Source organism: Streptomyces sp. NPDC094034 (assembly GCF_040303865.1).
Lineage (GTDB): Bacteria > Actinomycetota > Actinomycetes > Streptomycetales > Streptomycetaceae > Streptomyces.
On record NZ_JBEOUD010000030.1, the window covers coordinates 1 to 56,750 of the forward strand.

Here is a 56,750-nt window from a genome sequence, read left to right on the forward strand (position 1 = left end):
GCGATCTGGCACAACCGCAACACCGGCCGAACCATCACACGCTCGCTAACCGCCTACGACCACTAACCAAGCCTTCGGACTTACTCGTCTAGGACGTCCGGAGCGGCTGGAGGAACGGCCAGGACCGCGTGTTCACGGGTGCGCGCGGCACGTACGGCACGTACGGCTGACGCGCCCGCAGAGCTCCCGTTCCGAATTCGTCCGCGCGGCCCCGCACTCCGGTGCGGGGCCGCGCGCATGTGTCGACAAATACCCCGGCAGACCGGCCATTTCGGACAGGTCACGTCAACACCCCATTCGAAAAGTCCGGTCGAACCATCCCTCACACGAGTGACTAAATGTCGCCAAATCATTACTGACCGCTACGCTCGCCTGCGTGACCCACACAGCCCGCCGTATCGGCCGAACTCTCGCTCTCGTACTGCCCGTCGTCCTGGTGCTCTCCGGGACCCTCGCGGTCGCCCGCGTCCCGTGGGCGGCCAGCACCTCCGAGTCGCAGGTCCTGACCGCCTCTTCGGACACCGCCTCGGTCCGGGCCAAGTCCCGTACGCCCCAGGACATTCTGCGCGACCAACTCCTCGTGGAGCTTCAGGAGAAGGATCCGGGCATCGCCCTGACGCACCTTCAGCGGCAGGTCGAGGAGCGCCCGTCGCTCGCCAAGCACTGCATGTCGATCGCGCGGGCCCTCGGCCGCGCCGCCGTGGCCTCCTACGGCCCGACGCGCGCGCAGTCCTTCTCGCGTCCCGTGTGCGACACCTCGTTCGCGTACGGCGTCTCCCAGCAGACCGCGGGCAGCTGACCGCGGGCAGCTCCCGCGGTCCGCTGACCGCGGGGACTGACCGCCGGCGCCCTGTCCGGCCCGCCTATCGTTCACGGCATGCATACGTATCCGACGCAGGCCGTGGTTCTCGCGGGCGGCCAGGGGTCGCGGCTGCGCCCGTACACCGATGACCGGCCCAAGCCGATGGTCGAGATCCCCGGGACAGGGACCCCGATCATCGGCCATCAGCTTTCCTGGCTCGCCGCCGAGGGCGTGACCGATGTCGTCATCTCGTGCGGCCATCTCGCCGAAGTCCTCCAGGAATGGCTGGACTCGGCGGATCTGCCGCTGCGCGTCACCACCGTGGTGGAGCCCGAGCCGCTGGGGCGCGGCGGCGGCCTCAAGTACGCCGCCGCGCGCCTGCCCGCCCCCGATCAGCCGTGGTACGCCACCAATGGCGACATCTGGACGCGTTTCTCGCTGCGCGAGATGGCCGCGTTCCACACCGAGCGTGACGCGACGGCGACGCTCGCCCTGGCCCGGCCGCGGATCCCGTGGGGGGCCGTCGAGACGGACGAGTTCGGTCATGTCCTCGACTTCATCGAGTCGCCCCCGTCGCCGTATCTGATCAACGCGGGGGTGTACGTGTTCTCCACGGGCTTCGTCGAGTTGCTGCCCGATCGCGGCGACCACGAGCGGACCACCTTCCCCCGGCTGGCGCGGCAGCGGCGGCTGGCGGGCTATCCGCTGCCGAACGGGGCGTACTGGCGGGCCATCGACACCGCGAAGGACCTCACGGAGGCGGCCAAGGAGCTGGCGTCCGGCGGCCCTGGGCGCCCCGCGGGCCCTGTCGCGGGCGCCGGGCCCCTTCCGGGGCATCCCGGGGGTCCCGGGAGCCCCGGCACCCCCGTAGGACGCTGACGGCCCTCCTGAGCGACTGAACGACTCGGCGACTCGGCGACTCAGCGACTCAGCGACTGAACGACTCACTGACTGGGCGACTGGGCGACTGGGCGACGACTGAGGGGCGGCCACCCCGCTCGGGTGGCCGCCCCTCAGTCCAGTTCAGTGCTCCTTACGGTCATGGCGTCAGCCGAGCAGGCCGCCGATCGGGTTGCGGTTGCCGCCGCCCGAGGACGAGCCCCCGGTGCCGGATCCCCCGTCGCCGCCGCTGCCGCTGCCGCTGCCGCTGCCTCCACCGCTTCCGTCGCCGCCCGTACCGCCCGTGGAGGCCGGTCCCTGGCTGCTGGACGGCGGCGGGGCCTGCTCCGCGGTCCGCGGGGCCTGCTGGACCGTGCCCTGCGTCTGGCTGGGGGGCTGCTGGATCCGTCCCGTGCCCGTCGAGGCGCCGCCGCTCTCGCGGACCTGTCCTTCACTGCCGGGCGCGGTCTGTGGGGCGGTGGGGCTGCCCGAACGGCTCGCGGACGGCTCGGACGACGCACTGCCCTTGGCGCCCCCGCTGTCGGGCGAACCGGACGCGCTGCTCGTACCCCCGCCGCGCCTCTGCGGCAGCGGGACGCCCGGCAGTTGGTTGACCGGGTCCACATTGGGTCCTGGCACGGTCACCATCTCGGTGGAGCGTACGGCTCCGCCCAGGATCGAGCCGACCAGCAGTGTGAGACCGATGACGACGGTCGCCACGACCGTGCCCCGGCGCAGCACCCGGCGCCGCAGGTCCCAGAGCTCGGAGCGCGGCCCGAGCCTGCGCCAGGCCTCGCCCGCGAGCCGCCCGTCCACGGAGTAGACCGGGGCGCCCGCGATGATCAGCGGGGACCAGGCGGCGAGATAGATGATGTCGGGCGCGTCGTACGCCGGGACGGTCCGCCAGCTGACGGTGAGCAGCAGCGCCGCCGAGAGCAGCGCCCCGAAGGAGGCGGCGACCCGCTGCCAGAGGCCGAGGACCGTCAGTACGCCGACCACGATCTGGAGGAAGGCGACGCTGAGGCCCGCGCCGACGGGGTGGGAGAGCGCGAAGTCCCGCAGGGGCTCGGCGAGGGCCCAGGGATGCAGGGAGTTGAGCCACTTCACCATCGAGCCGCGCTCGCCGCCGTCGAAGTAGACGGGGTCGCAGAGCTTGCCCATGCCGGCGTAGATCGAGATGAAGCCGAGGAAGACGCGGAGCGGGAGCAGCACCACGCCGAGGTTCATCCGGCGGCCGGGGTAGTACGCGTGCCGTACGCCCGCGTCGGTGGCGCGCGCGCCCTCCGTGCCGTGCCGCGGGGAGCCGTCCCGCTCGTCGGGGTCCGGGCCGAGCTCGTACGGCTCGTCGTCGGGCCCTTCGTATCCTGATCCGGCGTCGTAGCCGGAGTCGTAGCGGCTGTCGTAGCGGCTGGAGTCGTGGCGCGCGTCGGAGTCGGGCGCCGTGTCGTACGCGCCGACCGCCTGCCGCATGGGCGGCAGCAGTGGCGTGACGGTGGTACGGGGGGGACCGGACGGAGCCGGTACGCCCACCCGGGGGCCGCCGACGACGGGTGTCGGTACCGTCGTCTCGCCTTCGGCATCGATCCGCGGGATGACCTGGGTGGCGCCCGCGTCGTACCCCCTTCCGGGTGCTTCTGGCAGACCGGGCGCGTCGCGGTACGCGCTGCGCGCGGGCAGGGCGGAGGAGTTCCGTACGGCCTGGAGGAGCCCGCTGGCTCCGGGGTCACCCGGCTCGGACTTTCCGCTCCAGACGACGGGCGCCCTGCGACGCGTCGCTCCACCGCCGCCCCCGCCTCTGATGACGGGGATGCGCGTGGTGTCCGCTGCCGCGGCGCGGGCGCCGCCGGGGCGCTGGGGCGTTGCGAGCTTCACCCGGAAGCTGGCGTGGTTCACGATGACCTGCGCGGGGTCGCAGTCCACTTTGAGCATGCTCAGCGGGGGCTGATCGTCGAACCCGGGCCGGGGCGTTCTGGTGTCCACACTCATCTAACCGAGTGACTTGTGTTTAGGACACTGCCTTGACGCGCGGGAAATGTCCGAGGCCCGTCAAGATCACTACGGCGGCCCGTTCGTGGTCGCGCGGGCCGCGGTCAGGACCGGCGGCGCGACGCCTCGTAGAGCACCACTCCCGCGGCGACCCCGGCGTTCAGCGACTCGGCGCCGCCGGGCATCGGGATCCGGAGCCGGAAGTCGCAGGTCTCGCCGACCAGCCGGGACAGCCCCTTGCCCTCGCTGCCGACGACGATCACGACGGGACCGCCGAGGGCTTCGAGGTCACCGACCTCGGCCTCGCCGTCCGCCGCGAGGCCGACGACGGTCAGGCCCGCCTTCTTGTACGCCTCAAGCGTGCGGGTCAGGTTGGTGCAGCGGGCGACCGGTGTGCGGGCCGCCGTACCGGCCGACGACTTCCAGGCACCTGCCGTCATCCCGGCGGCGCGGCGCTCCGGTACGACGACGCCGTGCCCGCCGAAGGCGGAGACGGAGCGGACGACCGCACCGAGGTTGCGCGGGTCGGTGACCCCGTCGAGCGCGACGATCAACGGGTCCTCGCCGTCGTCGAAGGCCGCGGCGGCGAGGTCGTCGGGGTGGGCGTACTCGTACGGCGGGACCTGGAGGACGAGGCCCTGGTGGTTCAGGCCGTTCGTCATCCGGTCCAGCTCGGGCTTGGGGGCCTCCATCAGATGGATGCCGCCACGGTCGGCCGCGAGCTGGAGCGCCTCGCGGACACGCTCGTCGTTGTCGATGAACTGCTGTACGTAGAGCGTCGAGGCGGGCACGCCGTCGCGCAGCGCCTCGAAGACGGGGTTGCGGCCGACGACCATCTCGCTGGTGCCCTTGCCGCCGCGACGGGCGACCTGGCGGCGCGCGGTCTGCTTGGCCTTGGCGTTGGCGACGCGGTTTTGGACATGGCCCTTGCGCGCGGACGCGGGCGGCGTCGGGCCCTTGCCCTCCAGTCCGCGGCGTCGCTTGCCACCGCTGCCGACCTGCGCGCCCTTCTTGTTGGACGTGCGGCGGTTCCTGCGCTGGCTGTTCCCGGCCATGACCTACCTGTTTCGTTGCTTCAGAAGTGCTTCACGGTGCTTCGTGGGTGCTTCAGAGGTGCTTCGGACGTGCGTGCGCGACGCCCCGTTTTACGCGTCAGCGTACGCAAGTGTGCCGCCCGGAGAGCCGGGCGGCACATATGCCCAGGTCAGCGCGGTCCGAGCGTCCAGCGCGGGCCCGACGGGCTGTCCTCGATGACGAGTCCGGTCTGCTGGAGCTGGTCCCGGATGGCGTCGGCGGAGGCCCAGTCCTTGCGGCCGCGCGCCGCCTCGCGCTGTTCCAGTACGAGCCGTACGAGCGTGTCCACCACGCCGTGAAGATCTTCGCCGCGGTCCGCCTCGCCGGCCCAGTGCGGGTCGAGGGGGTCCAGGCCGAGGACGCCGAGCATGGCCCGTACCTCGGCGAGCCGGGCGACGGCCGCTTCCTTGTCGTCGGCGGCGAGCGCGGAGTTGCCCTGGCGGACGGTGGTGTGGACGATCGCCAGCGCCTGCGGCACCCCGAGGTCGTCGTCCATGGCCTCGGCGAACGCGGGCGGCACCTCGTCGGCCGGCTCCACCACTCCCCCGGCCTTCTCCACGACCCGCTGGACGAAGCCCTCGATCCGCGCGAACGCGGACTCGGCCTCACGCAGGGCCTCCTCGCTGTACTCGATCATCGAGCGGTAGTGCGGGGTGCCGAGGTAGTAGCGCAGCACGATCGGGCGCCAGTGCTTGACCATCTCGGAGACCAGCACCGAGTTGCCGAGCGACTTGGACATCTTCTCGCCGCTCATGGTGACCCAGGCGTTGTGCACCCAGTACTTGGCGAACTCGTCGCCGTACGCCTTGGCCTGCGCGATCTCGTTCTCGTGGTGCGGGAAGATCAGGTCGATGCCGCCGCCGTGGATGTCGAAGACGGTGCCCAGGTACTTGTGGGCCATGGCCGAGCACTCCAGGTGCCAGCCGGGCCTGCCTCGTCCCCAGGGGGTCTCCCAGGACGGCTCGCCCGGCTTGGCGGCCTTCCACATGGCGAAATCCCGCTGGTCGCGCTTGCCGGTCTCGCCCTCGCCCGAGGGCTGGCGCAGATCGTCCAGGTCCTGGTTGGACAGTTCCAGATAGCCGGGGAAGGAGCGGACGTCGAAGTAGACGTTGCCGTCGGCCTCGTACGCGTGACCGCGCTCGATCAGGCCGCGCATCATCTCGATCATCTCGGTGATGTGGCCGGTGGCGCGCGGTTCGTAGGTGGGGGGCAGGCAGCCGAGGACGTCGTACCCGGCGTTGAAGGCGCGCTCGTTCTCATAGCCGATCGCCCACCACGGCCGGCCCTGGGCGGCCGACTTGGTGATGATCTTGTCGTCGATGTCCGTGACGTTGCGGATGAACGTCACGTCGTAGCCGCGGTACTCGAACCAGCGGCGCATGATGTCGAAGTTCAGTCCCGACCTGATGTGCCCGATGTGGGGCGCGGCCTGCACGGTGGCGCCACACAGGTAGATCGAGACACAGCCCGGCGTGAGCGGGGTGAAGTCACGGATCTGCCGGGCACCGGTGTCGTACAGCCGAATAGTCACGCGACAAGGGTAGTGCGCCCGGGGTAGTGCCCCGCGACCCTTTGGGCCGCGGGGACACCGAAGCGTGACAATTGATTCCCCGGCCGGCCGAGGTCAGACGCGGCCGACGATCTTGCGCGGGGTGATACGGACGACGACGCGCTCGTCGTCGTCGGCGGCCGCCGGGTTGAACTCGGCGTACGGCTTGCCGGTGTACTTGAGCGACAGCTCGTTGATCAGTTCCTGGCCGCCCTCGGTGCTGAGGTGCGCGGTGCCGCGGATCTCCGCGTAGGTGTACGGGGCTTCGGCGGGCTGTGCGACGACGGTCACCCGGGGGTCACGGCGCAGGTTCTGCTCCTTGCGGCGGCCGATGGTCGTCGAGATGAGCAGGTCGTTCCCGTCGCGCTTCACCCAGACCGGCGACACCTGCGGGCTGCCGTCGGGCTGGATGGTGGCGATGTTGACGAAGATCGGCCCGTCGAGGAGTCGCTTGAGGTCTTCGGAGAGTTCGGCTGACATGACTGCCTTCCTGATGCCTGGCACACGGGGGGGGTGAACCGGGAGGGACGAACTCCGGTTCGCGTACTCGTCGATGCTCCCCCGGCGCACGCCCGCCAACCGGTATTTCGGGCCGGTCGGTCGGCGGGCGTCCTTCGCTGATCGTCGCTCGTCGGTCGCGAACGTCAGCCGTGGGGGGCCGGGCGGCCGTCGGCCGGTCAGCCGTTCCGTACCACCAGCGCCGTGGCGATCGCGGCCAGCCCCTCGCCCCGGCCCGTGAAGCCGAGCCCGTCGGAGGTGGCGGCGGAGATCGCGACCGGCGCGCCGACCGCCGCGGAGAGGACCTTCTGTGCCTCTTCCCGCCGCTTGCCGATCTTCGGCCGCACCCCCACGACCTGTACGGCGACATTGCCGATCGTGAAGCCCCCGGCGCGGACGATCCTGGCGGCCTCCGTGAGGAGGGTGATCCCGGACGCGCCCGACCACTCGGGGCGGCCGGTGCCGAAGTGGGCCCCCAGATCCCCGAGGCCGGCGGCGGAGAACAGCGCGTTGCAGGCCGCGTGCGCGACGACGTCCGCGTCGGAGTGGCCGGCGAGTCCGGGACCCTCGCCCTCCCAGAGCAGGCCCGCGCACCACAGCTCGCGGCCCTCCTCGAAGGCGTGGATGTCGGTGCCGATTCCGACCTGGGGCAGCGTCACGGCCACCGGCGGCCGGTTCTCAGAAGCCATCGTTGGCCCTCCTGCGGGCGAGTACCGCCTCGGCGAGCACCAGATCCAGCGGCCGGGTCACCTTGAACGCCTCCTCGTGTCCCGGTACGACCACCACGGGCGCGCCGAGGCGCTCGACCATACCGGCGCAGTCCGTCGCGCCCTCACCGACCGCCGTCTCGCTCCGATGGGCGCGCTGGAGCGTCTCGCGGTCGAAGCCCTGCGGGGTCTGTACGGCGCGCAGCAGCGCGCGCTCGGGGGTGGCGACGACCGGCTCGGGCTCGCCCTTCTCCCGGGGCTCGACCTGTTTGACGGTGTCCGCGAGCGGCAGCGCGGGCACGACGGCCGGTGCTCCGTCGCGTACGGCCTCGATCACGGAGTCCACGGTGTCGACGGGCACGAGCGGGCGGGCCGCGTCATGGACCAGGACCGCGGTGATGCCGTCGGGGAGGGCTTCGAGGCCGAGCCTGACCGATTCCTGGCGGGTCTCACCGCCGGGTACGACGAGATAGTCCGTGCGCTCGGGCAGCGCGTGTTCGTTGAGGAGGTTCTTGACCTCGGGGGCGCCCTCGGGCGGCGCGACCACGACGACGAGCGAGACGGCACGGGACGCGGCCATCGCGCGGACGGCGTGGATCAGCATCGGTGTGCCGCCCAGGGTGCGCAGCGCCTTGGGGGCGCCGGGACCGAGCCGTACGCCCCGGCCTGCGGCGGGGATGACCGCGGCGGTGCGGTGGGGCCTGGCTTCCTCTGACATCGGTTGCACTCCGGCAGGTTTGTTTCCTCGGCCGACATGGGTATGGCCACAGCGTGCCGGGCGCGACGCCTTGACCGGACCCTTCCGTGACACCGGGTCGAGACGTACCGCGCCGGCCATGAGGCAGACACGTCGCGACACGACACATGCGTGTCGCGAGCATCACGACAAGTGAATGTGTACGGGGGATGTATACGGAATGTCGGACGGGATGCGGGTATACGGGCATGCCGCAGCGCCCGGCGACGCAGCCCTTTCCTCATAGCTGGTCAGCGGGCACCACGGCATTCAGTGCTAGTGCTTCACTCAGTGCTGGCTAGTGCTTCACTGCGTCAAGATATTCAGGACGCGAGGACCTCGTCGAGCAGAGCCTCGGCCTTGTCTTCATTCGTGTTCTCCGCGAGAGCCAGCTCGCTGACAAGAATCTGCCGCGCCTTGGCGAGCATGCGCTTCTCACCTGCGGAGAGTCCGCGCTCACGTTCCCGGCGCCACAGGTCGCGCACGACTTCGGCGACCTTGATGACATCGCCGGAGGCGAGCTTTTCGAGATTTGCCTTGTAGCGACGGGACCAGTTCGTCGGTTCCTCTGCGTACGGTGCCCTGAGCACCTCGAAGACCCGGTCCAGCCCGTCCTGACCGACCACATCGCGCACGCCGACGAACTCCGCATTGTCCGCCGGTACACGCACCGTCAAGTCGCCCTGGGCGACCTTGAGCACCAAGTAGGTCTTGTCCACGCCTTTGATCTGGCGAGTTTCGATGGCCTCGATCAGCGCGGCCCCGTGATGGGGATAGACCACGGTGTCGCCAACCTTGAACGTCATGTGACAGGTACCCCTTCCGTGGCTATCCAGGGTAACACGAGAATGGCATCTTCTGAATGGCGTTTTCGCAGGTCAGGGCGCATCTCGGGGCTTGACAACAGCGCCAGGAACGTGCTGCGAACGGCTTCCGGAAGGGGGTATTCGCAGGTCGGAGCCGCTGCGCGACCACCCGGAAACGTGCGCGCCACCCGTCGTGGAACGCCTCCCGAAGTGGCCGAACGTCCCGATTTGTCGGATTCTAAGGGGCAGACTCCCCGTACTCCGTTCGGATGTCGGTCACTCGTACGAGGGGAAGTACATCGGAAGTACAACGGAAGTACGAGGGATTCTGAATTTGATCACCATGGCCCCTGGCACGGTATTCGTAAGGAATGTGTGGCGGCCGGAGAAATTGATCACCCGCATTATGTGAACGGCGTGCGAAACACCGCGATCACATGTCCGGTCCGGGGTGTGATCAGAGGCGTGATCAGAGGCGTGATCAGCAGCCTGATCAGGGTGTGATCAGCAGGACGAGCCGGTGCGCCGGGAGCGGTCGGGACCGGCCGGAACCCGTCGGGGGCGGGTCGGGTGCGGGGCCGCCACAACGGCTCGGTAATCTGAGGGGCGCTGACGCTCGTTTAGCCCGAATCCCAGGTTGGTCAGCTCGTCCTCAGCCCCTCCGTCCGTACGTCCTAGGAGTTGCCGCCGCCGTGAGCCGCAGCCTTCGACGCGGCGCCCTCGCCGCTACCGCCCTCGTGTTCTCGCTCGCCACGCTCTCCGCGTGCGGTGCCGGCAACAACGCGCAGACCCTCGGCGTCAGGCCGGACAACGCCGCCACCTCCGTCGACGTCATCACCATCCAGAACGCGACGGTGATCACCCAGCCCGAGGCAAACGCGGAAGGCCCGGCGGTCGTCACCGGCACGGTCTTCAACAACGGCGGGAGCGCGCAGACCCTCGACTCGGTGCAGCTGCCCGGCACCGGCGCGACGGTGAAGCTCTCCCCGGCCAAGGGCTCGGGCCCGATCACCGTGCCGGCCCAGGGTTCTGTCCAGCTCGGTGGCGCGGGCAACGCCTCCGCCATGATCGAGAACGGCCGCGAGGCCGCGAAGAACGGCGACGCGCAGCAGGTCGTCTTCACCTTCAGCAAGACCGGCGACGTGGCGCTGCGTGCCTTCGTCTGGCCCGCGAACAGCTTCTTCAAGGAAGTGGGCCCCAGTACGCTGCCGACCCCGCCCGGGGCGCCGTCGGGATCTCCGTCCGGATCTCCGTCGGGCAGCGCGTCGAGCAGCACGTCGGGGACCCCCGCCGGGGGCGCCGAGATTGAGAGCGGCCGGCCCGGTGGCGAGTCGGAGGCAACGTCGGGCACGCCGTCCGACTCCGCGTCCGCCTCGCACGAGACCACGGGCTGAGACATGGCTGTGGCGCCCGGCCCGGGATCCGGGCAGGGCGCCACAGCCACACGTCAGGGCCACCCGGGCCGGTTCACGGCTCGCCCTTGTCGCATCCGCGCCGGACTCCGTCCGGAACGGATGTCGACGGATGTCGCCGGGGCCGGTTTACGGCTCGAACTTGTAGCCCAGGCCACGGACCGTCACCAGATACCGCGGGGCACCGGGGTCGGGCTCGATCTTGGCGCGGAGCCGCTTGACGTGGACGTCCAGGGTCTTGGTGTCGCCGACATAGTCCGCGCCCCACACCCGGTCGATCAGCTGCATACGGGTCAGCACCCGGCCCGCGTTGCGGAGCAGCATCTCCAGCAGGTCGAACTCCTTCAGCGGAAGGTCGACCTTGCCGCCGGAGACGGTCACGACATGGCGGTCCACGTCCATCCTGACCGGACCCGCCTCCAGGGCGGCCGGGGCCACCTCTTCGGGCTCACCGCGACGGCGCAGGACCGCGCGGATACGGGCGACCAGTTCCCGCGAGGAGAAGGGCTTGGTGACATAGTCGTCCGCCCCTATCTCCAGGCCGACGACCTTGTCGATCTCACTGTCCTTGGCGGTCACCATGATCACCGGGACATTGGACTTGCCGCGCAGCTGGCGGCAGACCTCGGTACCCGGCAGGCCGGGCAGCATGAGGTCGAGCAGGACGAGGTCGGCGCCGTTGCGTTCGAACTCGTCGAGCCCCGCGGGCCCGGTGGTCGCGATCGCGACCTCGAAGCCTTCCTTGCGGAGCATGTAGGAAAGGGCGTCGCTGAAGGATTCCTCATCCTCGACGACGAGCACTCGGGTCACGGAAGGACCTCCGGGGCAGGAATCACGGTCGGGGTATCCAGCTCGATGCTGGGGTCTGTGTCGTAGGGCCGGTCGTCTTCGTCCGGGCCGGTGGGTGTTCGGTCCCGTCCGGCGCCCGCCTCGGGCAGCCTCAGGGTGAAGGTGGAGCCCTGGCCTTCTGAGCTCCATACGGTGACCTCCCCGCCGTGCGAGGCGGCCACGTGCTTGACGATGGCGAGGCCGAGCCCCGTACCGCCGGTGGCTCGGGAGCGGGCCGGGTCCACGCGGTAGAAGCGTTCGAAGATCCGCTCGCGGTCCTTCTCGGAGATGCCTATGCCCTGGTCGGTCACGGCTATCTCGATCAGGTCCCCGCCGGTGGCGGAGACGCGGTGCGCGGCGATACCGACGCGCGTGCGGGCCGGGGAGTAGTTGACGGCGTTCTCGACGAGATTGCCGAGAGCGGCGGCGAGCTGGCCGCGGTTGCCCCAGACATGCAGATCGGCCGTTCCGCCCGAGGCCATGGTGATCTGCTTGGTGGACGCGGGCTGCCGGGACCTGTCGATGGCCTCGGCGACCAGTTCGTCCACCCGTACGGACTCGGAGTCCTCCAGCGGGTCGTCGTTCTGCACCCGTGAGAGGTCGATGAGTTCCTGTACGAGATTGGTGAGCCGGGTCGCCTCGATCTGCATGCGGCCGGCGAAGCGGGTGACCGCCTCGGGGTCGTCCGAGGCGTCCATCACGGCCTCGGAGAGCAGGGAGAGCGCGCCGGTGGGGGTCTTGAGTTCGTGGCTGACATTCGCCACGAAGTCGCGCCGTACCGCTTCGATGCGGCGGGCTTCTGTGAGGTCCTCGACCAGAAGCAGGACGAGGCGGGAGCCGAGCGGAGCCACCCGGGCGGAGACCGCCAGGGCCTCTCCCCGGCCCGTACCGCGCCGGGGGAGATCCAGCTCCACCTGTCTTATCTCGCCGTCGCGCCGGGTGTCGCGCGCCATGTGCAGCATCGGTTCGACAGCGAGTTTGCCGCCCCTGACCAGGCCCAGCGCATACGCCGCTGAGCTGGCCTTGACCACGGAGTCGCTCTCGTCGAGCACGACCGCGGAGGAGCGGAGCACGGACAGTACGGTGTCGACGCCCGGGGGCAGTACGGCATCCGTGTGCAGGGAGGTACGTGTGGGCCTGGCCTGGTCGCGTTCGCTCCAGCGAAACGCCAGCATGGCGATCACGCCGGTGCACACCCCGGCGATCGCTGCCAATGCGGCGACCGCCGCGTTCACGTCCATGTACCCCAGGTTATGCGCGGGCATGGACACTCTCCCAGCCATCGGAGTGTCTCCTCCGACACTCGTCGCCCAGAGTTCACCAAGGGGAAAGTATTGGTTCATTTGGGATGGAGGAGCCTGACGCGTAGCGGCCGGACCGTGGGAGCGTGGGGGCACAGCCCCCGGCCCCCAGGCCCCGGGCAGGAACGTGAAGAGAGGGACAACCCCATGCGGGACGCGTACCACGAGGAACTGGACTCGATAGGCGAGGACCTGGTCGAAATGGCCCGGCTGGTCGGTTCCGCCATCGGGCGGGCCACCACAGCCATGCTGGACGCGGATCTCAAGCTCGCCGAGAGCGTGATCGCCGCCGATCAGCGGGTCGACGACCTCCAGCACGACCTGGAGGCCAGGGCCATCGCGCTGCTGGCACGCCAGCAGCCGGTCGCGACCGATCTGCGGATCGTGGTCACCTCGCTGCGGATGAGCGCCGACCTGGAGCGCTCCGGCGACCTGGCGCAGCATGTCGCCAAGCTGGCCAGGCTCCGCTTCCCGGTCTCGCCCGTGCCGCACGATCTGCACGCGACGATCCTGGAGATGGGTCAGCTGGCGCAGCGCCTGATGGCGAAGGCCGCCGAGGTGATCATCACCAAGGACGTCGAGCTCGCGCTCCAGCTGGAGCAGGACGACGATGAGATGGACCTGCTGCACCGCACGCTCTTCCAGCACCTGATGGACGACCGCTGGAAGCACGGCATCGAGACGGCGGTCGACGTGACGCTGCTCGGCCGCTACTACGAGCGCTTCGCGGACCACGCGGTGGCGGTCGCCAAGCGCGTCGTCTTCCTGGTGACGGGCGAGCACGCGGACGAGATCCAGCCAGTGGACACACCGGTCGAAGGGGCGTAGCGGGTACGAGGCGTGCAGGAGCGGGTACGGGCGTGAAGGAGCGCGCGGCGGCGCCTGCGCGCATGCGCCGTTGATGCGCCCGCCCCCCTGGGCATGCAATGGGGTCAGGCGCCAACCAGGCGCGCCTTCGAGGAGGATCCCATGGCCGATTCCCCTACCCACGTCCCCCAGCAGGAAGCCCCCGCGGCCCCTGCCTCAGTGACCCGTCTCCCCCTGCTCGGCGCATGCGGCTGCGGCTCGGGCTGCGGCTGCGGCTGCCAGTCGGGCGGCTCGTGCCAGTGCGGCGGCGGGTGCGGTTAGACCGAAGGGCCCCGTCCGGCGATACGTCGCGGACGGGGCCCTTTCACGCGGTGGCCGCGCGGTGCGCGGGACAGCCGGACCATCAGCCCTGCCCGCAAGCGGAAATCTTCACTCTGAACGAGCAAAGGGATCGTCAGCAAGCTGACGATCCCTCATGCAAGATCGAGGCTGACGACACCCCTTCGACTGCGTCGGTCCCTTCTGTGTGAAAGGCCGAGCCCGACCGGGGCGGGGCCCCGACGGCGAACCGTCGATCAGCGTGACGCGGGCGGGATGCTCTGCTCGTACTGGAAGACGTTGCAGGGGTCGTACTTCGCCTTGATCTCGCGCAGCCGCTCGAAGTGGCGTCTCCCCCAGTAGGCGGTCTCCCACTCCTGCATGCCGACATTCGGCACGTTGACGTAGGCGCCGTCCACGAAGCTGCGCATCGCCTGGCTGAATTCGGCGGTCCAGGCCTGGCACGTCGAGGTGAGCGGGTCGCAGACGCCTGGTGTCGTTGAAGGAGTCCCCCAGGCTGCGCCGATCTCGGCGTAGAAGATCGCGTCGCGGTGCACGAACGCGGTGCCGCCGCGGGGCTCCTTCTTGATCGCCCCGCCGAAGGCATCGACGAAGTAGTTGCTCTCCTCCGTGGGAGCGTTTCGCATGAAGTGGCCGATGACGTCGATCGCCTTCTCCGGGAACAGCTTCTTGGCGAACTGTGAGAAGAACTTCACGTTGGCGGGCTCCTGCGAGCGCGGGACCTGGGCTCCGGCATAGATGGGGCCCCAGTTACCGACCTGCACCTCCACATTGGGCGTGCCGATCGACAGGATCGGGGCCAGCATCTCTCTGGCCTCTGCCTCCGTGCCCTCCGCGAGCCACGCGAACAGCAGGATCTGGGACTTGTGGATCTCGACTTCGGATCCGAGGCGGTTGTCGGCGAACGGCACCGTATGCTGCCATGCGTCGAAGATCCCATGCAGGTCCGTAAGGCCGTCCCAGGTCGCCTGCACATAGGTGATGCGCTTGAGCGGGTGCACCTTGTACTTGAGTTGCGTGACGATTCCGAAGTTGCCGTTTCCCGCCCCACGGAGCGCCCAGAGCAGGTCTGAGTGGTCCTTCAGGTCGGCATGGATCACCTCGGCGCAGTCGCGACCCGACGGGACGACGACCTCGGTCCCGATCAGGCTGTCACAGGCCATGCCGAGCCAGCGGTTGAGGGGGCCAAGGCCGCCGCCGATCGTCGCACCGACCAAGCCGACGCTGCCCTCGCTTCCGGTCGTGACCGCGAAGTCCTGCTCGGCGAGCGTCGTCACCGCTTCCAACTGGGTCAGGCCGGCGCCGACCGTCGCGATACGAGCGTCGGTGTCGATGTGGACCGACTTGAGCTGGCTGACGTCGATCACGATGCCGTTGTCGATGTTCGACCAGCCCTCCAGTGCGTGGCGGCCGCTGCGTACCCGCAGTGCGACGTTGTGCTGCCGCGCCCAGGTGAGGGCGTTCACCACGTCCTGGGTCTCCTGGGCGAAGACGATGACCAGCGGGTAGTGAGAGAACAGCTGGTCGTAGTCGATGCGATCATCCGTGTACGAGGCGTCATCGGGGCGGACGACGCGACCGGTCAGCTTCGCCGGCGGACATCCCGACGCCCGTTTAGTCGGGTCGCTCGCGGCCAGAAGGCCCGAGGTGCTCGCGGCCGCGATGTCCGGCGCGCCTGCGGCCGTAAGGCCCGGGATGACAATCGCCCCGGCGCCGGCGGCCGCTGACGCCCTGAGCAGGTAGCGGCGGGAAAGATCACTCAAGGTCCAGATCCTCTCGATCGGGCTACGCCGCTACTCGGCTGACGGAGCCCTTACCCGCCAGCCGCCGGGCAGTCCTTTGTGGTCGACGCCCGGACGGTAACGGGGCGACCATGCGGTGTTTCCCGACACGCCAATGGAGGACGATGACGACAGCCTGAAGGAGTAACTCAGCGGGATCCTGTCATCACCGGATTTGCAGGCGCCTTTACCTCGGAAGCCCGCGGAACGCCATCGGCCGTGCGCTCCGGCCGCAAGATCCGGTTCACTGCGGGCCCACCGTGGGCCCAGGGCATGAAAACACCCCTGACCTGCGCCGTATGCGCAGGTCAGGGGTATGATCACAAACCCTACTTCTTCTTGCCCTGGTTCTTCACGGCCTCGATCGCGGCGGCCGCCGCGTCCGCGTCCAGGTAGGTGCCGCCCGGCGTGACCGGGTGGAAGTCGGCGTCCAGTTCGTAGACGAGCGGGATGCCGGTCGGGATGTTCAGGCCCGCGATGTCGGCGTCCGAGATCCCGTCCAGGTGCTTGACCAGGGCCCGCAGGCTGTTGCCGTGGGCGGCGATCAGGACCGTACGGCCGGTCAGCAGGTCGGGGACGATCGCGTCGTACCAGTACGGCAGCATCCGCTCGACGACGTCCTTCAGGCACTCCGTGCGCGGACGCAGCTCGCTCGGGATCGTGGCGTAGCGCGGGTCGTCGCTCTGCGAGAACTCCGTGCCGTCCTCCAGGGCCGGCGGCGGGGTGTCGTACGAGCGGCGCCACAGCATGAACTGCTCCTCGCCGAACTCGGCGAGCGTCTGGGCCTTGTCCTTGCCCTGGAGCGCACCGTAGTGGCGCTCGTTCAGCCGCCAGGAGCGCTGGACGGGGATCCAGTGGCGGTCCGCGGACTCCAGCGCGAGCTGCGCGGTACGGATGGCGCGCTTCTGGAGGGAGGTGTGCAGTACGTCGGGCAGCAGGCCGGCGTCCTTGAGCAGCTCACCGCCGCGGACCGCTTCCTTCTCGCCCTTGTCGGTGAGGTTGACGTCCACCCAGCCGGTGAACAGGTTCTTGGCGTTCCACTCGCTCTCGCCGTGGCGGAGCAGGATCAGCTTGTACGGTGCGTCGGCCATGGGCCAAAGCCTAATGGACCCACTCGGACCCACCGCACGGGCTTCGATTGACGTCTGCCGTCAATTGAGTGGCGGTTTCTGAGCCGCGGTACGTAAGTTTCCCTTGGCCGTTCGGCCACTTACCAGGCCGTCCGGCCGCTACCGCTGTTTCCGGGGGGATTCCGCATGTCCGTCGCCTCGTCGGCCGCCGCGTCGGCCGCCGGTCTGAGACGCGCTGTGAGGGAGAGCGTCTCGGGGCTGCCGCGGGAGTTCTGGTGGCTGTGGACCAGCACGCTGGTCAACCGACTGGGCGCCTTCGTCGCCACCTTCATGGCGCTCTATCTCACCCTGGACCAGGGCTACTCCGCCTCGTACGCGGGTCTGGTGGCCTCGCTGCACGGGCTCGGCGGCGTCATCTCGTCGCTGGTCGCCGGGGTGATGACCGACCGGCTCGGCCGGCGGCCCACGCTGCTGATCGCGCAGTCGTCCACGGCCGCGTCCGTCGCGCTGCTCGGCTTCATGCGGGACCCGGCCGCGATCGCGGCCGTGGCGTTCCTGGTCGGCATGGCCTCCAACGCGTCGCGCCCCGCCGTGCAGGCGATGATGGCGGACATCGTCAAGCCCGAGGACCGGGTGCGGGCGTTCTCGCTGAACTACTGGGCGATCAACCTGGGCTTCGCGATCTCGTCGGCGGGCGCGGGGTTCGTCGCGCAGTACAGCTATCTCGCCGGGTTCCTGGGCGAGGCCGCGATGACGCTCGTCTGCGCCGTACTGGTCTTCCTCAAACTGCCGGAGTCCCGACCGGAACAGGGGACGGGCGGGGCTCCGGCGCGCACCAAGCAGGCCACCACCGGGAAGAGCGACGGCACCGCAGCGGCGGCCGGGGCGGACATCGGGTTGGGGACGGTCCTGCGGGACGGCCGCTTCATGAGCGTCGTGACGCTGTCCTTCGTCGTGTCGCTGATCTTCCAGCAGGGGTATGTCGGGCTGCCGGTGGCGATGGGGGCGGACGGCTTCACCAGCGCCGACTACGGCTTCGCCATCGCGGTCAACGGCGTCTTGATCGTGGTCATGCAGATCCCGGTCACCCGCTTCATCCAGCACCGCGATCCGCGCCGGCTGCTGATCGTCTCGTCGCTGCTCGCGGGGTACGGGTTCGGGCTGACGGCGTTCGCCGGGTCGATCGCCGTCTACGCGCTGACGGTCTGTGTGTGGACGCTGGCCGAGATCGTCAACGCCCCCGTCCAGACGGGACTGGTGGTACGGCTCTCACCGGTCCATGGCCGGGGGCGCTATCAGGGCATGTACACGATGTCCTGGTCGGTGGCGGCGCTGGTGGCCCCGCTGATGTCGGGGCTCGTGATCGACCGTTTCGGCGCGGCGTGGCTCTGGGGCGCGTGCGCGGTCCTGGGGACGGCGGCGGGCGCGGGGTACTGGCTGCTGATGCGGGGCTTGTCCGAACTGGAAGACAAGACAGACGAGACAGATGAAGTAGAGGAGAGGGAGGGGGCGCAGGGGAATCCGCCGTCGGCACCGGCCGAGGCGCCCGTGAAGGCGACCGCTCCCGGCGCCGGGAGCGCGTAGGCGGCCCGCGCCGCCCGCGTTTCGCGCCTCACGCCGTCGCCGTATCCCCGTACACACTCCGTACGTTGTCCCTCGGCTCCGGCATCGTCCGCCCCGCCGGGCCCCTCGCGAAGGCGCGGAGCACATTCTCGGTCGTGCGGGTGACGAAGGCCCCGGTCCGCGCGTCCAGCCCGTGGTTACGGCCGTTCTCCCCGGTCCCCGCCATCAGCCCCTCGACCCACCGCATCGTCCCGGACGCGAAGACCCCCGCGCCGCTCGGCACGGTGTAGTACGCGGAGTCCGCGTGGCTGCCGCGCCCCTTGCAGACGAGCGGGGAGTGGGCGACGATCTCCAGCCGCGCCGGGGTCGGCTGCCCCGGGGTGACCCGGTCGTACTCCACCCCGACCAGATGGTCGAAGGACTCGCCCCGCTTCACCCCGGTCCCCGCGTACAGCCAGTGGCCGGCCTGGTGGACGACATAGGGGGCGTCGGTCGGATAACCCTCGTACAGAACGCCGGTCAGGGAGGATTCCGGGTCGGCGGCGGGCGGCACCCGGAAGTCGGTGGTGGCCATCGTGGGGTGGGCCTCCAGGTAGGGGTCGTCACGGTAGGCGGTCTTGTAGCAGACCACCGTGCGGACAGCGCCCGTTGGCCCTCTCTCCAGCCGGATCCGGCGGAAGCAGGTGTTGGCGCCCAGGATGGCCAGATTGGTCCCCGCGTCGCGCGCCCGGGTCACATGCAGGCGCTGCTGCGGGGTCCAGTACTCGTCGTGGCCGAGCGAGACCGCCGCCGTGGCGTCGCGCAGTACGGACGGGGCGAGGTGGACGTCCACCCCCGTGGTGTACGCGAGCGGAATGCCGAGCCGGTCCGCGAGGACCACGAGGGCACGCTCGTAGACGAGGAACTTCTCCGCGCCGCTCCTGTCGTACGGCCGGTCGAAGGAGACCGCGAACGAACGTGTCGCGTACGCGCCGTCGTCGCCCTGGTAGAGGCTGGAGCCGCCCCATAGGTTGTACGCCTGCCAGGTCGCGGGGGCGTGGATCAGCACCGTCCTGCCCGCCGCGCTCACCGAGCGGACGATCAGCGGGACATAGCGCTGGTGTCCGTTGTCCGCGTCCAGCCGGAGCAGATACGCGCCCTCCGGCCAGCCGTCGGTGCGGACCAGCGCGGTACGGTCCCAGTCCGCCCGTACGGTACGGGTCTCGGCGATCAGCAGCGGGCGACGGCGCTGCGCGTGGCCCGCGATCCGGCCGGAGCGCCACACCAGCCGCGCCCGCGCCCCGCCGTACCAGCCGATCCGGTACGCGGAGACGCGGAAGCCGGGCGCGGTGGTCGAGACATACAGCCCGAACTCCTCGCCCGGCAGGACGCTCACCCTGTCGGTATAGCCCTCGACCGCCTCGGGCGGGCCCACCGAGCGGATACGCCAGTCGGGGCTGCCCGGCCGCGCCCGCTCCGCCGCGTCGGCGGCCGGCCGGTCCCTGCCGCCGGCGCTCCGGTCCGGGCCCGGCGGCTCGCTCTCTTCGCCGGGGGAGTCGCAGCCCGCCGCCGCGCCCAGCGCCAGACCGGCGGCGCCCGCCGCGGCGGCCCCGAGGAAGCGCCGTCGATCCAGCCGGGCCCTCTCTTCGCGGGCCTCGGCTCCCCCGCGGTCTCCGTCGCCGTCCATCGAACCCGTCCCACGCGCACGTCGGCCCACTGTGCTGTCGATACGATCCTGGGTCGGTGAGAGCCGTCCGGCGACCGCGCGAGGGCCGAACAGGGAGGAGGACGGCGTCAGCGCGGCTCGCGCTGCGAGGACGGCGTCAGCGCAGCTCGCGCTGTGCCTCGTACAGATTGCGCGGCCTGAGGTCCCCGGGACTGCCGTAGGCCTCCAGCCGTGTGTGCAACTCGCCCTGGAAGTCCGGCACATCGATCTGGTCGAACTCCCGCACCTCACTGATGCCTGCCGTCACGCTGTACGGGGCGATCTCGTCGATCTTGATCAGCCCCGCGCGCTGGTTGGTGACGGTGATGTTCCAGTGCGCGAACCGCGCCCCGTACAGCGGCCCCGCGATCGCGTCGCCGCCGTGCCGGCCGTCGTTGCTGACCGTGATCTCGGTCCGTACGTTGGCGAAGGGCATCCCCCGGTGCGTGTCGAACGTGCCCATCTCCATCCGCCCGCGCGACCAGACGTTGTAGCTGGACAGCCCCTCGACGTTGATGCCGTGCAGTTGTGTGCCCGCCGGTGCCGGGACCGTACGCCGCTCGATCACGAAGTCCTCGATCAGATTGTCGTGCGAGCCCTCGCGGCAGTAGTACGGGTGGTGCGAGCCGCGGCCACCGACCCGGGTATGGCGCAGGGTGCAGGCGGAGGCGCCGATCAGGCCGAAGCCGTTGTCGGCATGGCGTACGACGACATCCTCGGCCCAGCAGTCGTACGCGCACTGGAAGGCGACCCCGTTGTAGCCCTTGTCGAGGAGGTGCGGGGACTGCGGGGTCTCGACGGCCTCCAGGGTCAGCGCCTCGACACCGGATCCGGTCAGCGGGGTGACCGAGGTGGTGAACTTCGGGTCCCACTCCGGGCGTACATCCAGCGGAAGCGGACGTTCCAGGGTGACTTCGCGACCGCGTACGGCGGTGATGCGCACCGGCCACTCGTACGGTGTGTACGAGGTCAGCTTGGTCATGGCGGCCCAGTCGTACGCCTCGGTGCCGGGGCCGTCGCCCGCCATGTGCTTCAGGAGGCTGTGGTCCGCGTCGTCGGAGAGCCGGAGCAGGACGAACTGTCCGCGCCTGAGCTTCGAGGCGTCCCGGACGGTCACGGACCGGTCGCCCCGGGCGCCCCGGGCGAGGGCGGTGAGGGTGCTCCACTCGTCGCGCTCGTTGCCCGTCCAGCCCTCGAAGGGCCAGTCGCTCGCCTTGATGGCGGTGGTGAGCGAGTCCCAACGCTCCTGCGGGCAGAGCCAGATGAGCCCACCGGACCAGGACCAGCTGGATTTGTCGCCGCCGTAACGGCTGCCGTAGGGGCCGATCACCTCGGTCAGACTCCGGGTCGCGTACAGCTTCGTACGGTCGCTGCCCGCGCCGCGCAGGACGACGCCGCTGTGCGCGATCCGGATCACGTCGTCGATCCGGTAGGTGCCGGGCGGGATGGAGACCGTGCCCCCGCCACGCTCCGCGGCAGCGGCGAGGGCACGGTTGATGGCGGGGGCGTCGTCCACGGAGCCGTCGCCCTTGGCGCCGTACGCGCGGACATCGGCCACGACCGGGTACCGGGGAAGGCCGCGCGCACCGGCACACCGGCCCGCGCGTCCTACGTACGGGATCTGCGGGTGGGTGTACGGCGAGGCGGCGAATTCACGCCAGAGCGCGGACGTCTTCGGCGGCCTGCGCTCACTGGCGGCGGCGGGACGCGGAAGTCCGGTGGTCATCGCTCCGGCCGCGGCGGCGACGGCGATCGCGGTGCCGAGCACCGTCCGTCGGCCAATGGCGCGTTGGCTTCGGGGCTCCATCGACATGATCTCGCCTCCATATATGTGAACGATGTTCAGGTGTGCGTCTGGGAGTGAGCATGCCATGGCCGTGGGCGCCCGGGAAGATGTCGAACACCGAGTCGTTCAGCGGGATTTCGGGCCGGACGGACGGGTGGGCCGGGTCAGGCCGAGGTACGGGGAGAACCGGACGGGCCGGACGGGCCGGACACGCCGGACGGGCCGGACACGCCGGACGGGCCGGACACGCCGGACGGGCCCTGGGTCAGATGGGCGAACGCGTCCAGGTTCCGGGTCGACTCCCCCCGGGACACCCGCCACGCGTACTCCTTGCGGATCGCACTCGCGAACCCCAGCTCCAGCAGGGTGTTGAACGAACCGTCCGCCGCTTCGAGCACCGAGCCGAGCAGCCGGTCGATCTCGTCCTCGGTGACGGCGGCCAGCGGGAGTTTGCCCGTCAGATAGATGTCCCCCAGCCCGTCGACCGCGTAACTCACCCCGTACAGCTTGAGGTTGCGCTCAAGCAGCCAGCGGTGGACGCCCACCGCGTTCTCGTCGGGGTGCCGGATCACAAAGGCGTTGAGGGACAGCGCGTGCCGTCCGACGCGCAGGGAGCAGGTCGTGGAGAGCTTGCGGGTGCCGGGGAGGGTGACGACGTACGAGCCGGGCTCCGGGCTCTCCCACTCCAGCTCGGCGTCCTTCAGCGTCTGCTCGATGACCCGCGCGGCCCGCGCCGAGGGCGAGGAGTCCCGGGAGGTCTGCTGTCCGTCGGCCATGGGGCGAGCGTACGTCAGCCGTGGTGCGCGTACGCGTCAGCCATGGTGCGCGGGTGCGTCAGCCGTAGTGCGCGTGTGGGTCAGCCATGGTGTCAGCCGTGGTGCGTGCGTACGTTCCGCCGGTGGTCGTGCACCGCGGCCGTGTAGACGTCGGCCGTCGCCGACGCCGCCGTGTCCCAGCCGAAGGACTGGGCGTGGCGCGCGGCCGACGCGCCCATCCGGTCCACCAGCTCCGGGTGGTCGAGGAACTCACGCAGCGCCCGCGCGTAGGCCGCCGGCTCACGGTCCCGGACCAGAAAGCCGGTCGATCCGTCCCGTACCGCCACCGGCAGCCCGCCCACGTCCGCCGCCACCACCGGGGTGCCCGCCGCCTGTGCCTCTATGGCGACCAGGCCGAAGGACTCGCTGTACGAGGGCATGACCAGCACGGACGCGGCCCGGAACCAGTCCGCGAGCCGGGTCTGGCCCACCGGCGGCCGGAACTGTACGACATCGGCGATCCCGAGCCGCGCGGCGAGCTTCTGGAGCCCTTCCGGCTTCGCCAGGCCACTGCCGCTCGGGCCGCCGACAACCGGCACGACCAGCTTCCGGCGCAGCGAGGGATTCTGGTCCAGGAGCACGGCCACGGCGCGCAACAGCACGTCAGGCGCCTTCAGCGGCTGGATACGGCCCGCGAAGAGCGGGATGAAGGCGTCCCGCGGAAGCCCCAGCCGGGCCCGGGCGGCGGCCCGGCCGTCGGCGGGACAGAAACACTCCAGGTTCACCCCCGGGTGGACGACGGCGGCCTTGGCCGGATCCGCGTCGTAGTAGCGGACCAGCTCCGCGGCCTCCTCGTCCGTATTGGCGATCAGCCGGTCGGCGGCCCGCACGATCTGGGTCTCGCCGATGACCCGCGCCGCGGGCTCGGGCCGGTCGCCCTCCGCGAGCGCGGCGTTCTTGACCTTCGCCATGGTGTGCATCGCGTGGACGAGCGGGACGCCCCACCGCTCGGAGGCGAGCCAGCCGACATGGCCGGACAGCCAGTAGTGGGAGTGGACCAGGTCGTAGTAGCCGGGGCGCTGGCCGGCCCACGCCTGCATCACGCCGTGCGTGAAGGCGCAGAGCTGGGCGGGCAGCTCCTCCTTGGCCAGGCCCTCGAACGGACCGGCGTCCACATGCCGTACGAGCACCCCGGGCGCCAGCTCGACCGCCGGGTCCAGGCCGCCGGTGGTGGCGCGGGTGAAGATCTCCACCTCGATGTCGATGGCGGCCAGCCGCTTCGCCAGCTCGACGATATAGACGTTCATGCCGCCCGCGTCGCCCGTCCCCGGCTGGTGCAGCGGGGAGGTGTGGACGCTGAGCATGGCGATCCGGCGTGGCCTGCGATGCTGGCCGGGGAGCCTGAGACGGGGCGGTCCCACGAACGTGCCTGCGATACGGGACACGTACTGGCTCACGTCTACGGTCCTCTCACGCGGAGATTCGGAGCACGGCGAAAAGAGGGTTGTCGCGCCCTCCGAGCCCCACAACAGCGGAATCACCCCCGGCATTTCCGTTTTGCCAAATCATTACCGGCGACCGCTCAACCGTCCCGGGTGGTTACGCTCATCCCCATGGCGTCCGCGACCCCCCGTTCTCCCCGCCCGGTGGGCACGGTGACCCGCGGCACCACCCACCAGAACCGGCTGCGCCGCATGGACCGGTGGATCACCGCCACGCACGGCCCCGCGCTGCGCCGCTCGGCGGCACCGGTCGTGGTGGATCTGGGGTACGGCGCGGCCCCCTGGACGGCGGTCGAGCTGCTGCGGCGGCTGCGTACGGCGGAGCCGCGTACCGAAGTCGTCGGCGTCGAGATAGATCCCGCCCGGGTCGCCGCCGCGCGCCCGTACGAGCGCGACGGGCTCCGGTTCCGGCACGGCGGCTTCGAGGTCCCGCTCCCCGGGGGCGCACGCCCGGTGCTCATACGCGCGGCCAATGTGCTGCGGCAGTACGACGAGGACGAGGTCGCCGCGGTCTGGGCGCGGCTGCGCGGGCGGCTCGCACCCGGCGGACTACTCGTCGAGGGGACGTGCGACGAGATCGGCCGGCGGCATGTGTGGGTCGCGCTGGGCCCCGAGGGGCCGCGGACGGTGACGTTCGCGGCCCGGCTCGGCTCGCTGGAGAGGCCCTCCGATCTGGCCGAGCGGCTGCCGAAGGCGCTGATCCACCGCAATGTGCCGGGTGAGCCGGTCCACGCGTTCCTGCGCGATTTCGACCGGGCGTGGGCGGCGGCGGCTCCCTACGCCTCGCTGGGCGCGCGGCAGCGGTGGATCAGGGCCGTACGGGATCTGGCGGCCGACTGGCCGCTCGCGGACGATCCGCGCAGACGGCGGCAGGGTGAGGTGACGGTGAACTGGTCGGCGCTCGCGCCCGGTTCGGGCAGCGGGGGCTGACCCCGGGAACATCGGCGGCTGCCCGTTCGTCCTCACCGGGGTGGGTGCTTCCCGGGTGATTCCCGGGTGTATCGCGAGTGCTTCCCAGGTGCTTCCTGTGAGATGCCCGGAACCCTCTGTCCCTTTGACCGACGGCATGACACGATCACGGCGTCAGAACCGGTTGTTGACGATACGTCAGATTCGTTCGTGACGGCCCTACCGCCCGGTGGGGTTGGCTCGGAGGGGGAGCTTGGTGAACCGACGTCGCAGTGTCGCTGCCGCCATCACCGTGGTCTGCGCGCTCACCGTACTCGCGTCGCCGGCCTTGACGAACGGGGCGTACGCGGCCCCCGGCCCGACACCGTCCGGGTCGGCCGTCGCGCCGCCACCGGTCGAACTCCCGCCCGGCGCCGAGCCGGAGAAGTCCCTCGAAGACATCCGCAAGGAGATCGAGGCCCTTTACCAGAAGGCCGCGTCCGCCACCGACGCGTACAACCTCGCCGAGGAAGAGACCAAGAAGCAGTCGGCCGAGGTCATCGAGCTGGCGGAGGACATCGTCACCGGCCAGCTGCGGATCGACGAGCTGAAGAAGCGCGCGGGCGCCGCCGCCCGCGCGCAGTACAGGGGCGGCGGGCTGCCGCCCGAGGCGCAGTTGGTGCTCACCAGCGATCCGCAGCTCTTCCTGGACGCGGTGGGACGAATACAGCAGGGCCAGAAGGCCACCCACGATCTCATCGACGAGCTCTCCCGGGCGCAGGAAGACCTCAAGACGTACACCGCTGACGCCTCCACGCAGTGGCAGCGGCTGGAGGCCGGCCGGGTCAAGAAGGAGAAGGCGAAGAAGGAGATCACGGAGCGGATCGCCGCCGCCAAGAAGCTCGAAGCGAGCCTGGAGAAGGAAGAGCGGGCGCGGCTGGCGCTGCTGGAGAGCGACGCGGCGCGAAGGGCGCAGACGGCCTGGCTCGGTTCCGGCGCGCTGAAGGACATCAACCGCGAGTCCAGCGAGCGGGGCAAGCAGGCGATCACATTCGCGACCGAGCAGATCGGCAAGCCGTACGTCTGGGGCGCGGAGGGACCGGACTCGTACGACTGCTCGGGGCTCACCTCCCAGGCGTGGGCGGCGGCGGGGCGGCCCATCCCGCGCACCTCGCAGGAGCAGTGGCGGCTGCTGCCCAGGATCGACATCAAGGACATGCGCCCCGGCGATCTGATCATTTACCACCAGGACGCGAGCCATGTCGGGATGTACATCGGGGACGGCGCGATCGTGCACGCGCCGCGCCCCGGCAGGAATGTGACATTGGCGGGGGCGGGCTCGATGCGGATACTCGGGGTCGTACGCCCGGACAAATAGGGGCCATCCGGGCCGACCCGCCTCGTACGGACACATCGACGCCGCACACACCGGCTCGAAACACCGGCTCGATACGCCGACTCGATACGCCCGACTCGATACGCCGACTCGCGAGCCCATGAGTGGGCCGGAGCGGTCGTACGTGATGTTTGTCATGGCCGCCGAGCCCCCGATCGCGCCGGATGCGTGACGGGAAGCGGCATATGACACCGGCTCTTCGCCTGTACGCCATTCCGCTGGGGCCGCGGCTAGCGCTATGGTCCCCGTCTGGTGAGGCGTCGATCGTCGCCCCGCCCGCGCCCTCGGGGGGAGGGAAAGGAATCCCAGACCGATGCCCGTACCCGTACCCGTTCCGCGGCAGCGCACAGGTTCGACCGTGGAGAGGCACCCCGCTGCGGAGACCGCCAAGGGCGGTGACCTCGTGCTGCTGGTCATCGAGGACGACCCGGCCGGCATCTTCACCGCTCCGGAACCGCCGGAGGGGACCGGCACGCGGCTGCGTATCCGTACCGCCCGCAACCTCACCGAGGCCGAGCGGCTGCTGACCGACGACATCCACTGCATCCTGGTGGATCTCGCCCTGCCGGGGAGGAACGACAGCGACGAGCTGGCCCCGCTGAAGCACCTCCTGCGGCTCGCACCGCACCACGCCGTACTCGCGCTGGCGGCGGAGGGCGACGCCGAGCGCGCCGCCGCGGCGGTACGGGTCGGCGCCCAGGACTATCTGTTCCGCGACGAGCTGGACGGGCGGCTGCTGAACCGCGCCATCCGGTACGCCGTCGAGCGCAAGCGGGCCGATGTCGCGCAGCGGCAACTCACCGAGTCCCGGCTGCGCGCACAGGAGAACGCCCGGCTGGAGCGCGGGCTGCTGCCCACTCCGCTGCTCCAGGGCTCGGAACTGAGCTTCGCGGCCCGCTACCGGCCCGGCCGGTCCCGGGCCCTGCTCGGCGGGGACTTCTACGACACGGTCCGTACGCCGGACGGCACGGTGCACGCGATGATCGGCGACGTCTGCGGCCATGGCCCCGACGAGGCGGCGCTCGGCGTGGAGCTGCGGATCGCGTGGCGGGCGCTGACGCTGGCGGGGCTCTGCGGCGACCAGCTGCTCTCCACGCTCCAGGAGGTCCTGGAGCACGAGCGGGAGAGCGAGGAGATCTTCGCGACGCTCTGCACGGTCGACATCGCGCCGGACGGCCGGCGTGCCGGCCTCTGCCTGGCGGGCCATCCCTCACCGCTGGTCACCCGCCGGGGGCGGGCGACGCAGCTACTGCCGCACGAGGAGGGCGGCCCGGCCCTGGGGCTGCTGCCGCGCGCACGCTGGCCGCGCCGGCAGGTCGAGCTGGGCGGGTCGTGGAGCCTGATGATGTACACGGACGGGCTGATCGAGGGCCGGATCGCCCCCGACACGAAGCAGCGTCTCGGTCAGGAGGGCCTGGTCGAGCTGGTCAGCCGCCAGCTGGCCGAGGGACTGAGCGGCGACGACCTGCTGGAGGCGGCGGTGGCCAGGGCGCGCGAGCTGAACGGCGGGGAGCTGACCGACGACGTGGCGGTCCTGCTGCTGGGGCGGGGCGGCGCGCGGAGCTGACCGCGGCCCTGAAGCGCGTACCCGGTCCGCGTACCTGCGCGTGGCGCACCTGCCGCGGCTTCGCGCCTGCCGCCTGCGATTCCCGCTCGCAGCCTGCGATTCCTGCCCGCCGCGATTCGCGCCCGCCTGCGATTCGCGCCCGCCTAACGGCCGCCGTTGTAGGGCCCGTAAGGACCGTCACTGCTGGAGCCACCGCCACGGCTTCCACCGCCACCGGAGATCGCGTGGACGGCCGGCCGTACGTCCACCATGAAGACGATCGTGGCGACGAGCCCGGCGATCTGGAGGAACAGCATCGGTACGAAGAGGTTCACGGCGACCGTGACACCGAGAATGATCAGCCAGAACTTCTTCGTCTGCTTGTCCGCCGCGCGATAGGCGTCCTCACGAGCCGTGGCGGAGAGGAACAGCGCGATGATGGCCAGGACGAGCATGGCCAGATTGAGCAGCCAGAGAAGAGTGCCGAATCCTTCGAGCAACATGCGGAGCACCGCCTAAGGGGTGGAGGAGACGTCGCGGCCCGTACGCCAAGGTACCTGGATAACGGGCCGGGCACCCCCGAGGTGCCCGGCCCGTCTCTGTCGCGGGTGTGTGCTGTTCGCGGCCGGCTACTTGCCGGCCGGCGGGGTGGACTTCTTCGCCGTCGTCCCGCGCGGGGTGATCTTCTTCGCGGCGGCGGTCTTGGCCTCGGCCTTCGGCGCGGGCTTGGCGGCGGCCTTGACGGCAGGCTTGCCCGCGGGCTTGACGGCAGGCTTGACCACCGGCTTGACGGCGCTCCTGGTCTGCGCCTTCGTCTCCGTCTTCGGAGCGGGCTTCGGGGTGGCCTTCGACGCCGACTGGGGCTCGACGGCGACGGCGATCTCGGTGATCTCGTCCGCGGCCTCACCACGCCAGGCGCGTACGGTCTGCTCGCCGCGCTCGGCGACCTTTTCGTACGTCTCGCGTGCCCGGACCGCGTACTCCGCCGCCATGCCCACGCTCCGCAGCGCCAGGTCCTGAGCGGTCTCGCCCAGCTTCTTCAGATCGGTGTCGAGCGAGCCGAACACTTCGGTGACCTTGGCCTGAACGGTCGCCTGGGCCTCCTTGGCCTGGACGGAGACCTTCTCCTGGACGGCCTTGGGGTCGGAGTTCCGCATGGCCTCGAAGCGCCCGGGGGCCTCGGCCCGCAGCTGCTCGATCAGACCGGGCACCTTCTTGGCCTGCTCGACGGCGATATCGGCGGTACCGGCCGCGAAGTAGAGGGGCGTCGGGTCGGTGAGGGTCTTACGCAGGTCATCGGTGATGGCCATGACTGTGGTCCTCCCGGATCAGTGTGAGGGTGGGGTGGCAGCACTGCCGTGTGTCGTACCGGAACCACCGGCGTCCGCACCGGCCGCCCGTTCGGCGGTTCCTGTGCCCGCGCTCTCCGCGGCTTCCGTGTCCTTCGTACGCTCCGTGCTCTCCGGACCGTCCGTGCTCTCCGTGCCCTCCGCGCTCTCGGTGTCGAGCGCGTTCTCCTTGCGGAACGACTCGTAGATCTGGAGGAGCACCTGCTTCTGCCGCTCGTTTATCGAGGGGTCGGCGAGGATGACCGCACGTGTCTCCAGCTCCTCGCGCTCCCGCTCATCCAACATCCCGGCCTGCACATACAGCGTCTCCGCGGAGATCCGTAGTGCCTTGGCCAGCTGCTGCAGAATGTCCGCGCTCGGCTTGCGCAGCCCGCGCTCGATCTGGCTCAGATACGGATTGGACACCCCGGCGGCATCGGCGAGCTGCCGCAACGACAGCTGCGCGTTACGCCGCTGCTCGCGCAGATACTCACCGAGATTGCCGACGTTGAGTGATGCCATAGGGCCATCCTGCGTCGCCCTGCTAACTATTGCAAGCGCATGCTTGCAATAGTGTTCCAGGCAACACTCCGACCAGGTGTGATTGAGCACGAGTTGACGTGTCTCACTGAAGATGAGCCAGTCTCGGTCGATCTGAACCATCTGGTCGCTCGTCTCAGTCAACCGTGACCATCTGTCGATCTGTCTCGCTCTTCTTGAGCCACTGCCGTACCGGGGTCCCTACGGTCTTCGTATCGGGCGGGTGCTGAGCGGGAGTGGCTGAGGAAGACTTCTGGCTGGAGTACCTAGACGCCTGCGGCGAGCCGCACGGCGGGCTGCTTGAGGTGATGTAGCCGACCCGTTTCGAGGCAGCCGGGCAGGTACGCGGGTTCCCTTCGTACCGCGGGCAGTGGAACTTCCCGGGCTGGTACTGGGCTGCTGCAAGTGGTGACCTGGTGGGCTATGAGTCGTGGGTGGAGCTCGGGCACCTGATGAGGCTGGACGCCGATCCGGATGTGGTGGCGGTACAGCGACCGGACTCGGCGGACCCTCCATACGCCGGACTACTTCGTACGCTGTCGGGACGGCACCGCTGTGGTTCTGGACGTACGTCCGGACGATCGGATCGGGCCGGACGACGCGAAGAAGTTCGCGGCCACGGCCGCGGCCTGCGCCCGGGTTGACTGGGGCTTCGAGCGAGTCGGGATGCTCGATCCCGTGCTGGCGGCGAATCTGCGCTGGCTATCGGGCTACAGGCACCCGCGGGTGCGGCGCGAGCCGGTCGCTGATGCCCTGCAAGCGGTGTTCGCAGAGCCGCAGGGACTGCTTGCGGGAGCCCGGGAAGTCGGGGATCCGATCGCCACGCTGCCGGTGCTCTTCCACCTGTTGTGGCGCCGTGTGTTGGCCGCTGACTTGGGGGGCGAGTTGCTGGCGGGGGCCACGCGCGTGCACCTCGTTCCTGCGGTGGCGAAGGAGGTGGGCGGGGATGCCGGCGCGTCCGCAGCTGCTGTCGCTGGGTGATCGGGTTCGCTACGACGGGCGCGAGCACACCGTGGCCGCCTTGCACGGCACTTCGGTGCGGCTGGTGGATGACGCCTTGGCCGCCAGTGTGGTGCTACTGGGGAACTTGCTGGCCTCTGCTTACGGGCCGTCCAGACGTCGATGCGCGCACCCCAGTGAAGGCCGAGTACGACCCGGCCGTGAACTCCTTGCGGCAGCGGGAGCTGGCCAAGCTCGCCCAACTACGCGAAGCAGGCGAAGAGGTAGGGCTGAGCACGTTGCGCAGGATGCGCTCTCGCTTCGAGCGCGAAGGGATGGCGGGTTTGGTGGACGGTCGGCAGCGCAAGCCCGCCACCGGCACGAGCCGGGCCGTTCCGCGGGTGGTCGAGGCAATCGAGAAGATCGTCAGCAGCCGGACCGACGAGCCGACCGTGTCCGCGCAGGTGCTGCGGCGCAAGGTCGAACGCCTGCTGGCTGCCGAGCACGGCGCGGGAGCCGTTCCTATGCCCTCCAGGGCGACGTTCTACCGCTTGTTGGAGGCAGTCTCGACCGGGCAACATCTGCTGGGCTCGGCCCGTACCCGCCGCTCGCTGAGCAAGCAGCCGAAGCGGATGTTCGGGCAGCTGACGACAGCACGACCAGGTGAAGTGATGGAGATCGACTCCACGCCGCTGGACGTAATGGTCGTCCACGACGACGGGACAGTGGACCGCTGCGAGCTGACCGGACTGGTCGATCTGGCGACGAGGACACTGGCTGCGGTGGTGTTGCGGCCCTCGACGAAGGCGGTGGACGCTGCCCTGCTGCTGGCGCGGGCGATGGCGCCCGAGGTGGTGCGGCCGGGCTGGTCGGATGCGTTGCGCATGTCCCGGTCGGTGCTGCCCTATGCCTCGCTGCTGACGCTGGACGAGCGGATGGCCAAGGCCGCCGCAAAGCCGGTGATCGTCCCGGAGATGGTGGTCAGTGACCGCGGAAAGGCGTTCGTCTCGGACAACTTCCGTAATGCCTGACGCCACTTGGGGATCTCGTTCCAGCCCGCGCATCCGGACACTCCGACCGACAAGCCGCATATTGAACGGACCTTGGGCTCCGTGGCAACGATGTTCGCCCAGGATCTGCCCGGCTACACCGGCCGGAGTGCCGAGATGCGGGGCAGGGATCCATCCGCGCGAGCGGTTTGGTCCATCCACGAACTCCAGGAACTGCTCCAGGAATGGGTCGTTTCGACGTGGCAGGTCAGGCCGCATGGCGGGCTGCGGGACCCGTTGATGCCGGATCGCCCGTTGAGTCCGAACGAGAAGTACGCCGTGCTGGTGGCGGCAGCCGGATACGTGCCGGTCGCGCTGAGCCCAGAGGAGTACATCCAGCTCATGCCCCGTGAATGGAGGGTCATCGGTCCTGGAGGGGTGCGGATCAACAACCGTACTTACGATTCCCGCGACCTTGTCCCCTTTCGGCGCCAGCCCTCCGGGGCGGGTCCGGACGGGAGGCTCTGGGAGGTCCACTACGACCCTTATGACATCTCCTGCGTCTGGGTACGCAACCACCGTGGCACCGGCTGGATCACCGCGACCTGGCGTCATCTACGCACTTCGCCCGTCCCCATGGGTGAACTGGTCTTCGGCCGGGCCCGTCAGGTGCTGGCCGAACGTGAACGGCGCAAGCCGGACGAGAAAGCGGTCGCAGAGGCTGCGGTCGAGCTGCTTGACCGGCCCGCAGATGGTCCCGAAGAACGCCCTGTCCGGCGGCAGAAAAGCTCGGGCCGAACGGCCGAGCGGCGTGACCGCAAGGTCGTCGGCCGCACCCGTGCCACCAGCCAGCCGGCCTGGCCTCGTCCCGAGACGCCCGCCGCCCCGCAAGCGCTTCCGGCCGAACCAGCTCAGGTCTCCGATGCCACGGATGAGGGCGAGGAGTTGGCGAAAGTGGTGCCGCTGGGGATCTTCGACGCTCGTGAGGAGGCGAAAAGATGGTGGTGAGTCCCTCCGGAGATGACCGCTCTCCTGCCGACGGCGACGAACGTGTGGAACCGCCCACCACTCTCACTGGCTGGCGGCGGTTCGTGGAGAAGGACCCGCGACCCTTCGACCTGCTTCCCCGCCCTCGATGGGAGTCGATGAACGACGAGGAACGCTCCGACTACGACGAAGCTCGCATCGACTACCACTCAGAACTCCAAGTGGTACGCACGTCCACAGTTAAGGAAGTCGCTCACCAGGGACGCCTTCTGACCCTGCTCAACCGACGCGAGCACGGAGCTCGCCGCGGCCTGATCATCTCTGGCGACCGCACCACCGGCAAGACCACTGCACTCCGACAGCTCGGGCGCCTTCATGAACTGCGCGTTCGGCAGAGATCCGGCGAAGGCCAACGCATCCCGGTGGTCTATGTCACCGCACCGCCAAAAGGATCACCCCGGAAGCTCGCCTTGGAGTTTGCCCGCTTCCTCAACATTCCGACCATCACCCCACGCCACAACACCGCCGACATCACGCATTCCGTCTGTCAGGTGCTGACAGAGGCCCGCACGGACCTGGTGCTGGTCGACGAGATCCACCTCATGAACTTGGGCACGATTGCCGGAGAGGAGCTGTCCGACCATCTGAAGTACTTCACCGAGCACCTGCCGGCCACGTTCATCTACGCCGGCATCGACGTCGAACACTCCGGACTGTTCACCGGCATCCGCGGCGGCCAGATCGCAGGTCGCTGCACCCTCCTGCATACCGGACCCTTCCCGCTGGGCCGTGAATGGGAAGGGCTGGTCGCGACCATGGAGGGCACCCTTCGCCTGCACAGGCACGCCTCCAACACATTGACCAAGTTGCACAAATACCTCTACCAGCGGACCGACGGCATGATCGGCAGCCTCTCCCATCTTGTCCGTGCCGCAGCCATCTCCGCGATCCTGGACGGCAGCGAAAGCATCACCCGGCGACAACTGCACGCCATCCACGTGGACCACGCCAGCGAGAGCGCCTACTGGACATCCGCATGATCGGGGTCAAGGCCACGACCGGGCGGGCACGGCCTCTGCCTCTGACCTCCCCGCCCTTTCCGAATGAGACTGTTCGGTCCTATGCCGCGCGGCTCGCGCTGCTCAACGGGGTTCCCCCGCAGCACGTGCTCCGCCGCTTCTACTCGGCGGAGAGGCCCCTGGACAGGCTGGATCTCCTCGCCGTTCGCAGCGGTCAGACACCGAAATCCCTGAGGAAGGCACTGCCCGAGCTGACCACCGCCACGGCATGGCACCATCCGGGCTACCCGTTGATCAACCGGACCTGGGCCTGCGACTTCTGCGCGGCCGCACATACCGGAAAGACCAGCTGGCGGATCGAGATCTGGGGGCTCCGAGACCTCAACCAGCTCTGCGTCAAGCACCGCCGGTGGACAGGCAGTGGCACCGCCTACGACTCGTACTTTGAGCGAAGCGTCGAGATCCCCTCAACCGGTCAGTGCAGCGTTGCGCAAGCGCCCGAGATCGTTGAAGCTCAACGGCGCCTCCACCGGCTCTGCCGTCACAGCAGATACCGCGGGATCCTGCCCGCCTACGACGAATGCTCCAAGTTCTGGCGCGACCTGGCCAGACACGGCTACGCAGCAGACCGCACGGAGCGCAGACTCCGCTTGATCCATCCGGACGAGACCAGTCGGCACCGGCCATACCCATACGCCGAGGCCGCCGACTTCCCCGACGTCGTCCAGGTCGCCGCTCTCTTCGCTTCCTTCTACTGGCGAAAACAAGCCCTCGGAAGCCAGGGAGAGGTTCAGCGCTTCCGCCGAGAGTTCGACAGGCGACTACCCGCAGAGCGGAAGCTGAGGACAACCGCCATCCCGTGGCTCCAAGAAGAGATCGTGCGGCTTGCCCAACGGGTCGACGAGGCCGTCCGCCACCATGAGGCCAGCCTCGACGGGCTCGTAACCGCCCACCCGCACGACCAGTTCCCTCCCCTTCTCATCCGAAGGATCTTGAAGCGCTCCCCAGCACACGCACGGTGAACTGCCTCTGCCCTCACCTCTGGGACTGATCACCTCTGGGCGATCGACGGCAGCGGGAGCATGGCCGAGGATCTCGGGCGGGCAACTGAAGTCAGGAGTCGCCGCCCTCGGGCGCGCTCAGGGTCAGGATCTCGCCGAGCGCGATGTAGGTCTGCAGAAAAATGAAGCGGGCCTCATCAATGGTGACCTCGGCGTGAGTGCCTGCGGAGCACCGGGCGTAGAGATCAGACAGGGTCCGACGTAGACGGTCCCTGCGGCTCTTCGACGCCCCGCAGGCGTGGGTGTGGGCCTGGAGACGGTTCAGCACCTGCTGTGGTCCGACCTTCAGGTCGACCTCGTCCCCGATCTTGTATAGCTCGTCCCGGGCCGGGAACACGTAGTCCGCAGAGGAGTCGATCAACCGGCGGCAGGTGGTGAGGGCCTGGCTGACAGACTCGGGGTCGCCGTCCCGGAGGCGGTCAGAGATGCGCTCGATCTTTTCGAGTGCAGTCCCGCTCGCCGCCGCCAATGACCCGTCGACCTTCTCCTGGGTATCCGCGAACAGACTCGCCTGGAGCTCGCTGAACAGGAGCTCGTGGTAAATCTCGGTAACCATGTTGTAGACGGTCGCGACGACTTGCCCGCAGATTCCGATCCACGTGCCGAGGTTCGATGACGACTGGAGGATCCGCGAGTCATGGTCGCGCGACGCAGGGATGAGGATGTCGCCTGAGTAGTTGCCCCCGCCGCGCAGCGCGTCGATGGCCTGCCGGGCAGACTCGACATGACCTTCCACTTTCGCGATCGACACGGTGTAGAAGGTGTTCTTCTCCTTGTCGGCCCAGCGGCCCGCCCGCCCGATCCACGTCCCCGCCGAGCCGTCGGTCGGATACCCGCTGCGCTCGAACCCGAGAAACTCCGTCAACTCGGTGTGGCCGACCAGTCGGGCGAGCCTGCTCGCCTTCAGGACGACCTCGGACGCCTTCAACCGCTTAAGCTCGATGTCGGCCAAGAGCTCGTCCGCAACGCGGATCGCTTCTTCCTGTCGCCCCCATTGCTAACCGCCCGTCTGCTCGAACTTGGCTGGGTTGCAGTCGCACCACGTGGGTCCGACACATCTGTGCCGATTATTTCGGTGACCGCGACAGCCTCCGCATCATGGCAATCCACGGTCGGGTTCAGGCTGAGAGCGTTCAGCTTCCGCAAACCCACGGGGATCACAGTCGCTCTGGTTCACCGTCACCGAGACGGGACCGACGTCAGCTGCGTCGGAGCCGATCATTAGGCTCCGCTCATGACCAGCAACCCCGGATTCACATGCTCGTGCTGCGGCAGCCACCACGCCGAGCTACCGATGAACTACGCGGCCACCGCCCCGTACGTCTGGGAACCGAACTTCGCAGACTCTGCGGACTGCCTTCTCTCATCGGATCAGTGCGTGATCCAGGCACAGCACTACTTCGTCAAGGGTCTGGTCGAGATACCGATCATCGGCAGCGACGAGGTGTTCTCCTGGGCCGCATGGGTCTCCCTCAGCCGGGACAACTTCTCCCGATCCGCGGATCTTTGGGACACCACGGGACGTGAAACCGAGGAGCCGTACTTCGGGTGGCTGTCCACCGACCTCTTCCTCTACTCGCCCAGCACCATCAACTTGAAGACCCGCGTACACACCCGTCCCATCGGACAGCGTCCCTTCATCGAGCTGGAGCCGACCGACCACCCTCTCGCAGTCGAACAGCGGACCGGCATCACCATGGAGCGCGTCCGTGCAATCGCCGAAGCCGTGCTCCACCTCACCGACAACGAATCCAAGTGACGCCGAACAGGCTGCTGACCTAGCGTTCCACCCATGACCACACCAGACGTCGGCACTGACGATGAGGCCAGCGTGTCCATCCGCTGCCAGGACAACGCCTCCGTCAGCGTGACCTTCTGCGACCGGTTCAACTTCGACGCCGACTCCGTGCACTATGCCGTCGAACTGCGCGCTCCCGGGCTGACCGCTCGCGTCGACGAGGTCGTCGCCTGGATCTGGGACAGCGACCTCACCGCGTTTCTGGAAGAGCTCGCCACCGACTACCAGGGGTGGGACGGCGAACGGAGCTGGCATGCCAACGACCGCGACCTGACGGTGTCGGCGGCCTTCTGGTCCGGCGGCTACGTCGGGCTGACCTGGGCCTTGCGGCCGTGGACGCAGGCCGCAGGCGGCTGGGGCGCCTCGGTGACCACCTGGCTGGAGGCCGGCGAGCAGATGACTTCCCTCGCCGCCGATGTCCGGGCCTTCCTCGCCGAGGAGAACCAGTGACATCCCACATGCGCATCACCTGGACGGTTGCAGGATCCGGGTGGGCCGACTGCACCCTTGAAGATCGCCAGGTAAAAGTCGAGCTCACCGCGTCCTACATCACCAATGCGCCCGAGGAGCTCCTGACCGCGGTGGGCCGGCTCGTCGCCGGCGAGACAGAGGCCCGTGCCCTGTTCGAGGCCGAGCCGACTGCCTACCGGTGGATCTTCTACCGCGAAGGCGAGGACATCTGGATCCGCGTGCTGGAACTACGCGACGGCAGCGATCACGACAACAGGGGAACCGAAATCTGGTCCAGCCAGCTCGGCATCGACCAGCTCGCCCGCACCGTGATCCGCTGCTTCGACGAGGTCGCGCAGACTTACGGCGAGAGCGGCTATCGAGGCAAGTGGGGCGAACACTTCCCACGAACCGAGCTCGAAGCCCTCAGACGCCTCTGGCACGCCCCCACCGCAGCAAAAACACATAGCCGCACCAGCCCGCGGCAAAGCAACGGCGGCCCTACTCCAGACTCCAGCGGCGCACTCCAGCCGGGCCGCTGAGTTCGCGACGTCCGCCCCCGCACACCCGTGCGCGCCGCCGCCTAAGATCGCACATCATGACGGAGCACAGTAAGCAGGGGGAGGGCCAGGAAAACCGTGTGATTCGGCGTATTTTATGACGACCGTCGCTTGGCCGAAGGTGGCGCCATGGCGGAGGATCTTTTCGATGCGCTCCTCGTCCACGACACCTGGGACGACGACGGATACCGCACCATGTTCACATTGCGTGTTCTGACCAGGGAGGGCTGGATCGAGGTCGGCACGGTGAAGATTGGCCACGTGGCGACGGATGGCGAGAACGTTCCCGCCAACTATCTGCTCCCGGAGCGCTTCAGCCGCCTGGACAGCTCGCGCTATTTCTCGGTGGGCCAGGATGAAAGCTATTACTACACGCTGAGCGAGATACCCAGCGCCATCCGGGAGGAAGTACTCACCGCGCTCCGGGATATCGCCTATGACGAGGACTCCTTCCGCCTCGCGCGGAACCAAGATGTGACCCGCACTTCGCTACTGCGCTTCGTCAAGATGTCGACCGTGCGCGGGCAGCTGCGGCGCATCGCACGCGACGGAGCGCGCCGGGTAAGTTTCGATATCGCCTACGAGCCGCCCCTGCCACCGGCAATGGGTTCCGTGCGGTTCGAATTCAAGGTCGAACCAGGCTCCCGGCCGGCCAGCAACGTGCACGCCCTGACCGGACGGAACGGCGTGGGGAAGTCATATGTGCTTTCCCACTTGGCCCGCGCCGTCGCTGCGGTCGAGCCGCAGATATATGAGCTCGGGCGGATCATCGAGTACGGCCGCGAGGGCCGATCCTTCAACAACCTGGTGACTGTCTCGTTCAGCGCCTTTGACGACTTCCCGCTCGTCGAGGGCGACGAAATGTTCATCGCTTCCTACGTGGGCCTGCGTGTTCAGGGTTCACGATCCCCCAGGTTCAAGACCCCTGGCGGGCTCAGGAAGGACTTCGCGCAGGCCATGAAGGCATGTCTGACGCGCGAGCGCAGCCCACAATGGATCAGGGCATTGCGCACCCTCGACTATCCCGGGAGCGGACTCCTGGAGGAGGGATGGCTGGAGAACTTCGAGAACACCGCAAGCCTGAACAGCCGTGAGAATAAGGCCCGGCAGCTCTTCCGCCGCCTCAGCGCCGGCCACCGGCTCGTTCTGCTCACCATGACCCGGCTCATCGAGCACGTGAGTGAGCGGACCCTCGTCATCATCGATGAGCCGGAAACCCACCTCCATCCGCCCCTGCTGTCCGCGTTCATGCGGGCGCTGTCCGATCTGCTCGCCGAGCGCAACGGGCTGGCCATCGTCGCCACACACTCTCCGGTTGTACTCCAAGAGATTCCTGCCCACTGTGTCTGGAAGCTCTGGCGCTACGGCGGGCAACTCGGAGCCGCGCAGCCCCGCATCGAAACGTACGGCGAGAACGTCGGCGTGCTGACTCACGAGGTCTTCGGTCTGGAACTCACCGAAGCCGGCTTTCTGCACGAACTACGACGTCTGGTCGACGTCGGCTACTCCTACGACGCTGTCCTGGAACACTTCAGTGGACGGCTTGGCAGCGAGGCACAGTTGGTGCTCAGCGCCTTGCTCGGCCAGCGCGACGACGTGGAGGGACACGGCTGATGCAGCACATAGATCCTCCGACCTTCGACGCACGCGACGTCTACACCACCTGCATCGCCAACGCCCGCCCAAATAGCCGAAAACGGCTGGAGTCGTTCACCGACGCGGTGGCCGATGCAGCAAGTGCGTACGAGGCAGCCGCTCAGGGCCAGGCTCTTCACACCCTCACCGGCCTCGCCGCCACGCCTGGCACCCGTCGCGACCGCAAGGCACTGGAGGGGGTCTACACCGACCGGTTGGCCAAGGACCGTGCTCCGGGCCGCCGCATCTACGAGGCGCTCAAAGGTACGACCGACCAAGAAGGCCGTCGACGGGATAACCGGTGTCCCCTGTGCGGGGAGGGCCTGGTAACCACGCTCGATCACCACCTACCCAAGAGCACGTACCCGCTGCTCAGCGTGGTACCGGTTAACCTCATCCCGGCTTGCCGCGACTGCAACACCGGCAAGCGCGCGACAGTCCCCGTCAATGCGGGTGACCAGACCCTGCACCCCTACTTCGACGACTTCTCCCACCACCCCTGGCTTCGAGCTCGTCTCAGGAGGCCACGCGGCAATGAGCAGCCGTCGATGAAGTTCTTCGTTTCCCCCCACCCTGATTGGAGCGACACACTCACAGAACGCCTCCAGAAACACCTGAAGGTGTTCGACCTGGACTACCGGTACAGCCTTCTGGTGAGTAGCCACATCGCATCCACCAACCACGACCTCACGATGATGCCCACTAACTCCGTCGCCCCCTGGCTTGAGCACAAGGCCGAGGGCTGGCGCTACCGGGGTAACCCCAACACGATGGGCTATGCCCTGTTCAAGGCCCTGGCGGCCGACAAGTGGTATGTCAACGGCGGCTGGCGCGGCTCAAGCCCGGAGACAAACCTCGACTAATCGGCCCGACAGCCATTCTCCGAGAAGGCCGATTTGAGGACACGCCACGACTTCGGAGAAGAGGGTGCAACAGCTCACTGGGGCTGGACGTGACGCCGCAGTCAGTCCGCCGCGGGACCGATCGATGGCGTGGTCATCGGGTTCGCCGACCGGGCCCCCTTCTGCGACCCCCGGCCAAGCGCAGAGCCGACGGGCTTGTCGTCGGTTCTCTCTCGTGTCGTGGTTTGGGCGCACCAGACGCCGCACGACTCCGCTCGACGGTAGAGCGACTGGGTTCGATGTCAACGGACAGCTGCTCAGGTTGAGTGAGACAGGCCAGCCATTGCCGTCTCACTCAACCTGAGCCACCCAGGTCACCGCCTCACGATGGCCCACTTCCATTGAGACGGGATGAGGTGTCGGCGGAGGACATCGAGCTGGAGTACGTCAGCTCGGCGGGGGTCCGCGAGCGGGGGTCTTTGAGCCGGTTGTGGCCGGTGCGGTTCGAGTCGGTGCGGTCCGAGCGCCGGTTCCCAGCATTTCGTGGTCAGGGCAACTGGTGCGGCTGGTACTGATCGGCGACCTGCGGCGGGCATGTGGGCTATGAGTCGTGGCTGGAGCGCGACCGTCTGATGCTGCTGGACTTCGCTCCGCTGGTGACAGGCATGGCTTCGCAGCCGTTCCGGCTGTCGTGGACCAGCACGGATGGGAAGCGGGTGCGGCATACGCCCACCGCCGCTTCCCGATGCAAGCGCCCCTGCGAGGCACCAGCCGCACATGGCTCAGCACCACCATCGAAGCCACGGCCAGACGTATCGAATCCCTCCTGAACCCTTGATCTTGCTCCGAAGATCGTTCTGTTGGAGGCTGAGGCATGCAGAATCTGCCGACATTCGTTTTCGTTCATGGGGCCTTCGCGAATTCGTTCTCGTTCGCGCCGCTGCAGGCCGAGCTCGCCCAACTTGGGCACCGCTCGGTCGCGGTCGACCTTCCGGGGCACGGATTCGAGGCGACCTTCCCCGCGACCTACCAGGCTCCCCAGGATCTCGACGCCCTCGCCGCAGAACCGGGACGCATCAAGGGAATCACGCTCGCCGACAACGCCGCCCGCGTGATCGAAGTCCTCGAACGGGCCAAGCTGAACGGGCCCACCATCCTCGTCGCCCACAGCAGGGGCGGCATCACGACCACCGCCGTCGCCAACGCCCGGCCCGAGCTGATCGACCGGATCGCTTACGTCTCCGCCTGGTGCCCCGTCGATCTGGACGTGAGCGACTACTACGCCCAGCCGGAGATGGCGGATGTCGACGCGGGAGCCTTCGCTGCCACGCTCGTCGGGAACCCTGCCGAACTCGGCCTCCTCCGGACCAACTTCCGCACCGCCGACCCGGCAGCGCTCGCCGCGTTCAAGCGAGCGCTCGCCGCCGACCTCAGCGATGACGAGTTCCGGACCTTCCTCAACACCTTTCAGCCCGATGAGAACCTCGACGTCGGTACGTCCGCCGACCGGGCACAGGCCACGACCTGGGGCCGGATTCCCAAGACCTATGTGCGCCTGGCCAACGATGCCAGCATTCCGCTCGCCGCGCAGGACCGCATGATTCGCGAAGCCAACGCGCTCACACCCGATAACCCCTTCGACGTCCGGACACTTGAGGGAAGCCACCTGCGCTGGCTCGTCCACCCGAAGCCCGCCGCCGAGCTGCTCGCACACCTCGCAGCGCGCTGACACACCCCCAGAGGCGGCTGCCTACGGTTGAGCGGGACAGGAGGAGCTCGCTCGTCCCACTCAACAGTAAGCACCGCAGGTCAGAGCCCCATGGTGCCCACAGTTATCTGGGACTGGACACGAGTAGTTGTCACGTGAGCAGACACTGTCACCGCTCACCTCGGCGGACTCCCGTACAGGCGAGGACCGCGTCGGCGTCGTCGGCGAGGAAGAGCATGAAGGCCCACGTCCGGTCCGATGAGAAGATGCAGCTGACCCTGACCCGAGTGGCTTCGAGCCGGGTGAGGATGTGGACGGTAGACGGCAGGGCGAGAGTCTCAGCACCTCGCCTCCTCACCCGTCGGAGGCGAGCCGCGTAGATGCCGGCAAGCTGCTGACGGGGAACACGGCCGTCCCCTACGACGAAGTCCCCTCCGCCTGAGCGCACGGCCGACGACACGACGACGGCGGGAACCGCATGGCCCATCCCGTCGGGCCGCAGCCGACTTTCCGTCAGTTCACCAGGCCATGCCGGTAGGCGTACACCACCGCCTGAACCCGGTCGCGAAGCCGCAGCTTGGTGAGGATGCGGGACACGAAGGTCTTCACGGTCTCCGGGCTGAGGACGAGCGTCGCCGCGATCTCGTTGTTGGAGAGGCCGTCCGCGAGGAGGCGGAGGACTTCCAGTTCGCGCGGGGTCAGCGGGACGCGCTGCGAAGCGTCCTCGGTGGGTCTGATCCGCGCGGCGTACCGGCCCACGAGGCGGCGGGTCACTTCGGGGTCCAGCAGCGCCGCGCCCGTCGCCACGGTTCGGATCCCGTGCAGCAGTTGGGTCGGCGGCGCGTCCTTGAGCAGGAACCCGCTCGCCCCCGCGCGCAGCGCCTCGTAGACGTATTCGTCGAGATTGAACGTCGTCACGACGAGTACCTTCACGGGGTGCGGCACTCCGGCGCCGGCCAGCAGGCGGGTCGCTTCGATTCCGTCGAGTACGGGCATGCGTACGTCCATCACCGCCACGTCGGGGCGCAGGGTGCCCGCGAGCTCGACCGCGGTGCGCCCGTCCCCGCACTCCCCCGCCACCTCAAGGTCGGGCTGGGCGTCGATGATGGTCACCAGGCCGGTACGGACCAGCACCTGGTCGTCGCAGACCAGCACCCGGATCGGTTCGCTCACGCCGGGCTCCTGGCGGGTATCCGCGCCCGGACGACGAAGCCACCATCCGTCTGCGGGCCCGCGCTGAAGTCGCCGTCCAGGACGGCGACCCGGTCGCTGAGACCGGCCAGCCCTCGCCCGCTGCCCGCGGGCGACGCGACGGGCGAACCGGAGCCGTCCGTGCTGACCTCCACGGTGATCTCTTGCGCGCCGTGCCGGACCTGGACCGAAGTGCGGCTGCCGTGGGCGTACTTGAGGGCGTTCGTCAGACTTTCCTGCACGACCCGGTAGGCCACCAGCTCGGCGCTTCCGGCCGACGCCGCCACTGTGCCCTCCTCGGTGAACTCCACCGGCTGCCCGGCCCGGCGGGTCTGCTCCACGAGCGTGCCCAGTCTGCCGACCGCGGGCGTCCTGGGGTCGGCATCGTGGTCGGGGTTGAGCAGGTCGAGCAGGTGCCGCAGGTCGGAGACGGCGAGCCGACCGGTGTCGGTGACCGCGGTCAGGGCCTGGTCGAGCCGGTCGGGGACCGCCGTCAGATAGCGGGCCGCCTCGGCCTGCACGATCATCGCCGTCACGTGGTGGGTGACCACATCGTGCAATTCGTGGGCGATACGGGTACGTTCGGCCGCGCGGGTGTCCTCCGCGACCCGTCGGCGGTGTTCGGCCTCCAGCTCCCGCGTGTGGCGCAGCCACGTCCCCATGCCCCAGGGGAGCGCCAGCGCCACGTAGTACAGCCCGAACCCGGCCGGCGATTCCGCGCCCGCGCCGAGTTGGTGGAGCGCCACCGCGAAGGGCACGTACGCCGCGGAGAAGACCGCCACCGCGACGCGCCGGCGGCGCTCCAGGTGGGCCCCCACACTCATCAGCGCCACGACCACCGCCGTGCCCGCGAACGAGTGGTAGCCGCGCAGTTGATCGACGGCGAAGCCGACCGCCACGAGGGTGAGACAGCCGACCGGCCAACGCCGGCGCAGCGCGAGCGGGAGGCACTGGAGGGCGACCGCCACGACGGCCAGTGCGTCGAACGGGCGGGCGGGCAGGCCGCCGAGGTCCGTCCCGTGGTTCTGGAACGACGGGACCAGCGACCCGGCGAAAATCAGCAGCCCCAGCGGCAGATCACGGACCGTGACGTCGAGCCGCTGCCACCACCCTGGGAGCCGACGAGAACCGATCACGAGGCGAGCCTAGCGATATCGGTACCGGTGTCGGCGAGACGGAGGCGTTCCGACAGGGACGGGGACGTAAGCCGCTGGGGCAGGCGGGCGGACGCAAGCCGCTGCGGCAGGCGGGGGGACGCAAGCCGTTGCGGCAGGGCACGGCCGCCTGACCAGGGACCGCTCGCTCTACTCACCGTCCACCCCGGCCTGCGAGATGACCCGTTCGATCGCCTCCACGGCGACTTCGGGCTGGTCGAGGTAGATGTAGTGCTCGCTTTCGGCGGCGGTGCTCAGCTTGCTGCGGCTCGACAGCGCGAGCCACTTGCGCTGTCCCTCGGACCACGCCCGCTCCAGACCGGGCCCGTAGTCGGGAACCGCGGCGAGGTACTGCTTCCCATGCTGGATCACCTCCACCGGAATGTCCCCGGCGGAGCGGACGTCCCCGTCCGGCACCGTCAGCAGTTCCGGCTCCCCGCCCCGCAGAATCGCTAGGGTCTGGTCGCGCAGCCCGGCGGCGGACGCAGGAGCCGACTCCGGGATCCCCTCGACGAGGTCGGCGATCTGAGTGGGCGAGGTGGCGTCCATCAGCACCAGCCCCTTGACCCGGTCCCGGTGGCCGGGCGCGTACCGGCCCGCGATCAGCCCGCCCAGCGAATGCCCCGCCAGCACCACCGGGCCGTCCCCGGCGGCCTGATCGAGCACGGCGCTCAGCACCTCCCCGGTGCTCTCCAACGTCTGCGGCCCCGCCGGCTTGTCGCTGGCGCCCTCGCCGAGCCGGTCGTAGGAACAGACCCGCCCCTCCCCGCTCAGAGTCTTCTGAAGGCCGGCCAGCTTCTCCAGCCCGTCCCCGCCCCCGGACAGCAGCACGACGACCGGCCGGTCCGCCACCTCACGCCCCGCACACGACACGTTGACCGACTGACCGCCCACATCGATCTTCTTGGTCCCGGTCAGCAGGTCCTTCCCGCCCGCCCGGTCCTCGGCGTTGTCGGTGGTCCCGTCGGCGGACACCTGCCGGTCCGCCGACGAAGACGCCTCGCAACCGACCAGCGCCGCTGTGGCAAGAGCACAGCCGAGCGCGATAGCAACAGTGGTCCGGGAACGTGCGAGCATGATTTTCTCCCAGCTTGAGAACGGCCGCCGAAGCGGCTGACCATCGGGGCGGTTACCGTCACCGGACGGGCCCGCCGAACCCGCGGCCGGAGCACCGCGGGTGTTCTGAACGCTACGGATCAAGCTCCCCGCGATCGTCACCACTGAGAGGACACCTGCGTGTAGCTCGCACGGGGGACAGCCGGAGACCCATGGCACCCACGGAAAACCGGGGGCGCGGCACCCACGGCGTGGGCGATCATGAGGCATGTTCTCTGACGGCTGGCAGCTCACCGAAGACGTCGACGAATTCCTCGCCCGGGCCGGGGACTTCCTGCGCTCGCGGCCCGGCCGCCACGTCATGACGCTGACGTGGGCCGAGAGGCTGCGGGCGCGAGGGGCGGCGGCGTTCGGCGCGGAGGGCCAGGTCTTCGGCGTGCTGGAGCGGGCGGGCGAGGTCCATGGCGCCTTCCACCGCCTCACGCCCCGCGCTCTGTGCCTCACCCCGCTCACGCCCGAGCAGGCCGACACTCTCGCCGCCCATCTGGTCGCCCTCGGGCACTCCCTTCCCTCCGTCAGCGCGGACCACGGCACCGCCACCGCCTTCGCCGAGGCCTGGCAGCGGCACACCGGCGCGACGCCGAAGATCCTCGACACGCGGCTCCGTCTGTACCGGCTCGGCACGCTCGCCCCGCCGGAGCCGATGCCGGCGGGCCGGGGCCGCCTTCTGGGCGAGCGGGACCATGAGCAAGTCATGTACTGGTGCGGCGAGTTCGCCAAGGCCGTCGGGGAAGATGTCACCATCGACGCTCGCTCCTGGGCCGGCACACGCTACGCCGACAAGCGCTACACGCTCTGGGAGACCCCGGACGGCACCCCCGTCTCCATCGCGGGCATGAACCCGATGATCGGCGGCCAGATCCAGGTGGACATCGTCTACACCCCGGCCCATCTGCGCGGTCGCGGCTACGCGGGCGCCGTGACGGCGGAGGTCAGCCGGGCCGCGCTGGCCGCGGGCGCGAAGGATGTCGTGCTGTTCGCGGACCTGTCCAATCCCACCAGCAACGCCCTGTACCAGCGGCTCGGCTACCGCACACTCACCGACTGGGCCACCTACGACTTCGTGTATGCCGCGCCGGACGGCGGTTGAGAACTCATTGTTTGCGTATGAGGCATAGGGTGTTGCTCATGACGCAAGATCATGGAGATCTCGACAGCCTGGTACGCAAGCGGATCCGCGCTCTGCGTGTGGCGCAGGGCTGGTCCCTGGACGAGCTGGCCACCCGCGCCCGGCTCAGCCCCTCCACGCTCAGCCGGATCGAGACCGGTCAGCGCCGTCTCGCCGTGGACCAGCTCGTCACCCTCGCCCGCGCCCTGGACACCACGCTCGACCAGCTGGTCGAGACGGCCACGGACGACGTCATCTCCAGCCCGACGATCGACGCCGCCCACCAGGTGATGCGCTGGCCCATCCGGGCGGACCCGGGCATGACCGTCGTACGCCAGCGCATGACGAACCCACCGCCCGAGGGCCCATCGAGCATGCGCGCCCACCCGGGACGGGAATGGCTCGTCGTCCTCTCCGGCACGGCCGTCCTGCTGCTGGGCAACCGGCGCTTGCGCGTGGAGACCAACCAGGCCGCCGAGTTCCCCACGATGCTCCCGCACGCCATCGGCGCGGAAGGCGGGCCCTGTGAAGTCCTGGGCATCTTCGACCGCGACGCCCGCCGAGGCCACCAGCGCAACGAGCGGAGCGCGGGCAGCGCCGACAGCACCGGCAGCACCCGCGGCAGCGGCAGCGGCAGGGCCCGCGGCGAAGGGGACGCGAGCGGCCCGTCGCACTGATCCCGGCCCCGCCGCCCCACAGCTCCGCCCCACAGCTCCGTCGCGCCGTCGGTCGCGTCGGCTTGCGCGGCGCGCAGGCCAGGCACCCACCGTCTTGCGCTTCCGGAAAGCGACCGGGTCGGACGCCCGCGAACCTCTTAGCGTGGCCGCCATGACACACGCATCCCCGCAGGCCCCGCACCCAGCCCACGACCACAACCACAACCCCGATCACGATCACGACGCTGACGGCCAGACGGAGATCCTCGACCTGGACGCCGAGGTGCTCGCCGACCACATCGCCTCCATCACCGCATGGCTGCCCGTCAAGGCGAGCCCCCGCCACATCGTGGATCTGGGCTGCGGGACCGGGGCGGGCGCCCTCGCCCTGCTCAAGCGCTTCCCCGGGGCCGAGGTGACCGCCGTCGACACCTCGGCCGCCTATCTGCACCGCCTGCGAGACAAGGCCGCGGCGGCCGGTCTCGCCGATCGGGTACGCACCGTTCAGGCCGACCTCGACGCTGCCTGGCCCGAGCTCGGCACGCCCGAACTGGTATGGGCATCCGCCTCCATGCACCACATGGCCGACCCCGACCGCACCCTGCGCCAGGTCCACGACACGCTCGCCCCCGACGGGCTGTTCGCCGTCGTCGAACTGGCGGGCTTCCCGCGCTTCCTGCCCGAGGACGCCCCGGCAGAGCGCCCCGGACTCGAAGAACGCTGCCACGCCGCGCTCGACCGCCACCACGCCGAGCACATGCCTCACCGCGGCGCCGACTGGGGACCCAAGCTCACCGCGGCCGGCTTCGCCGTCGAGGGCGAACGCGTCATCACCGTCAACTTGGGCCCGCCGCACACCGAGGCCGTCGGCCGCTACGCGCTGAGCAGCCTGACCCGTGTGCGCGGGGGCCTCGCCCAGGAGCTGGGAACCGAAGACCTCGCGGCTCTCGACCAGTTGCTCGACACCGAGAGCCCCCACAGCATCCTGCGCCGCGACGACCTGACGGTACGCACCGAGCGCACGGTGTGGGCCGCGCGCCGCGTCTGAAAGCCCCGAGGCGCGCCGCTTCTGAAAGCCCCGGGGCGCGAGGGCGCTGAGCAATGGCGTGGCCATGGGCCGGGTTCGCCCCGGCGCGCCATCAAGGAAGCGGGGCCGGTCCCTGACGGTCACGGCCCCGCTGATCCGACGGAGCGTCAGCCCGCCCAGACCTCGGCGTCATCGGCCGGGACGGTGGTGGCCAGGCCCAGTTCCTTGCGGGCGGCGACCGACTTGGCCGGGTCGATGCCGGTGAACGCCGAGTCGTAGGCGAGGTAGAACGCGTCGGCGTCGGCGGCCTTCGAGGCCTTCTTCCAGCTCCCCGCGGCCTTCGTCAGCGTGGCGCGGAGCTTGCCGACCTCGGTGCCCTCGATGCCGTCCAGGCCCTTGACGTGTGCGTCGAGGGCAGCCGCGACGGCCTTGGCCTGCGCCTTGTAGCCATCCAGGTCGTCCTCGACGGCGTCCTTCTCGGACTGGGTCGCCCACAGGGTCTCGTAGACCGCGTTCGAGCCCGTGAGGTATGTGGTCTGCTCGGGCTTGAGGGACTTGGCGGTGTCCAGCGAGCCGCTGAACGTGCCCTTCTCCATGGTGTAGGTGCAGCTCACCGCACGGTCGCCCGTCGCCCAGCTCTCCTTGGTCGGGGTGTAGTAGAAGAGGGCGACGCCCTTGGGAAGCGCCCAGGTGTCCGGGGCGTGCTTCTGCGCCTCGGCCGGGCAGCGTTCGTCGGCGATCGTCGAGATCCCGTCGTCACCGGGGTACTCCCCGCCCTTGTCGATCGTGAACTCGCCGACGGCCTGTCCCTCGTGCGCCTCGTCGCAGGGCACGATCTCGACGGTGTACGCCGTCCCCTCGGCCTTGCCGGACGGGTTGTAGCAGTCGCCGATGTCCAGCGAGAACACCGAGCGCTGGCGAGCCACCTTCTTCGCGCCGTCCTTGGCACTGTCGATGGCCTCGGAGACGTCCGAGCATCCCACCGCGCCGATCGCGAGGAGGGCGGCGACGGATATGCCGCGAAGGGTACGGTACGGGGCACCGATGGTCATGACGTGTACATCCTCTTATGTGATCTTTATGAGGGGCAGGCGCATCATATGCCGTTCCTGTGGCCTGTCAGTTCCGGTGGCCCGGTCATACGAAGGCCCTCATCTCATCGCGGCGTCTCTGACTCGCGACGGGCCGCGAAGGTTGTATCCGGGCCGCTCGCGGGCGGAGTCGAGAGGGCCTCGTGACATCGCTGTGGAACCGCGCGCCGTTGGGCATGGCGGGACGCGGGCGAGGGCGGGCGTATACGTGACAGCCCTTGGAACGTCAGGAGCTCGTGAGGATGACGAGTCGCTGGGTCGCCCGGGTCATCGCGACATAGCGGTCGACCGCGCCTTCGACGCCCTCGCCGAACGCCTCCGGGTCCACGAGGACGACGAGATCGAATTCGAGGCCCTTCGCCAGCTCCGGGGTCAGCGACCGTACGCGGGACGTCGTCCGGAAGGTGGGGTCGCCGATGACGCAGGCGATCCCATCGGTATGTGCGGCGAGCCAGGTGTCGAGGATCGGGCGCAGATCGGACACGGGTCCGTGGACGACGGGGACCTCGCCGCCACGGATGGAGGTCGGCACATTGGCGTCCGGGAGTACGGCCCGGATGACCGGCTCGGCCTCGGCCATGATCTCCTTCGGCGTCCGGTAGTTGACGCTCAGGGAGGCCAGGTTGATCCGGTCGAGCCCGACCCGCTCCAGCCGTTCCCGCCACGACTCCGTGAACCCGTGCCTGGCCTGGGCACGGTCCCCGACGATGGTGAAACTCCGGGACGGGCAGCGGAGCAGCAGCATCTGCCACTCCGCGTCGGTCAGTTCCTGAGCCTCGTCCACGACGATGTGCGCGAACGGGCCCGCGAGCAGATCCGGTTCGATGCCGGTCGCGGCGCTCTCGTCGACCAGGCTGTGCCGTGCGTCCTCGCCGCGCAGCATCGTCAGCACCCCTTCGCCGTCACCCTCGGCCTCGGACTCCAGCAGGGCGTCGACGACCTTGGCCATCTGCTCGCGTTCGGCGGCGAGGGAAGCCTCGTGCCGACGCTTGCGCCGCGCCGTCTCCGGGTCGCCGAGCCGCTGCCGAGCCGCGTCCAGGAAGGGCAGGTCGGACACCGTCCAGGCCTGGGCTTCCGCGCGCTGCAACCGCTGCACGTCGTCGCGGCCGAGCCAGGGAGCGCACATCCGCAGATAGGCGGGTACCGACCACAGGTCTCCGACGAGGTCGGCCGCTTCGAGCAGTGGCCACGCGCGGTTGAAGGCCGTGACCAGTTCCCTGTTCCGCCGCAGCGACGTGCGGAGCTGGTCGTCGGAGACATCGCCTTCGTGCTTGTCCACCAGGATCGTGAGCAGTTCCTCCCAGACCTGCTCGCGCGCCTCGTTGTGCGGAGTACCGGGTTCCGCCGCTTCGAACGCCACGGCCCAGTCGTCGGCGCTCAGCCAGATGTCGGACCAGTGGGTCGTGATCGTCATCCCCTTGGCGGGCGGCTCCTCGTAGAACCTGACGGCTGTCTCGACCGCCTTCACCACGTTCGCGGACGACTTCAGGAGGGCCACCCCCGGATCGGCCTCGACCGCCGCCGCGGCTCCCTCGGCGACGAGGTCCCGCAGGGTGCAGATCTGCACACCCTCCTCTCCGAGGCTGGGAAGGACATCGGCCACGTACCCCAGGTAGGGCTGGTGCGGACCCACGAACAGCACGCCGCCCCGCCGGTGCCCGAGGCGCGGGTCGGCGTAGAGGAGGTAGGCGGAGCGGTGCAGAGCCACGACCGTCTTCCCGGTACCCGGACCGCCGTCGACGACGAGAGCGCCGCGGGATCCCGCGCGGATGATGGCGTCCTGGTCGGCCTGGATGGTGCCGAGCACGTCCCGCATCCGTGCCGACCGGTTGCCGCCCAGGCTGGCGATGAAGGCGGACTGGTCGTCGAGGGCGGCGTGCCCGGCGAACCCGTCCGAGGTGAACACCTCGTCCCAGTAGTCGCTGACCCGGCCGCGGGTCCAGCGATACCTGCGGCGGCTCGCCAGACCCATCGGGTTGGCGTGCGTGGCCCCGAAGAACGGCTCGACCGCGGGGGAACGCCAGTCGAGGAGCAGTTGGCGGCCCGCGCTGTCCGTGAGGCCAAGTCGTCCCACGTACACGGGCTCGGCGCTGTCGGTGCCGACCATGCGTCCGAGGCACAGGTCCAGCCCGAAGCGGCGCAGTGCGCGCAGACGAGCGGTCAGCCGGTGGATCTCCATGTCCCGGTCCATCGCCTGCCGGCCTATGCCGCCGGGCGCCTTGCGCTCGGCGTCGAGGCGGTCGGACAGGTCGGCGATGGACTGCGCGAGGCACTCCGCGATGGCCGCGAAGTGTTGTTCGTCGTCGGCGATCAGCGTGGGGTCGGCCTTGGGGGCGAGGCGGTCGGGAAGGTCGAACGCGCTGGTGGTCAGGGGTTTCACTGATCAGCTCCGATCTGAGGCCGCTTGCGGCCATTGCGTGCGGCACGGCGTGCGGCAGGACGGGACGGGGACGGACCGGCGGGACGGGGACCGACCGGCGGAACCCACCGGCGGAACCGACCGGCGGAACCGACCGGCGGGACGGGCCTGGCGGCGACCACGGCGGGCAAGGCTCCGGCATCGCGTGGACACCGTGGCCGTTGTCGGTTCAGGTCGCCGAGGCCTACGGCTCGACCACCCCGTGTACGTTCCGGCCTCGGCTTTCCGGCCTTGGCATTCCGGCCTCGGCCAGCGATTCTGCGGCACGACCCGGGTCTTGCCGCAAGCCCCCCGGTGCGCTATACGTTGAGAGTGGAAAGGAGTGGGTACTCCTCTTTCCGCTCCCCTTTTCCCTCCGCTTTCCCCTCCGTCGGCCGTGACCCGCGCTCACCGGGCGGACGGCACGCGCCAGACGAAGACCTCGGTGCCCGGCTGACGTTCGGAGAAGCGACCCGACGGTGAGGTCTCCCCCAGCAGTTGGCGGAGATCCGCCTCGAAGTCGCCGCGCCGCGTGCCGAACAGGTGGGGCGCGGACGAGGATGTCGAGAACACCAGCGCCACGACCTCATCGCAGGACCGTTCCAGCGCCTGCCCCCCGGGTACGACATGCCGCTCCGGTCCCGCGAAGCCCGCCCGGCTGAGCACGGCGGCCTCACCGCTGGGCGTTCCGTACCGCAGCACCCCACGACCGGCCCGTCGGACGGGGCCCAGATACCGCCCGACCAGATCGTTGATGGCCGTATACGGCACCCCCGGACAGGGGAGACCGTCGACGGCCCGCGTCCGCGTCTTCAGGTCCGAGATATGGACGAAGGCACCCGCCGACCGGAGCATGCCCTTGACGGTCGCCGCCACCAGGTCACGGTCCATCCAGTGAAAGGACTGACCGAAGGTGGCGACGGTGAACGTCCCCAGTCCTGCGGGCAGTTCCTCCGCACGGGCCAGGACCCACCTCGCCTTCCTGGCCACTCCCGCCTTCTCGGCCTGCTGCCCGGCTTCGGCGATCATGCCGCTGTCCGGGTCCACGCCGACCACCTCGCCGAACAGATGCGCCAAGTTCAGAGCAAGGGTGCCCGGCCCGCAGCCCACGTCGAGCAGACGCCCGCGGCCGTCGAGCATCAGGACCTCGGCGAGCAGCTCCGCGAGCCCGGGCGCGTACGGGAGCCGCCCACGCCGGTAATAGGGGGCCGAGCCCAAGAACAGTGTGTCGTCCCACTCCCAGCCTTCTGGCATACCGGCCTGCCGCCCTTCTCACGCGGATTCACGAACGATGGGTCTGTCGAATGGCTCTGCGGCTCGATCATGCCCGCACGTCTCGCCCGTCTCGCCCGTCTCGCCCGTCACGCACCTCGCGCCCCTCACGCGCCTCACGCTCCTCGCGTACGTCGCGCCCCTCACGCACCTCGCGTACGTTGAGTACGGCCAGTTCGAGCCGCTGAAGGCGGGCCGGGTCGGCGATCACCTCGTACGCGGTGATCCTCTCGCCATCGATCGTGAAGGTGAGAGCGAGGAACAACCGGCCGCGCGGGGCGACGACGACTCCCACGGTTCCGTTCACGAGCGCCGCCTCCGCGAACCGTGCCCTGCGGCCGAGGACCATCGTCTCCTCCGCCACGACGCGCGCCCCGCGGACCTCCGTCGCCACGCCCGGTGGCAGGGCGGCGGGATCGGCACGGCGTACGACGTCCGGGGCCAGCACCGCGAGAAGCGCGTTCAGATCGCCACCGCGTGAGGCGGCGAGGAAGGCCTCGATGACCTGCCGGTGCCGGCCGGGATCGGCGCCGGGCACCGCGGGGGTGCCCTGTACCTTGTGGCGCGCCCGGCTGGCGAGCTTCTTCGTGGTGACCGGTGAGCGCTCCACGATGGGCGCGATCCGGTCGAACGGCACGGCGAACAGGTCGTGCAGGACGAAGGCGACCCGCTCGGCGGGACCCAGCGTGTCCAGCACCACGAGCAGCGCCCTGCCGACCGAATCGGCCAGCACCGCCTCCTCTTCGGGGTCGCCCCCGGCGCCGTCGCCGTCACGGGCGGCGTCACGGGCGGCGTCACGGGCGGCGTCGATCCGGTCCGAGGGCCCCTGCCCCACCGGGTCCACCGGGTCCTCCCGGCGTGACGCACGGGAGCGCAGCATGTCGAGACAGACCCGCGAGACCACCGTCGTCAGCCAGCCGGCCAGGTTGCCGACACCGTCGGCATCGACGCGGCTGAGCCGCAGCCACGCCTCCTGGACCGCGTCGTCCGCCTCGCCGGCCGAGCCGGGCATCCGGTAGGCGACCGCCCGCAGCCTGGCGCGGTGCGTCTCGAATCGTTCCGCAAGCCGGTCCTGGTCCTGTTGCCCGCCCATCGGTCACCTTTTCTCGTCGCGCTCCGTCAACCTCAGCACACCCCTGTTGACGGGGAGAGACGAGAAAAGGTGACCCATGACCACCACGACGGACCTCAGGACAGGCACGACACCGCCGACCACCGTTGACCAGCCGCTGCTACGGCCCGCGCGCTTCGGGGACCTCCGGCTCCCCAATCGGGTGGTGATGGCCCCCCTCACCCGCGCCCGCGCGGTCAACGCGGAGCTGCTGCCGACCGGGATGCATGCCGCGTACTACGGCCAGCGGGCCTCCGCCGGGCTGATCATCACCGAGGGGACCTGGGTCAGCGAGCGCGCGATCGGCTTCGCCGGCGTTCCCGGCGTCTACAGCGAGGAGCAGGTCGCCGCGTGGCGCCGGGTCACCGACCTCGTCCACGCACTGGGCGGCCGTATCGTCCTCCAGCTCTGGCACACCGGCGCCGCCTCTCACCCCGATCACCTCGGGGGAGAGCCGCCGGCCGGGCCCTCGGCGGTCAACCCGCACGAGAGGTCGTACACCCCGAGCGGCTTCAAGGACACCGTCACTCCCCGGGAGATGACCACCGCCGACATCGCGACCACGATCACGGAGTACGGCGCGGCGGCGGCGAACGCCCGGCGCGCCGGGTTCGACGGGGTCGAGGTCCATGCCCTCGGCTCGTTCCTCATACCGCAGTTCCTCAACCCGCGGCTGAACCGGCGCTCCGACGCGTACGGGGCCGACCGCACCGGCCGACGACGCCTGCTGTTCGAGATCATCGACGCGGCGGCCGCACCCTGGGACGGACGGCGGGTCGGGGTGCGTCTCTCGCCCTACTGGACCGCCGAGCGCTTCACCCCCGACGAGGCGACGCTCGCCGCGTACGACGAACTCGTGGCGGAGTTGGGCGACCGCCCCCTCGCGTATCTGCACCTGCGCGGACCGGCCCCCGCCACGCCGGGTGACGGCCCCGACGTCGACGCGTTCGCGCGCTTCCGGCGGCGGTTCGACGGACCCCTGATCGTGAACCTCGGATTCGGCCGCGAGTCCGGGAACGCCGTCATCGAAGCGGGGACGGCCGACGCCGTCGCCTTCGGCACGCACTTCATCGCAAACCCCGACCTCGTCACGCGATTCGCGCTGGGCCGCGAACTGGCGACCGGTGACCCCGGTACGTACTACACGGGCGGGGCCGAGGGGTATGTCGACTACCCCGTGAGCGCCTGGCCCGGGTGCGGGCCGTGATCTTCGTGTACGCGGCGTACGCGGCGTACGCGGCGCACACGGCGCACACGGCGCTTGACCTCAACCGGACTTGACGTTCAAGACTCGTCGTAAGGAGCGACACGGGACGCGACGCGCCGAACGACGCGCCGAATGACGCGGCGAACAACGCGGCGAACAACGCGACGGCGCGTGGCGCGGCGAAGAAGGAGTGGGGATATGCGCGCGGTTCGGGTGACGGCTTTCGGGGGTCCCGAGGTTCTGGTGACGGCCGAGGTGCCCGACCCGGTGGCGGGCCCCGCCGAGGTGGTGATCGCCGTCGCGGTGGTGGACACGATCTTCGTACAGACGCAGGTACGGGCGGGCCAGAAGCAGGAGTACTTCCCCGTGCGGCCCCCGCACATCCTGGGCGGTGGGGTCGCCGGTACGGTGCGCTCGGTCGGCGAGGTGGTGGACGCCGACTGGACCGGACGCCGCGTGGTGGCCTCGATCGGCATCACCGACGGCTCGGCGGAACTGGTCGCGGCCCCGGTCGAGTCGCTGGTGCCCGTACCGGACGGCCTCCCGTTCGAGACGGCCGCCGCGGTGTTCCAGGACGGTGTCACCGCCCTGGCCCTCATGGACCTCACCGGGGTGACCGCGGACGAACGCGTACTGATCACCGGCGCGTCCGGCGGCATGGGGACGCTGATGGTCCAACTCGGCAAGGCCCGGGGCGCGTACGTCGTGGCCGTCGCGCGGGGCGAGCGGAAGACCGCTCTCGTACGGGAGTTGGGCGCCGACGCCGTGATCGACGGAGCCCGCGACGACTGGCCGGCGCGCGCCCGCGAGGCGCTGGGCGCGCGGGGCGCGGATGTCGTTCTGGATGGCGTGGGAGGTGAGATGGGCCTGTCGGCCTTCCCGTTGACGGCGGACGGCGGTCGCTTCTCGGCGCACGGCGCGCCGACGGGCGGCTTCGCCCCGGTGGACGCGCGCCACGCGGCGGACCGGAAGATCAGGCTGCTGGGCATCGCGGATGTGCAGATCCCACGGCGGGAGCGGGTACGGCTGGCGGCGCGAGCCCTGGCGGAAACGGCGGCGGGCCGTCTGCGCCCGGTGATCGGCGGCACGTTCCCCCTGGACGAGGCGGCGGACGCGCACCGGGCGATCGAGGGCCGCGGCCTGCTGGGAAAGGTCCTGCTGACGGTCTGACGGTCTGACGGCCGGACCGCCCGACCGCCCGACCGCCCGGCTGACGGACCAACGGGCTGAGGGGCTGACGGGCTAACTCGCCCGCCCCCGCCTCCGTACCATCGCCTCGACCCCGTCCAGCACGCAGTCGAGGCCGAAGGTGAACTCCGTGTCCGGGCCGTCCTCGCCGTCCAGGCCGCCGGCCGCCAGCAGTTCGGCGACCGCCGGGTAGCGGGCCGGGTCGGCCAGTCTGCGGAGAGTGCGTCCGTAGCCCGCCATGACCTGCTGGGCCGATGAGCCGCTTGCCTTGATGGCCGTGTCCAGGTCGGACATCAGCATCGCCTCGTTCCGTACGAAGCCGCTGACCAGCAGGATCACCGATATCTTCGTGCCGTCGTCCAGCCCTGTGCCGGCCAGGGCGTTGAGGCCGCGCTCCCACCACGCCACCGAGTTGGGGGTCACGGGCGGGCCCGAGATCGGGATGCGCAGCGCCCACAGGTCCCGGTGGTACGCCGCGCGTTGTGTCCACGCCCAGTGGGCCAGCGCCTCTCGCCAGCCGGTGCCGGGCTCCGGCGGGGCGGGGGGCGCGCCGATGGCGGCCTCATGCATCAGGACGTACAGCTCGTCCTTGGCCGCGACATAGCGGTACAGCGACATCGTGGAGACGCCCAGTTCCTTGGCGACCCGCCCCATGGAGACCGCGCCCAGCCCTTCCGCCC

At 69.6% G+C, this 56,750-nt stretch carries 50 protein-coding genes and 1 pseudogene (1 of these 51 running past the window's edge); 24 read left to right on the forward strand and 27 right to left on the reverse strand.

The genetic code is table 11. The features are described 5' to 3' along the window. The first annotated feature begins 376 nt into the window (after positions 1 to 376). Positions 377 to 799, forward strand: a complete 423-nt coding sequence (locus ABTZ59_RS24400) for a hypothetical protein (protein ID WP_249952197.1) — start codon at positions 377 to 379, stop codon at positions 797 to 799. Positions 800 to 877: 78 nt separating this feature from the next. Continuing rightward, entirely contained in the window at positions 878 to 1,681 is an 804-nt protein-coding gene (locus tag ABTZ59_RS24405; RefSeq protein WP_351414666.1) for a nucleotidyltransferase family protein, read from the forward strand. A gap of 168 nt (positions 1,682 to 1,849) precedes the next feature. Here ABTZ59_RS24405 and ABTZ59_RS24410 read toward each other — a convergent pair whose 3' ends face one another. From ABTZ59_RS24410 to ABTZ59_RS24440, 7 genes are all read right to left on the reverse strand, one after another. Continuing rightward, complete coding sequence (locus ABTZ59_RS24410; protein WP_351414675.1) at positions 1,850 to 3,667, reverse strand: DoxX family membrane protein; 1,818 nt, start codon at positions 3,665 to 3,667, stop codon at positions 1,850 to 1,852. A gap of 104 nt (positions 3,668 to 3,771) precedes the next feature. Continuing rightward, on the reverse strand, positions 3,772 to 4,722 hold the full coding sequence (rlmB, locus tag ABTZ59_RS24415) for a 23S rRNA (guanosine(2251)-2'-O)-methyltransferase RlmB (protein ID WP_351414681.1): 951 nt from the start codon (positions 4,720 to 4,722) through the stop codon (positions 3,772 to 3,774). Between the two features lie 149 nt (positions 4,723 to 4,871). After that, positions 4,872 to 6,272 (reverse strand): cysteine--tRNA ligase, encoded by a 1,401-nt coding sequence (gene cysS, locus ABTZ59_RS24420; RefSeq protein WP_351414687.1) that lies wholly within the window; start codon positions 6,270 to 6,272, stop codon positions 4,872 to 4,874. A gap of 93 nt (positions 6,273 to 6,365) precedes the next feature. Beyond that, positions 6,366 to 6,770 carry a PPOX class F420-dependent oxidoreductase gene (locus ABTZ59_RS24425; protein ID WP_351414690.1) on the reverse strand — a complete coding sequence of 135 codons (405 nt, stop codon included), beginning with the start codon at positions 6,768 to 6,770 and terminating at the stop codon, positions 6,366 to 6,368. Between the two features lie 197 nt (positions 6,771 to 6,967). Then, the gene (gene ispF, locus ABTZ59_RS24430; protein WP_351414701.1) at positions 6,968 to 7,477 is read right to left on the reverse strand and encodes a 2-C-methyl-D-erythritol 2,4-cyclodiphosphate synthase; all 510 of its coding nucleotides are present in this window, start codon (positions 7,475 to 7,477) and stop codon (positions 6,968 to 6,970) included. Beyond that, on the reverse strand, positions 7,467 to 8,213 hold the full coding sequence (ispD, locus tag ABTZ59_RS24435) for a 2-C-methyl-D-erythritol 4-phosphate cytidylyltransferase (RefSeq protein WP_351414704.1): 747 nt from the start codon (positions 8,211 to 8,213) through the stop codon (positions 7,467 to 7,469). Before ispD ends, ispF begins: the two co-directional genes overlap by 11 nt. A 341-nt stretch (positions 8,214 to 8,554) precedes the next feature. Continuing rightward, positions 8,555 to 9,037, reverse strand: coding sequence for a CarD family transcriptional regulator (locus tag ABTZ59_RS24440; RefSeq protein ID WP_003953493.1), 483 nt, complete (start codon positions 9,035 to 9,037; stop codon positions 8,555 to 8,557). Between the two features lie 692 nt (positions 9,038 to 9,729). Between ABTZ59_RS24440 and ABTZ59_RS24445 the strand changes: the two genes are divergently transcribed. Next, a complete protein-coding gene (locus ABTZ59_RS24445) occupies positions 9,730 to 10,431 on the forward strand; it encodes a copper chaperone PCu(A)C domain-containing protein (protein ID WP_351414709.1) in 702 nt (233 codons plus the stop codon). Between the two features lie 147 nt (positions 10,432 to 10,578). On the opposite strand, the gene phoP is transcribed toward ABTZ59_RS24445, so the two are convergent. Further along, entirely contained in the window at positions 10,579 to 11,259 is a 681-nt protein-coding gene (phoP, locus tag ABTZ59_RS24450) for a two-component system response regulator PhoP (protein ID WP_189110519.1), read from the reverse strand. Beyond that, positions 11,256 to 12,518: a two-component system sensor histidine kinase PhoR gene (gene phoR / locus ABTZ59_RS24455; protein WP_351414718.1), complete on the reverse strand. Its 1,263-nt coding sequence runs from the start codon at positions 12,516 to 12,518 to the stop codon at positions 11,256 to 11,258. Before phoR ends, phoP begins: the two co-directional genes overlap by 4 nt. Before the next feature lie 207 nt (positions 12,519 to 12,725). Between phoR and phoU the strand changes: the two genes are divergently transcribed. Then, positions 12,726 to 13,406, forward strand: coding sequence for a phosphate signaling complex protein PhoU (gene phoU / locus ABTZ59_RS24460; protein WP_030353390.1), 681 nt, complete (start codon positions 12,726 to 12,728; stop codon positions 13,404 to 13,406). A 554-nt stretch (positions 13,407 to 13,960) separates the two neighbouring features. Here phoU and ABTZ59_RS24465 read toward each other — a convergent pair. Both ABTZ59_RS24465 and ABTZ59_RS24470 read right to left on the reverse strand, forming a co-directional pair. Next, a complete protein-coding gene (locus ABTZ59_RS24465; protein WP_351414727.1) occupies positions 13,961 to 15,487 on the reverse strand; it encodes an FAD-binding oxidoreductase in 1,527 nt (508 codons plus the stop codon). Positions 15,488 to 15,834: 347 nt separating this feature from the next. Beyond that, positions 15,835 to 16,596, reverse strand: a complete 762-nt coding sequence (locus ABTZ59_RS24470) for a phosphoglyceromutase (RefSeq protein ID WP_351414732.1) — start codon at positions 16,594 to 16,596, stop codon at positions 15,835 to 15,837. 165 nt (positions 16,597 to 16,761) lie between these two features. On the opposite strand from ABTZ59_RS24470, the gene ABTZ59_RS24475 reads away from it, so the two are divergent. Continuing rightward, complete coding sequence (locus ABTZ59_RS24475; protein ID WP_351414740.1) at positions 16,762 to 18,159, forward strand: MDR family MFS transporter; 1,398 nt, start codon at positions 16,762 to 16,764, stop codon at positions 18,157 to 18,159. Positions 18,160 to 18,187: 28 nt separating this feature from the next. Here the strand turns inward: ABTZ59_RS24475 and ABTZ59_RS24480 are convergent, their stop codons facing one another. The 4 genes and pseudogenes from ABTZ59_RS24480 to mshA all read right to left on the reverse strand — a co-directional run bounded on the left by ABTZ59_RS24480 (position 18,188) and on the right by mshA (position 23,820). Continuing rightward, positions 18,188 to 19,804 carry a N,N-dimethylformamidase beta subunit family domain-containing protein gene (locus tag ABTZ59_RS24480; RefSeq protein WP_351414747.1) on the reverse strand — a complete coding sequence of 539 codons (1,617 nt, stop codon included), beginning with the start codon at positions 19,802 to 19,804 and terminating at the stop codon, positions 18,188 to 18,190. Positions 19,805 to 19,940: 136 nt separating this feature from the next. Beyond that, a complete protein-coding gene (locus ABTZ59_RS24485) occupies positions 19,941 to 21,635 on the reverse strand; it encodes a glycosyl hydrolase family 28-related protein (RefSeq protein ID WP_351414752.1) in 1,695 nt (564 codons plus the stop codon). A 224-nt stretch (positions 21,636 to 21,859) separates the two neighbouring features. Then, a pseudogene (locus ABTZ59_RS24490) lies at positions 21,860 to 22,384 on the reverse strand (type III secretion system chaperone family protein); the annotation flags it as partial. Positions 22,385 to 22,476: 92 nt separating this feature from the next. Next, complete coding sequence (mshA, locus tag ABTZ59_RS24495; protein WP_351414762.1) at positions 22,477 to 23,820, reverse strand: D-inositol-3-phosphate glycosyltransferase; 1,344 nt, start codon at positions 23,818 to 23,820, stop codon at positions 22,477 to 22,479. Positions 23,821 to 23,976: 156 nt separating this feature from the next. On the opposite strand from mshA, the gene ABTZ59_RS24500 reads away from it, so the two are divergent. The 3 genes from ABTZ59_RS24500 (at position 23,977) to ABTZ59_RS24510 (ending at position 27,716) form a co-directional block, all read left to right on the forward strand. Continuing rightward, positions 23,977 to 24,795 carry a class I SAM-dependent methyltransferase gene (locus ABTZ59_RS24500; RefSeq protein ID WP_351414768.1) on the forward strand — a complete coding sequence of 273 codons (819 nt, stop codon included), beginning with the start codon at positions 23,977 to 23,979 and terminating at the stop codon, positions 24,793 to 24,795. Positions 24,796 to 25,030: 235 nt separating this feature from the next. Beyond that, positions 25,031 to 26,131 carry a C40 family peptidase gene (locus ABTZ59_RS24505; protein ID WP_351414773.1) on the forward strand — a complete coding sequence of 367 codons (1,101 nt, stop codon included), beginning with the start codon at positions 25,031 to 25,033 and terminating at the stop codon, positions 26,129 to 26,131. 331 nt (positions 26,132 to 26,462) lie between these two features. Next, positions 26,463 to 27,716, forward strand: coding sequence for a PP2C family protein-serine/threonine phosphatase (locus ABTZ59_RS24510; protein ID WP_351414786.1), 1,254 nt, complete (start codon positions 26,463 to 26,465; stop codon positions 27,714 to 27,716). Positions 27,717 to 27,859: 143 nt separating this feature from the next. On the opposite strand, the gene ABTZ59_RS24515 is transcribed toward ABTZ59_RS24510, so the two are convergent. From ABTZ59_RS24515 to ABTZ59_RS24525, 3 genes are all read right to left on the reverse strand, one after another. Beyond that, positions 27,860 to 28,198, reverse strand: coding sequence for a DUF2516 family protein (locus tag ABTZ59_RS24515; RefSeq protein ID WP_351414793.1), 339 nt, complete (start codon positions 28,196 to 28,198; stop codon positions 27,860 to 27,862). A 126-nt stretch (positions 28,199 to 28,324) separates the two neighbouring features. Next, entirely contained in the window at positions 28,325 to 29,005 is a 681-nt protein-coding gene (locus ABTZ59_RS24520; RefSeq protein WP_351414799.1) for a hypothetical protein, read from the reverse strand. A gap of 18 nt (positions 29,006 to 29,023) precedes the next feature. After that, the gene (locus ABTZ59_RS24525) at positions 29,024 to 29,545 is read right to left on the reverse strand and encodes a helix-turn-helix domain-containing protein (RefSeq protein WP_351414807.1); all 522 of its coding nucleotides are present in this window, start codon (positions 29,543 to 29,545) and stop codon (positions 29,024 to 29,026) included. A 492-nt stretch (positions 29,546 to 30,037) separates the two neighbouring features. Between ABTZ59_RS24525 and ABTZ59_RS24530 the strand changes: the two genes are divergently transcribed. The 5 genes from ABTZ59_RS24530 (at position 30,038) to ABTZ59_RS24550 (ending at position 34,519) form a co-directional block, all read left to right on the forward strand. Further along, a complete protein-coding gene (locus ABTZ59_RS24530; RefSeq protein ID WP_351414812.1) occupies positions 30,038 to 30,544 on the forward strand; it encodes a TnsA-like heteromeric transposase endonuclease subunit in 507 nt (168 codons plus the stop codon). Positions 30,545 to 30,699: 155 nt separating this feature from the next. Continuing rightward, positions 30,700 to 31,533 (forward strand): helix-turn-helix domain-containing protein, encoded by an 834-nt coding sequence (locus tag ABTZ59_RS24535; RefSeq protein ID WP_351414817.1) that lies wholly within the window; start codon positions 30,700 to 30,702, stop codon positions 31,531 to 31,533. 90 nt (positions 31,534 to 31,623) lie between these two features. After that, on the forward strand, positions 31,624 to 32,499 hold the full coding sequence (locus ABTZ59_RS24540) for a Mu transposase C-terminal domain-containing protein (protein WP_351415291.1): 876 nt from the start codon (positions 31,624 to 31,626) through the stop codon (positions 32,497 to 32,499). Next, positions 32,490 to 33,518: a TniB family NTP-binding protein gene (locus ABTZ59_RS24545; RefSeq protein WP_503003548.1), complete on the forward strand. Its 1,029-nt coding sequence runs from the start codon at positions 32,490 to 32,492 to the stop codon at positions 33,516 to 33,518. The genes ABTZ59_RS24540 and ABTZ59_RS24545 overlap by 10 nt, the downstream gene beginning before the upstream one ends. Further along, on the forward strand, positions 33,515 to 34,519 hold the full coding sequence (locus ABTZ59_RS24550; RefSeq protein ID WP_351414835.1) for a TniQ family protein: 1,005 nt from the start codon (positions 33,515 to 33,517) through the stop codon (positions 34,517 to 34,519). Before ABTZ59_RS24545 ends, ABTZ59_RS24550 begins: the two co-directional genes overlap by 4 nt. A gap of 91 nt (positions 34,520 to 34,610) precedes the next feature. On the opposite strand, the gene ABTZ59_RS24555 is transcribed toward ABTZ59_RS24550, so the two are convergent. Then, a complete protein-coding gene (locus ABTZ59_RS24555; RefSeq protein ID WP_351414840.1) occupies positions 34,611 to 35,510 on the reverse strand; it encodes an AbiTii domain-containing protein in 900 nt (299 codons plus the stop codon). A gap of 342 nt (positions 35,511 to 35,852) precedes the next feature. Between ABTZ59_RS24555 and ABTZ59_RS24560 the strand changes: the two genes are divergently transcribed. From ABTZ59_RS24560 to ABTZ59_RS24585, 6 genes are all read left to right on the forward strand, one after another. Beyond that, positions 35,853 to 36,317: a DUF2199 domain-containing protein gene (locus ABTZ59_RS24560; protein WP_351415296.1), complete on the forward strand. Its 465-nt coding sequence runs from the start codon at positions 35,853 to 35,855 to the stop codon at positions 36,315 to 36,317. A 33-nt stretch (positions 36,318 to 36,350) separates the two neighbouring features. Beyond that, positions 36,351 to 36,806: a DUF6228 family protein gene (locus tag ABTZ59_RS24565; protein WP_351414846.1), complete on the forward strand. Its 456-nt coding sequence runs from the start codon at positions 36,351 to 36,353 to the stop codon at positions 36,804 to 36,806. Continuing rightward, a complete protein-coding gene (locus ABTZ59_RS24570) occupies positions 36,803 to 37,348 on the forward strand; it encodes a hypothetical protein (protein WP_351414854.1) in 546 nt (181 codons plus the stop codon). Before ABTZ59_RS24565 ends, ABTZ59_RS24570 begins: the two co-directional genes overlap by 4 nt. A gap of 147 nt (positions 37,349 to 37,495) precedes the next feature. Beyond that, the gene (locus tag ABTZ59_RS24575) at positions 37,496 to 38,980 is read left to right on the forward strand and encodes an AAA family ATPase (RefSeq protein ID WP_351414861.1); all 1,485 of its coding nucleotides are present in this window, start codon (positions 37,496 to 37,498) and stop codon (positions 38,978 to 38,980) included. After that, the gene (locus ABTZ59_RS24580; RefSeq protein ID WP_351414865.1) at positions 38,980 to 39,864 is read left to right on the forward strand and encodes an HNH endonuclease; all 885 of its coding nucleotides are present in this window, start codon (positions 38,980 to 38,982) and stop codon (positions 39,862 to 39,864) included. Before ABTZ59_RS24575 ends, ABTZ59_RS24580 begins: the two co-directional genes overlap by 1 nt. 853 nt (positions 39,865 to 40,717) lie before the next feature. Then, the gene (locus tag ABTZ59_RS24585) at positions 40,718 to 41,572 is read left to right on the forward strand and encodes an alpha/beta fold hydrolase (protein WP_351414871.1); all 855 of its coding nucleotides are present in this window, start codon (positions 40,718 to 40,720) and stop codon (positions 41,570 to 41,572) included. A 492-nt stretch (positions 41,573 to 42,064) separates the two neighbouring features. Here ABTZ59_RS24585 and ABTZ59_RS24590 read toward each other — a convergent pair whose 3' ends face one another. The 3 genes from ABTZ59_RS24590 to ABTZ59_RS24600 all read right to left on the reverse strand — a co-directional run bounded on the left by ABTZ59_RS24590 (position 42,065) and on the right by ABTZ59_RS24600 (position 44,973). After that, positions 42,065 to 42,724: a response regulator gene (locus ABTZ59_RS24590; protein ID WP_351414878.1), complete on the reverse strand. Its 660-nt coding sequence runs from the start codon at positions 42,722 to 42,724 to the stop codon at positions 42,065 to 42,067. Beyond that, entirely contained in the window at positions 42,721 to 43,878 is a 1,158-nt protein-coding gene (locus ABTZ59_RS24595; RefSeq protein ID WP_351414885.1) for a sensor histidine kinase, read from the reverse strand. The genes ABTZ59_RS24590 and ABTZ59_RS24595 overlap by 4 nt, the downstream gene beginning before the upstream one ends. 168 nt (positions 43,879 to 44,046) lie before the next feature. Further along, on the reverse strand, positions 44,047 to 44,973 hold the full coding sequence (locus tag ABTZ59_RS24600) for an alpha/beta fold hydrolase (protein ID WP_351414894.1): 927 nt from the start codon (positions 44,971 to 44,973) through the stop codon (positions 44,047 to 44,049). 247 nt (positions 44,974 to 45,220) lie between these two features. Between ABTZ59_RS24600 and ABTZ59_RS24605 the strand changes: the two genes are divergently transcribed. The 3 genes from ABTZ59_RS24605 to ABTZ59_RS24615 all read left to right on the forward strand — a co-directional run bounded on the left by ABTZ59_RS24605 (position 45,221) and on the right by ABTZ59_RS24615 (position 47,824). Then, positions 45,221 to 46,102, forward strand: coding sequence for a GNAT family N-acetyltransferase (locus ABTZ59_RS24605; RefSeq protein WP_351414903.1), 882 nt, complete (start codon positions 45,221 to 45,223; stop codon positions 46,100 to 46,102). A gap of 38 nt (positions 46,103 to 46,140) precedes the next feature. Then, entirely contained in the window at positions 46,141 to 46,797 is a 657-nt protein-coding gene (locus ABTZ59_RS24610; RefSeq protein ID WP_351414908.1) for a helix-turn-helix domain-containing protein, read from the forward strand. Positions 46,798 to 46,948: 151 nt separating this feature from the next. After that, positions 46,949 to 47,824 (forward strand): class I SAM-dependent methyltransferase, encoded by an 876-nt coding sequence (locus tag ABTZ59_RS24615; protein WP_351414918.1) that lies wholly within the window; start codon positions 46,949 to 46,951, stop codon positions 47,822 to 47,824. A 146-nt stretch (positions 47,825 to 47,970) separates the two neighbouring features. On the opposite strand, the gene ABTZ59_RS24620 is transcribed toward ABTZ59_RS24615, so the two are convergent. The 4 genes from ABTZ59_RS24620 to ABTZ59_RS24635 all read right to left on the reverse strand — a co-directional run bounded on the left by ABTZ59_RS24620 (position 47,971) and on the right by ABTZ59_RS24635 (position 53,657). After that, positions 47,971 to 48,855 carry a septum formation family protein gene (locus ABTZ59_RS24620; protein ID WP_351414927.1) on the reverse strand — a complete coding sequence of 295 codons (885 nt, stop codon included), beginning with the start codon at positions 48,853 to 48,855 and terminating at the stop codon, positions 47,971 to 47,973. 265 nt (positions 48,856 to 49,120) lie between these two features. Beyond that, the gene (gene helR / locus ABTZ59_RS24625) at positions 49,121 to 51,274 is read right to left on the reverse strand and encodes an RNA polymerase recycling motor ATPase HelR (RefSeq protein WP_351414934.1); all 2,154 of its coding nucleotides are present in this window, start codon (positions 51,272 to 51,274) and stop codon (positions 49,121 to 49,123) included. Positions 51,275 to 51,700: 426 nt separating this feature from the next. Next, entirely contained in the window at positions 51,701 to 52,546 is an 846-nt protein-coding gene (locus ABTZ59_RS24630; protein ID WP_351414941.1) for a class I SAM-dependent methyltransferase, read from the reverse strand. 67 nt (positions 52,547 to 52,613) lie between these two features. Further along, positions 52,614 to 53,657, reverse strand: coding sequence for a sigma-70 family RNA polymerase sigma factor (locus ABTZ59_RS24635; RefSeq protein ID WP_351414944.1), 1,044 nt, complete (start codon positions 53,655 to 53,657; stop codon positions 52,614 to 52,616). Between the two features lie 76 nt (positions 53,658 to 53,733). Here ABTZ59_RS24635 and ABTZ59_RS24640 point away from each other — a divergent pair, with 76 nt between their 5' ends. Continuing rightward, positions 53,734 to 54,882 (forward strand): alkene reductase, encoded by a 1,149-nt coding sequence (locus ABTZ59_RS24640; RefSeq protein ID WP_351414951.1) that lies wholly within the window; start codon positions 53,734 to 53,736, stop codon positions 54,880 to 54,882. A gap of 198 nt (positions 54,883 to 55,080) precedes the next feature. Next, a complete protein-coding gene (locus tag ABTZ59_RS24645; protein WP_351414956.1) occupies positions 55,081 to 56,052 on the forward strand; it encodes a zinc-binding dehydrogenase in 972 nt (323 codons plus the stop codon). 72 nt (positions 56,053 to 56,124) lie between these two features. On the opposite strand, the gene ABTZ59_RS24650 is transcribed toward ABTZ59_RS24645, so the two are convergent. Next, a protein-coding gene (locus tag ABTZ59_RS24650; RefSeq protein ID WP_351414965.1) for a TetR/AcrR family transcriptional regulator crosses the window boundary here: on the reverse strand, positions 56,125 to 56,750 show its 3' portion. Its footprint extends 196 nt past the window's final position; the window shows 626 of its 822 coding nt (coding positions 197-822); its start codon lies beyond the right edge, outside the window — the gene reads right to left on this strand; the stop codon is at positions 56,125 to 56,127.

Coding starts and splice junctions, on each gene's coding strand:
- ABTZ59_RS24405 (WP_351414666.1), top strand. CDS start 878: ATGCATACGTATCCGACGCAGGCCGTGGTTCTCGCGGGCGGCCAGGGG.
- ABTZ59_RS24410 (WP_351414675.1), bottom strand. CDS start 3,667: ATGAGTGTGGACACCAGAACGCCCCGGCCCGGGTTCGACGATCAGCCC.
- rlmB (WP_351414681.1), bottom strand. CDS start 4,722: ATGGCCGGGAACAGCCAGCGCAGGAACCGCCGCACGTCCAACAAGAAG.
- ABTZ59_RS24425 (WP_351414690.1), bottom strand. CDS start 6,770: ATGTCAGCCGAACTCTCCGAAGACCTCAAGCGACTCCTCGACGGGCCG.
- ispF (WP_351414701.1), bottom strand. CDS start 7,477: ATGGCTTCTGAGAACCGGCCGCCGGTGGCCGTGACGCTGCCCCAGGTC.
- ispD (WP_351414704.1), bottom strand. CDS start 8,213: ATGTCAGAGGAAGCCAGGCCCCACCGCACCGCCGCGGTCATCCCCGCC.
- ABTZ59_RS24440 (WP_003953493.1), bottom strand. CDS start 9,037: ATGACGTTCAAGGTTGGCGACACCGTGGTCTATCCCCATCACGGGGCC.
- phoR (WP_351414718.1), bottom strand. CDS start 12,518: ATGGACGTGAACGCGGCGGTCGCCGCATTGGCAGCGATCGCCGGGGTG.
- phoU (WP_030353390.1), top strand. CDS start 12,726: ATGCGGGACGCGTACCACGAGGAACTGGACTCGATAGGCGAGGACCTG.
- ABTZ59_RS24470 (WP_351414732.1), bottom strand. CDS start 16,596: ATGGCCGACGCACCGTACAAGCTGATCCTGCTCCGCCACGGCGAGAGC.
- ABTZ59_RS24475 (WP_351414740.1), top strand. CDS start 16,762: ATGTCCGTCGCCTCGTCGGCCGCCGCGTCGGCCGCCGGTCTGAGACGC.
- ABTZ59_RS24480 (WP_351414747.1), bottom strand. CDS start 19,804: ATGGACGGCGACGGAGACCGCGGGGGAGCCGAGGCCCGCGAAGAGAGG.
- ABTZ59_RS24485 (WP_351414752.1), bottom strand. CDS start 21,635: ATGTCGATGGAGCCCCGAAGCCAACGCGCCATTGGCCGACGGACGGTG.
- ABTZ59_RS24500 (WP_351414768.1), top strand. CDS start 23,977: ATGGCGTCCGCGACCCCCCGTTCTCCCCGCCCGGTGGGCACGGTGACC.
- ABTZ59_RS24510 (WP_351414786.1), top strand. CDS start 26,463: ATGCCCGTACCCGTACCCGTTCCGCGGCAGCGCACAGGTTCGACCGTG.
- ABTZ59_RS24515 (WP_351414793.1), bottom strand. CDS start 28,198: ATGTTGCTCGAAGGATTCGGCACTCTTCTCTGGCTGCTCAATCTGGCC.
- ABTZ59_RS24520 (WP_351414799.1), bottom strand. CDS start 29,005: ATGGCCATCACCGATGACCTGCGTAAGACCCTCACCGACCCGACGCCC.
- ABTZ59_RS24525 (WP_351414807.1), bottom strand. CDS start 29,545: ATGGCATCACTCAACGTCGGCAATCTCGGTGAGTATCTGCGCGAGCAG.
- ABTZ59_RS24530 (WP_351414812.1), top strand. CDS start 30,038: ATGTGGTGGCGGTACAGCGACCGGACTCGGCGGACCCTCCATACGCCG.
- ABTZ59_RS24540 (WP_351415291.1), top strand. CDS start 31,624: ATGTTCGCCCAGGATCTGCCCGGCTACACCGGCCGGAGTGCCGAGATG.
- ABTZ59_RS24545 (WP_503003548.1), top strand. CDS start 32,490: ATGGTGGTGAGTCCCTCCGGAGATGACCGCTCTCCTGCCGACGGCGAC.
- ABTZ59_RS24550 (WP_351414835.1), top strand. CDS start 33,515: ATGATCGGGGTCAAGGCCACGACCGGGCGGGCACGGCCTCTGCCTCTG.
- ABTZ59_RS24560 (WP_351415296.1), top strand. CDS start 35,853: ATGAACTACGCGGCCACCGCCCCGTACGTCTGGGAACCGAACTTCGCA.
- ABTZ59_RS24565 (WP_351414846.1), top strand. CDS start 36,351: ATGACCACACCAGACGTCGGCACTGACGATGAGGCCAGCGTGTCCATC.
- ABTZ59_RS24575 (WP_351414861.1), top strand. CDS start 37,496: ATGGCGGAGGATCTTTTCGATGCGCTCCTCGTCCACGACACCTGGGAC.
- ABTZ59_RS24580 (WP_351414865.1), top strand. CDS start 38,980: ATGCAGCACATAGATCCTCCGACCTTCGACGCACGCGACGTCTACACC.
- ABTZ59_RS24585 (WP_351414871.1), top strand. CDS start 40,718: ATGCAGAATCTGCCGACATTCGTTTTCGTTCATGGGGCCTTCGCGAAT.
- ABTZ59_RS24600 (WP_351414894.1), bottom strand. CDS start 44,973: ATGCTCGCACGTTCCCGGACCACTGTTGCTATCGCGCTCGGCTGTGCT.
- ABTZ59_RS24605 (WP_351414903.1), top strand. CDS start 45,221: ATGTTCTCTGACGGCTGGCAGCTCACCGAAGACGTCGACGAATTCCTC.
- ABTZ59_RS24610 (WP_351414908.1), top strand. CDS start 46,141: ATGACGCAAGATCATGGAGATCTCGACAGCCTGGTACGCAAGCGGATC.
- ABTZ59_RS24615 (WP_351414918.1), top strand. CDS start 46,949: ATGACACACGCATCCCCGCAGGCCCCGCACCCAGCCCACGACCACAAC.
- ABTZ59_RS24620 (WP_351414927.1), bottom strand. CDS start 48,855: ATGACCATCGGTGCCCCGTACCGTACCCTTCGCGGCATATCCGTCGCC.
- ABTZ59_RS24630 (WP_351414941.1), bottom strand. CDS start 52,546: ATGCCAGAAGGCTGGGAGTGGGACGACACACTGTTCTTGGGCTCGGCC.
- ABTZ59_RS24635 (WP_351414944.1), bottom strand. CDS start 53,657: ATGGGCGGGCAACAGGACCAGGACCGGCTTGCGGAACGATTCGAGACG.
- ABTZ59_RS24640 (WP_351414951.1), top strand. CDS start 53,734: ATGACCACCACGACGGACCTCAGGACAGGCACGACACCGCCGACCACC.
- ABTZ59_RS24645 (WP_351414956.1), top strand. CDS start 55,081: ATGCGCGCGGTTCGGGTGACGGCTTTCGGGGGTCCCGAGGTTCTGGTG.